We start from the raw sequence: 56585 nt of genomic DNA, 5'->3' as shown, positions 1-56585 counted from the left end.
CGACCGGACTGGATGCAATGCCGCTCATGGTCAGCTCCGAACCGCTATTGCTTTGCGAGCGGGCACTGACCGTCACTCTCGGACCGGAACGCGTCCTCGCCCTTGATCGTGGCAACGACCTTCAGCAGATCCCAGGACGAATTCGATTCCTCGGGAGCCTTGACCTGCAACAGGTAGAGCGGATGGATCTTGCGGCCGTCCTTGCGGATGTAGCCGTTGCCGAACAACTGATCGTCGGTCGGCATCTGCTTCATCGTCGCGACCACGGCCTTGCCGTCCTTGGCGCCGCCGGCCTTGTCGACCGCCTTGAGGTAGTGGATGACCGAGGCATAGACGCCGGCCTGCATGTCGTTCGGATAGGCCTTCGAGGGAATGCGTTCGGCGAAGCGCTTCGCGAAAGCACGCGTGCCGTCGGTCAGATCCCAGTAGAACGGATTCATGATCTGCGCGCCCTGCGCAAACTTGAGCCCAAGCGCGGGAAGGCCGTTCATGCCGAGGATCAATCCGACCAGCTTGTGATCCTTCGTCAGCCCGAACTCGGCGGCCTGCTTCATCGAGGCGATGGTATCGTCCCCCGCATTGGCGAATGCGATGACGCTCGCACCCGACGCCTGGGCCTGGAGCAGGAATGAGGCGTAATCAGCCGTGCCCAACGGATGCCGCACGCTGCCGAGCACCTCACCGCCGGACGCTTTCACGGCTTCCGCGGCCTGCTTTTCCAGATCATGGCCGAACGCGTAATCCGCGGTGATGAAGAACCATTTCTTGCCGCCCTGCTGCACGATGGCCTTGCCGAGGCCGCGCCCGTAGGAATAGGTGTCGTAGGTCCAGTGCACGGTGTTTGGCGTGCACTTCTCCCCGGTCAGCAGTACCGTGCCGGCGCCCGAGCCGACGAAGACCTTGTTCTTCTCGGCGCTCATGCCGGCCACGGCGAGCGCAATCGACGAGTTCGGAATGTCGAAGATCGCATCGACGCTCTCGTTCTCGTACCAGCGCCGGGCGATACCGATGCCGATGTCCGTCTTGTTCTGATGGTCCGCCGCAACGACTTCCACCGGCTTGCCGGCGGCCTTTCCGCCATAGTCCTCGACGGCCATCTTGGCGGCGACGACCGAGCCGATGCCCTGATAGCTCGCGAACGGCCCCGATTGATCGTTCAGGATGCCGATCTTCACGACGTCCTGGGCCAAGGCCGGTGCGGCGGTCAGCACCGCGGCCACCATGCACAGTTTATGCAGGAATTTGCTGTTCATTGTGTCCCTCCCATGGGCGTCACTGGACTTGCGCGCGCTGCAGCGCACGCCCGGCTTCATGCTGCGGCTCGCGCAGCTGAAGTTCTTCGAAGGCTTCTACGAGGAGTTCGCCGCACTGGGCCTGACGCCGGCGACCTACGCGATATTCGTCGTCATTCGCGACAATCCGGGCGTTCCCCCCAGCAGCCTTGCCAGCCTGCTCCGCCTGCGCCTGCCGAACCTGATCAAGATCCTGAACGAGCTGGAATCGTCCGGCTTCATCAAGCGTAACCGCTCGAAATCCGACCGCCGCGCGGTCGAGTTGATGCTTACGCCGAAGGGCGCCAAGCTCATTCAGGACGGGGCAAGCCTGACGGGGCCGTATAATCGGAAGATGCTGGCCCCGCTCACCGAGGCGGAGCAACGCACCCTGCTCGAATTGCTCAATCGGCTGCTGCCGCTTTAGCCCGGGAGAGGCCCGCCTGAGGCCGACGGTCGCAGCCACGTCCCGCGGCGCGGCAGCCGGAGAGGGCGCCGGACGAGAGATGGTCGGTTCCGTGCCCCAAAATCCACCCAATCGGTGGTCACTAAGCCCGGCAGGGGAGGCCGCTGCCTCCCGTGGTGGGACTGCTGGACTGATGATTCATTCGAGGCGACTTCTCGCGCTGGCAGCGATCTTGCTGCTCGCCTTGAGCAGTGGCATGGCCGCTGCCTCACCGCCGAAGTCCAAGACCAACGCGACCGCCCCCGCCGCGCCTCCGCCGTTCGAGCCGTTGCCGCCGCCAAAAATCTACCTGTTCCGCGGCGCTATGGGCCCGATCTTCTCGACCGGCATGGATCGGCTCGAAGAGAAGCTAACGAAGGCCGGCTTCTCGGCCAACGTCTACGAATTCACCATCTGCCGGTGGATCGGCGATCGCGCCATCTCCAGCTATAAGGAATCGCCGGCGCCGATCGTGCTGATGGGCCATTCCATGGGCGGGCTGTGCTCGATCGTCATCTCCGAGATGGCGGCCAAGGAGAACATCCCGATCAGCCTCGTCATCGCCATCGATCCCGCGCAAGCGACCGGCGATGTCCCCCTCAACGTCGAGCGCTTCATTAACATCTTCCTGTCCGACAGCGTGCTCGGCGGCGGCGACGTCGTGGCTGTTCCCGGCTTTCGCGGCCATTACGCCAGCTATGACCTCAAGCGGAACGCTCGCGTCACCCACATCAACATCGAGAAGTCCGACGATATCCATCGTCAGATCGTCGAGATGGTGACGCAGCTGCCGCGCATTCCGCCGCAAACGCAGGCCGATGCCGTGCCGCTGCGCTATCTCGTGCCGGCGGATACGCTGGTCGAACTGTGGGACAGCGGCGTGCGGGTGCCGGTGCGCCGCGGCGACACCATGGAGAGCATCGCCGCAGCCAACCGCGTGCCGCTGTGGACGCTGGCGCAGAGCAACTCGCTGCCCGAGAACGCGCAGCTGACGCCGGGCCAGACCATCATCGTCCCCCGCCATCTGACACCGCCCGAGCCGCCCGCCGCGATGGCGGTTCCTTCGCCAGCTCCGGCGACGGCTGGACGAAAATAAGAGGCCCTCTTGTCGCCGAGGAACGCAGTGCTTGTCGAGTGAGCAGTCGTTCCGCAAACTCGTCATGCCCGGGCTAGTCCCGGGCATCCACGTTCTTGTGCGGGACGAAAGATCGTGGATGGCCGGGACTAGCCCGGCCATGACGTAGAGCCGTCATCAAACATTCGATCCGTGGATCGCATCGATCACGGCGTCCGTGACCTCCTTCGTGGTCGCCTTGCCGCCCACATCCGGCGTCAGCACGCCCGCGGCGCAGACACGCTCGACGGCGGCCATCAGCCGTAAGGCGGCATCCTTCTCGCCGAGATGCTCGAGCATCTGCGCGCCGGTCCAGAACGTCGCGACCGGGTTGGCGATGCCCTTGCCGGTGATGTCGAACGCCGAGCCGTGGATCGGCTCGAACATCGAGGGGAAGCGGCGCTGCGGATCGATGTTTCCGGTCGGGGCGACGCCGAGGCTTCCAGCCAGCGCGCCGGCGAGATCGGAGAGGATGTCGGCGTGGAGATTGGTTGCGACGATGGTGTCGAGGCTCTTCGGATGCAGCGTCATGCGCACCGTCATGGCGTCGACCAGCATCTTGTCCCAGGTCACGTCAGGGAATTCGCCGGCGACCTCGGCCGCGATCTCGTCCCACATCACCATGCCGTGGCGCTGCGCGTTCGACTTGGTCACGACGGTCAGCAGCTTGCGCGGGCGCGACCGCGCGAGCTGGAACGCATAGCGCATGATCCGCGTGACGCCGACGCGGGTGAAGACGGCGACTTCGGTGCCGACCTCTTCCGGCAGGCCCTTGTGGGCGCGGCCGCCCATGCCGGCATATTCGCCTTCCGAGTTCTCGCGCACGATCACCCAGTCGAGATCGCCGACGCCGACATTGCGCAGCGGCGAGGCGACGCCCGGCAGGATCTTGGTCGGCCGCACATTGGCGTATTGGTCAAAACCCTGGCAGATCGGCAGGCGCAGGCCCCACAGCGTGATGTGGTCGGGCACGTCGGGGGCGCCGACCGCGCCGAAATAGATCGCGTCGAACTTCTTCAGCTCGCTGAGGCCGTCCGCCGGCATCATCACGCCGTGCTTCTTGTAATAATCCGAGCCCCAGTCGAACGTCTTGACGTTGAAGGCGAGATCGCCACTGCGTTTTGCGAGAGCCTCCAGCACGCGGACGCCGGCCGAGATCACCTCGGGGCCGATGCCGTCGGCGGGGATGGCTGCGATCGAATGGGTGCGCATGGGAAGGCTCCGTTTGAGAGACCGCGCCGGCATATCCGGCCGTCGGCGTCGCTGGCGAATCTAGACGGGAGTGCCGGGCAAACTCAATCGGCGCTGGTTTATACAAAAAAATGATATAATCATCGGGAGGTCGCCACGGCGTCATGGCCGGGCTTGACCCGGCCATCCACGCCTTTCCCCGCGGCCCAAGAACGTGGATGCCCAGGACAAGCCCGGGCATGACGACCTCGCGCAAGTCTCAAGCGCGGTCGGGCGAGGCGAGAGGACGGCGAATGGAATTGCATCAGCTCCGATGCTTCGTGGCGACGGCCGAGCAGCTGCATTTCGGCCGCGCGGCGCAGCAGCTTCAGATGCTGCCCTCCGCGCTCGGCCGGCAGATCCGGCTGCTGGAGGAAGACCTGGGCACTCGGCTGTTCGCGCGGACCACGCGCGCGGTGTCGCTCACCGAGGACGGCACGACGCTGCTGCGCGATGCCCGCACGATCCTCGCCAAGGTCGAGGCGGTCGAGAGCAACCTGCGCAATCGCTCGCGCGCGGGGACCGCGCGGCGGCTGCGGGTCGGTGCTATCGACAGCGCGGCGGCCGGACTGTTGCCGCCGCTCCTGCGCGATTTCCGCGTCAGGCATCCTGACATCGCGGTGCAGCTCCTCGAAGACAAGACTGTCCGGCTGCTGCCGAAGATTTTGACCGGCGCGCTCGATCTCGCCTTCGTCCGTCCGCCTGACCGGCCGGACAAGCGGCTCGAATTCCGCGGCCTGCTCCAGGAGAGCGCGATCGTTGCGTTCCCGCGGCGGCACGCGCTGGCCGGGCGCAAAGCGATCACGCTGGCGGATATCGCCGACGAGGCGATGCTGGTGCCGGACCGGCGCTCGCGGCCGCACAGCCACGACCTCACCATAAAGCTGTTCGAACAGGCCGGCCTGACGCCGCGCATCGTTCAGGTCGCCGACGAGAAGCAGACCATCATCAACCTCGTGGCAACGAAGCTCGGGGTCGCGATCGTGCCGCGCTGGACCGCACGGATGGCGGTGACCGGTGTGCGCTTCGTGCCGCTTCGACTGAGGCAGAGCGGGCCGGTGGGCCGGTTGCCGCTTGCCGCCGCCTGGCTGCGCGGCTCGCGCGATCCGGCCCGCGATGCCATGCTGGCGGTTCTGGAAGCCCGCCTGCGCAGCTATGCGCGGGAGGCGTGAGCGGCTATGACATCGGCCAAGACAGAGGCCAGGACAGAGGGATGGTGATGACGGATCAGACGGCTTCAGGCGAATTGCGGGTGGCCATTGCCGGGCTGGGCTCGATCGGCACCAAGATCGCGACCGCGCTCGATCAGGGCATCGAGGGCCTGTCGCTCGCGGCCGTGGCCGTGCGGGATCCCGCCAAGCATCAAGCCTTCATCGACGGCTTGCGTCGCCCACCGACAATCCTGCCGCTCGACCAGCTCGGCAAGGCCGCCGACATCGTCGTCGAATGCGCGCCGAGCAGCCAGCTGCGTGCGATCGTCGAGCCTGCGGTGAAGCGCGGCAAGGCCGCGGTCGTAGTCAGCGTCGGCGGCTTGCTCGACAATTTCGATCTGGTCGATCTCGCCCGCGCCAATGGCGGCCGTATCCTGGTGCCGACCGGCGCGCTGATCGGCCTCGATGCCGTCAACGCCGCCGCAATCGGCACCATCCATTCCGTGAAGATGGTGACCCGCAAGCCGATCGACGGCTTGAAGGGCGCGCCGTTCATCGTTCAGAACAACATCGACATCGACAATCTGCGCGAACCGCTGAAGCTGTTCGAGGGCAGCGCGCGCGAAGCGGCAAAGGGCTTTCCGGCCAACGTCAATGTCGCCGTTGCGTTGTCGCTCGCGGGCATCGGGCCCGATCGCACCGAGATCCAGGTTTGGGCCGACCCGACCGTGACGCGCAACGTTCACCGCATCGAGGTCGAGGCGGACTCAGCGCGCTTCTCGATGGGCATCGAGAACATCCCGTCCGAGAATCCCAAGACCGGCCTGATCACCGCGTTGTCGGTGATCGCGCTGCTCCGCAAGCAGCGCGCCACGCTGTGCGTGGGGACGTGAGCTCCTACGCCCCCGTCACGCGCCAGATCACGTTGCCGACGTCGTCGGCCATCAGTAGCGATTTCCTGTCGGGACCGATCGCGACGCCGACCGGGCGGCCGTAGGATTCCTTCTCGTCCGGCGACAGGAAGCCCGACAGGATGTCGCGACCGGGGCCGGACGGCTTGCCGTTCGCGAACGGGATGAACACCAGCTTGTAGCCGGACAGCTTGCTGCGATTCCACGAGCCGTGCTGGCCGATCACCATGCCGTCGCCGAAGCCGGGCAGGGTGCCTGCGGGCATCCAGCACAGGCCGAGCGAAGCGGTGTGGCCACCGAGCGCATAGTCCGGTTGAATTGCCTTGGCAACCATCGCCGGATCCTGCGGCACGCGGTCGTCCACCGTCTTGCCCCAGTAGCAATAGGGCCAGCCGTAGAAGCCGCCGTCGCGCACGGAGGTGAGATAGTCGGGCGGCGTCTCGTCGCCGAGGCCGTCGCGCTCGTTGACGACGGTCCAGAGCACGCCGGTCGTCGGCTCCCAGGCAAGGCCCACGGGATTGCGCAGGCCGGCCGCAAAGATGCGATGCGTGCCGGCAACGAGATCGAGCTCGTAGACCGCGGCGCGGCCTTGCTCGACCTCCATGCCCATCTCGGCGATGTTGCTGAGCGAACCGACGCCGGCATAGAGCTTCTTGCCGTCGGGACTGGCGAGCAGGCTGCGCGTCCAGTGGCCGGCGGGCTTGAACGTCGTCAGCCGCTTGCCCGGCGCGGTGATGCGGTCGGCGTTGGAGACGTAAGGGAAGGCCATCACACCGTCGGTGTTGCCGACATAGAAAGTGTCGCCGACCAGCGCCATGCCGAACGGCTGGTTGAGATTCTCCATGAACGCGTCGCGAACTTCGGCGACGCCATCGCCATCCTTGTCGCGCAACAGCGTGATGCGGTTGGCGGAGACGCCCAGCGCGGCGGCGCGGCGCATCGTCGCCTGCATCGCATAATGGAACACGCTGCGCGGGGCGCCCGCGATCTGGGTTGCTTCCGCGATCAGCACATCGCCATTGGGCAGCACCTCGATCCAGCGCGGATGGTCGAGACCGGTCGCGAACGCATCGACCTTGAGCCCGGGTGCGGCGATCGGCTTCTCGCCGTCGCGCCAGCCGCGTGCGGTCGGCATCTTCAAGGTCGGAATCGCGCCTTGCGGCTTGGCTTCGGGAATGGCGGGCTTCTCGCCCCAGGCCGGCGCGGGCTCGGTGCCCGTCATCTTGCGCCATTGCAGCGCGATGCCGCCGATGAACGCGACGAACTGCGCGAAGATGCTGGAAAACGTCATGACAAGCCCCGGGTTGCGCGCGCATCCAACTGGCTGACGAGGCCGACGTCAACCTATGCGGAGCTCAGCACGGGCCTATTCCCGTGGAATGGCAGCCGATCGAATTTGCATGGGACAGGTCGCGGCGTCGGCCCGGAGATCAACGGCCGATCTGCCGCTCCAGCCGTCGTGCCGCGCGAAAATCATCCAAGTGACGGATGTTCGGCGCCAGCGCCGCTTCCCTGGAGAGCAGATGATAGACCCGCGCCACCGTGCGCTGCTTCTGCTTCGTACGCCCGGGGGGCAGCGCCCGCGCCTTGCGGACGGCGGCGATCGCGTGTGCGCGAAAATAATCGTAGGCGTCCGACATGGCTCGATGCTCTGCGGCCGTTGACAGATGTCGGGGCTAACGGACGAGCGGAGGGGTGGTTCCTTGGGGGGCAGATCGTGCGCTCGTGCCTCGGACGCAACGCAGCGCGCCCGGGATACGAGCGTGACGCCCTTACCGCGGCGACGTGAACGGAATGATCATCGGAACGCGGCGGCAATAGGCGCCATAGGCGTCCTCGCCGAGCTCCTTCGAGAGGAACACCTCTTCCATCCGCCCCTTCTGCCACATGCCGAGCGAGATCAGGATCGCGCCGAGGATCGTCGTCACCAAGCCGATCGCGATGCCGGTCACCAGCATGCCGAAGATCAGGCCGGTGTAGATCGGGTGACGGACGATACCGTAGGGGCCGGTGTCGATGACGCGGTGGTCTTCCTTGTGGGTGATGGTGTTGGACCAGAATTTTCCGAGATGCAGCCGGCCCCACCATGCGAAAGCGATGCCGGCGACTGAGAGGACCGCAGCGATGATGATGCCGGTGTTGCCGAGCACCCAAAGCGGCTTCCAGCCCATGGCTTCCGCAATGAACGGCGTGTACAGAATGCCGCCGACCAGGATCGGCAGGCGATAGCGCTGCGACTCCAGCGTCATCACCTGCTTCTTGGTCTGCCCCTGCCAGAACGAGGCGCCGACCCAGCTGGCCAGAAAAGCGAGCCAGATCAGGGCGAGCAGTTGTGTCGGCCAGGTCGTGGTCCAGCCACCCCAGGCGACAGAGAGAAGCTTGCTGAAATCGAAAGACATGAAGGTTCTTTGCGTTTGAAGCGGCGTCAGCTCGCGCGCGAGGACAGCGCGTGATGCTTGAGGGCGCCGGAGGGCTGCTGGCCGTTGCGGGCGAGCAGATGGGTGATGGTTTCCCGCAAGACCGGCTCGATCGGACGCGGCGAATAGCCGAGCTCGGTTCGGGCCTTGCCGATCGAAAGATCGCTCGCGGCGAGCGCGATCCGCACGCCCTCGGCGGTGCCGTTGGGCGGCCGGCGCGTGATGTGGTCGGCGATGTATTCGAGCACGATCGCGGAGAGCTCGGCGATCTTGCCAGGTACGACGACCGGAAATTGCCGGCGGCCGCTCATCGCCGACATCATGCGCAGGATGTCGCCGAGCGGGACGCAGTCGCCGCCGAGGATGTAGCGCTGTCCGAGGCGGCCGCGTTCCATGGTCAGCACGAGACCCATGGCGACGTCGCGGACGTCGACGAGGTTGACCAGGAAGTTGAGATGCGGCTGCACTTTCTTCTGCAGGAAGTACCAGAGCATCGCGGTCGGCGGTGTCAGATGTTGGTCTGCGGCGCCGATCGGCATGGTCGGCGTGCCGATCACCAGCGGGAAGCCCGCATCTGCCGCCTTGGCGGCATGATGCTCGGCAAGCGATTTCGACCGCGTGTAGGCGCCGGGCATCGCCTCGGCCGGCTGCAGCGCCTCTTCGGCGGGAACGCCCTTGAGGTCGGAATAGGGGAACAGGATCGATTCGGTCGAGCAGTGCAGGAAGCGCGAGACGCCGCGCTTCATCGCCGCCGCCAGCACGATTTCGGTGCCGCGGCAATTGACCTCGTGAAAGTCCTGCTTGTTGGCGACCCACATGCCGGGCAGGCCGGCGAGGTGATAGACCTGATCGCAACCGGCGATCGCCGCATCGACCGCGGCACAGTCCAGCACCGAGCCGTGGACGTGCTCGACATCCGCGTTCGCCGCGCTCGGCACACGGACATCGAGAACGCGGACCCGCTGCCCACGGGCGCGGAGCGCTTCTACGAGGTGATGTCCGATGAAGCCACTGCCACCGGTAACCAGGACGAGAGCCATGCAGAAGTTGCTATTTCGCTTCGAGCGTTATCGGGTTGAAAGAGAATTGGCCGGAAGAGGCGCCAGAATCGCGGCAAGGTCGCGACGGAAGCCCAATGCAATGAATAATTTTGCCATGACGAACATCGGTCCAAGCAAAAGATGCGAGGGGAACGTGAACAACGAGGCCTCGCGCCCCTCAAAAACCTTGTGGCCGATGGCCTGCGCGGCGAGGCCGAGCACCACCAGCGTCGCAAAAATCGCCCACATCGTTGCGGTGCTGACTTGCGCCGCGATGGTCGTCGCAACCGAAAATAGCACGACGGAGACGGCCAGAATGCCGAGCCCGAGCGCCGCGTCGAGCAGCAGCCAGTAAATCAAGACCGGAACAGCCAGGACCACCGCCAGGCTGACGTTGAATCCGAACAGCGGAAGCTTGACCAGCGTCAGCGGCAGCACGGCGCCGGTGAACAGCAGCAGAATGCCGACCACATGCATCGCCGTGTTGCGGGGATCGCGATGGTACTCGACATAAACGGCAAGTTGGCGCTGGAAAAAGCCACCCATTTCGGTCTCATGCAGCACGGGGTCGGGAAGGGCGAACAGAGGCTATAGCACTGGTCCGGGCGGTGCACAAACCGGCACTTTTGTCGCGTGAAACCGTGCGCACGCGCCCGGGACAGGCTGCAAAATAGTCCGCACTTCAAGGGGTTCCGTCAGCGGCGGAGTCGCCTTCGCTCAGCGCTTCTTGGCGGGCTTTTTCGCCGCAGGCGCCGGCATCGCAGCCGGACGCGGCTCCTCCGGCAGCTTGGCATAAGTCAGGATCTGCAACTGGCCGTTGACGGCGGAGGTCGGCTTGGCCCGATCGAGAAACTGCTCCTCGCCGAGGCCGATCGGATGCAGCCGCTTGGTCGAGATCTTGAAGGTGTTCACCAGGACGTCACGGATCGCATCGGCCCGGCGCTGACTCAGGATCGCATTGGCCTCGCGCGTCTTCGAATTGGATTCGACGTGGCCGACGATCAGGAAAGTGTAGGGCAGCAGCGAGGAATGAACCAGCGCGTCCGCAATGCGGCCAACGGTCTGGTAGGACGCCGGCTGGATGATCGGCGTGTCGGCGTCGAACTGGATCTGCGCATTGAAGGCGGGCAGCTTGGCGAGCTCCGGCGCGATCAGCGGCCGGTTCACCGGCCCCGGATCGTTCTTGATCCTGGTCTTGGCGCGCTCCATCACCTGCTGCTTCAGCGCGGGCAGGTCAACCTCGGCGGCCTCTTCGAAATGGTTCAGCTTCGCGACAATGTCGTCGCGGGTCGGCGCCGCCGTCTGCGCGCCGGCGGGGCCCGCGAGCAAAGCGAGCCCCAGCGCCAAGCCCAGTCCTGCGGTGGCGAGCCCGTTCGCGCGCATCAGCGATACCCCGCGTCGTCAACGGCCTTCAGGCAGTTGTTGCTGATGCCCTTGGGCGTCGAGACCAGGCACGGGATCGACTTGCTGGTCTCCTTGGTCGAGCCGCCGCAGACCTTGACGATCTCGCGCTGGCAGGCGTTCGCTACCGTCACGCGCGCGGCGACGCGCTTCTGGATGGCGTCGAACACGCCGAGATAGTCGCTCGTGCATTGCGGCGAGAGCACGTCGCGATTGCGCGACAGGCATTCCTTCAGCCGGTTCGAATCCGGGTTGACGCCGCGGCAATTGGCGACGATTTCCGCCCCGCAGCTCGCCGCCAGCTTGCCGATCGAATCGCCAAAGCTCATGGTCTCCGCCGCCGCAAGCGACGGCATCCCCAATGCAAGCACGATCAATGTGACGGAGCCCCGGACCATGGGTTGCATCTGATACGGGGAAGTCCGCGGCGGTCAAGGGGCGTTCGGGCGAGAACTGTCGAGAGTTGCGCAGTGCGGCGAACAATCCTCACTCGGCGTCGATGCGGGGCGGCCATTCGATCAGGACGGCCGTGTGGTTCCTGACATCCTCGGCAAACGCCGGATCGGCCTTGAGCTCGTCCAGCGTCCGTGGCGGGGGCAGCTGGCGACCGTCCGCGGTCAGCTCCTGCGCATAGAATGCGAGCGCCTCGGGCGCATTCTCCAGGGCTTCGTCGACGTCGTCGCCGCCAGAGATGCAACCGGGCAGGTCCGGGAACCACAAGCTCACGGTTTCGTCCGGCTCGGCGTCCTCGATGATGGCAACGTACTGAGCCATATCGGGCCTCACGCCCGCTGCACGAAACTGTCCACGACCTTCTTCTCGCCGGCCTTGTCGAAGGCGATGGTGAGCTTGTTGCCGTCGATCTTGGTGACGCGGCCATAGCCGAATTTCTGGTGGAAGACGCGGTCTTCCAGCGAGAATTCGGACGTCGTGCCGGTCGATTTGGCGACCAGCTCGCCTTCGATCGTCAGGGGCCCGCGCCGGCGCGAGGCGAAGCTGCCGAAATCGGGACCGGATGACGAGGAGGTCGAGAACGTCGCGGCCTCTTCCTCGAAGCCGCCGCTTCGGCCGCGATTCCGGTTCGCCTGCGCGCGCTGCCAGCCTGGGGTCGAATAGCTGGAGCCGAACGCCTCCATGTCGTCGAAGCGCGAGGCGCCGTAGCCGCCGCTGCCGCCCCATCCGGAGCCGCCCTTGGACTCCGTGATCTCGACATTGGCCGCCGGCAATTCGTCGAGGAAGCGCGACGGGATCGTGGTCGACCAGGTACCATGGATCCGGCGATTGGTCGCGAAATAGATCTTTGCGCGGCGGCGGGCGCGGGTCAGGCCGACATGGCCGAGCCGGCGCTCTTCTTCCAGGCCGGCGCGGCCCTGTTCGTCCAAGGTGCGCTGGCTCGGGAACAGGCCTTCCTCCCAGCCGGGCAGGAACACGTTGTCGAATTCGAGCCCCTTGGCCGAATGCAGCGTCATCAGCGACACCGCGTCGTCCTCGGCGCCACCCTCGCGGTCCATCACCAGCGAGATGTGCTCCAGGAACCCTTGCAGGTTCTCGAACTCCTCCATCGAGCGCACCAGCTCTTTCAGGTTCTCCAGCCGGCCCGCGGCATCCGCCGAGCGGTCCTTCTGCCACATCTCGGTATAGCCGCTCTCGTCGAGCACGATCTGGGCGAGATCGGTGTGCGCGGTGACCTCGCGCTGGGCACGCCAGCGGTCGAACTGCACGATGAGATCGCGAAGCGAGCCGCGCGCCTTCGGCTTCAGCTCGTCGGTCTCGACCACGGCGCGCGCCGCCTCGAACAGGGGAATGCGGCGCTTGCGGGCGTGGTCGTGCAGCATCTGCACGGTGGCGTCGCCGAGCCCGCGCTTGGGCGTATTGACGATACGCTCGAAGGCGAGATCATCGGCCGGCGAATTGATGACGCGCAAATAGGCGAGCGCGTCGCGGATTTCGGCGCGCTCGTAGAAGCGCGGGCCGCCGATGACGCGATAGGGCAGGCCCAGCGTGACGAAGCGGTCTTCGAACTCGCGCATCTGGTAGGACGCGCGCACCAGGATGGCGATCTCGTTCAGCTTCTCGCCCTGGCGCTGCAGCTGCTCGATCTCCTCGCCGATGCCGCGGGCTTCCTCTTCCGAATCCCATGAGCCCGTGACGGTGACCTTCTCGCCGTCCTGGTCCTCGGTGCGCAGCGTCTTGCCGAGCCGGCCTTCATTGTGTGCGATCAGGTGCGAGGCGGCGGCGAGGATGTGACCCGTCGAGCGATAGTTGCGCTCCAGGCGAATGACCTTGGCGCCGGGGAAATCGTGCTCGAAACGCAGGATGTTGTCGACCTCGGCGCCGCGCCAGCCATAGATCGACTGGTCGTCGTCACCGACGCAGCAGATGTTTTTGGTCTTCTCCTTCTCCCCGCTTGCGGGGAGAAGGCCGGGATGAGGGGGAGTCTCCACGAGCTCGGTGCTTGGAGAGGCCCCCTCACCCGCATCGCTTCGCGATGCCACCTCTCCCCGCAAGCGGGGAGAGGTGGAAGAAGGCGCCTGCGACAGCAGCCGCAGCCACAGATATTGTGCGACGTTCGTATCCTGGTACTCGTCGACCAGGATGAACTTGAAGCGCTGCTGGTACTGCCTGAGGATATCCGGGTGCTCGCGGAAGATGCGGATGTTCTCCAGCAGGAGATCGCCGAAGTCGGCCGCATTCAAAATCTTCAGCCGCTCCTGGTAGCTCGCATAGAGCTTGCCGCCCTTGCCGTTGGCGAACATCGCGGCCTCGCCCGACGGTACCTGTGAAGGCATCAAGCCGCGGTTCTTCCAGCCGTCGATCAGGCCGGCCAGCATCCGCGCCGGCCAGCGCTTCTCGTCAATGTTCTCGGCCTGCAGCAGCTGCTTGAGCAGCCGGACCTGGTCGTCGACGTCGAGCACGGTGAAGTTCGACTTGAGCTGCGCCAGCTCGGCATGGATGCGCAGGATACGGCCGCCGATGGAGTGGAAGGTGCCGAGCCATGGCATGCCTTCGACGGCGTGGCCGAGCATTTGGCCGAGCCGGTGCTTCATCTCGCGCGCGGCCTTGTTGGTGAAGGTCACCGACAGGATCTCGGCGGGACGGGCGCGGCCCTGGCTCAGGATGTGGGCGATGCGCGTGGTCAGCACGCGCGTCTTGCCGGTGCCGGCGCCGGCCAGCACCAGGACCGGGCCGTCCAGCGTCTCCACTGCCTCGCGCTGCTCCGGATTGAGCCCAGCGAGGTATTTCGGGCCCACCGAGGCGCGCGCACGCGCGGCGATGCCGCCGGCTGCGGGCTGGTGGTCGGGTACGGCTGTGATCTTGCTCGGCTCGGTCATGCGAATCATCGGCCCCACGATGGCACCGCGGGGTGGTGGAAGGGAGCCTTCTTAACAGGGATTGGTGCCTATATGGGGCGCCGGGCCGGGTTTTCCACGTGCGCGGCAGGCCGATTTGTTCCAGCTGAGCCAGCGAATTTCGCTCCCGCCGGGACCGGAACTATCGTTCTCGCGTCGAGATTGTCAGGACAGGTGGCGCGGCCAGCCGCGTCGATCGCAGACAACATCAAGACGAGGGTTTGACCATGCTAGGCTGGGTTGTGACGTTTCTGGTTATCGCACTGATCGCCGGCATCCTGGGCTTCGGCGGCGTCGCCGGCGCTTCGATCGAGATCGCCAAGATCATCTTCTTCATCGCAGTCGTTCTGTTCCTGGTCTCGGCCGTCGTCGGCCTCGCCCGGGGCCGCAACAGAATATAGCTGCGATGTTCACCTCTCCCCGACGGGGAGAGGTGAACACAGGCGGCAGACGGCGCCTGAGCCACTAACGCTTCGAGGGCATCGCCACGCTCCGGCCGATGCCCTCGGGTCGCGTCAAGGCGCCGTGGGACTTGGCAACTCCAGCAATGCGCTGCTGGATGTCGGTCGGAAAAGGCGCGACGCGCCGCGCATTCATGTCCATGTGCAGTGACATGTTCTCGGACGTCGCCGACAGCCAGCCCTCGGTGCCGTGCCGCATCTCCTCGAATGTGTGCAGCCGCTTGTCGTCGGCGTTCAGCAGCCACACCAGGATTTGCACGGGATCGCCGAGATGGATCTCGCGCAAATAGCGTACATGGCACTCTGCGGTGAAGGTCGAGCCGTGGCGCTCTGTCTTGTAGACCGGGCCAATTCCGAGCTCGAGCCAGAACTCGTCGATCGCCCGATCGAACATCACGTTGTAATAGGCCATGTTGAGATGGCCGTTATAGTCGATCCATTGCGGCTCGACCTGCATGATCGAGGAGCGAAACGGCTCTGCGTTCGGCGCTGTGGCGGCAGTCTCCGGCATGTGTCCTTCCCAAGCTATGCGTCCGGTCCCTTGACTTGACCGGTTATATGTCCTTTGCCACGGTCTCTTCTCGTCGGGAGGAATTCCGTGGGTACGACCATCACCAATAATCCGCCGCGGCCGGAGCCGAAAGCCCTCGCAAGCGCGCTGGAGCAGCTTGCCGCGCGCTTCGGCAACCGCCTCATCACCTCGCAGGCCGTGCGCGAGCAGCACGGCCATACCACCACCTGGATACCCAACCAGCCGCCCGACGGCGTGGTGATGGCGCAGGAGACCGCCGACATCCAGGACGTGGTGCGGATCTGCGCCAGACATCGCGTGCCCGTCATTCCCTTCGGCACCGGCACCTCGCTGGAGGGGCAGGTCAACGCGCCCGCGGGCGGCATCTCGATCGACCTGCGCGACATGAACAAGGTGCTCGCGGTGCATGCCGAAGACCTCGACTGCGTGATCCAGCCCGGCGTCACCCGCAAGGCGCTCAACGAGCATCTGCGTGACCAGGGCCTGTTCTTCCCGATCGATCCCGGCGCGGATGCCTCGCTCGGCGGCATGGCCTCGACCCGCGCCTCCGGCACCAATGCGGTGCGCTACGGCACCATGCGCGACAGCGTGCTGGCGCTGAAAGTGGTGCGCGGCGACGGCGAGATCATCACCACGGGCACGCGCGCCAAGAAATCGTCCGCCGGCTACGACCTGACGCATCTGTTCGTCGGCGCCGAAGGCACGCTCGGCATCATCTCCGAGCTGACCATTCGCCTGCGCGGCATCCCCGAGACGATCGCGGCCGGTGCGGTGTCGTTCGAGACCGTCCACGGCGCCTGCCAGGCCGTGATCCTGGCGATCCAGACCGGCATTCCCGTCGCGCGCATCGAGCTGCTCAATGCCGCGCAGGTCAAGGCCTGCAACGCCTATTCCAAGCTGACGCTGCCGGAGACGCCGCTGCTGCTGATGGAATTCCACGGCAGCGAGATCGAGGTCGCCGAGCAATCCAAGGCGTTCGGCGAGATCGCGAGGGACTGCGGCGGGGGCGATTTCTCCTGGACCACCAAGCCGGAGGACCGCACCAAGCTGTGGCAGGCGCGGCACGATGCTTATTGGTCGGTGAAGGCGCTGCGGCCCGGCGACAGCATCGGCGTGGTCGCGACCGACGTCTGCGTGCCGATCTCGCGGCTCGCCGACTGCGTCAGCGAGACCGAGGAGGATCTCAAGCGCCTCAATTTGCTGTCGCCGATCGTCGGCCATGTCGGTGACGGCAATTTCCACTGCTCGCTGGTGTGCGACACCAACGACGCCGACGAGATGGCGCGCGGCGAGGAGTTCATGCATCGTCTGGTCGAGCGTGCGCAGGCCATGGACGGCACCTGCACCGGCGAACACGGCATCGGCCAAGGCAAGCAGAAATATCTCGAGGCCGAGCTCGGCCCCGAGGCGCTCGATGCGATGCGGGCGCTGAAGCAGGCACTCGATCCGCTCAACATCTTCAATCCCGGCAAGATCGTGCCGGAGGCATAAGGCGGCGCCCTCCGGAACCGGGAACTTTCGGCAATCCTGCCGGTTCCAATTCCCGCCAATTTCCGATGCTCAATGGCAGGGCTTTGCGCGGGAGGGTGCGATGGTGCGACCGGTCATGGGAATTGCCGCGGTGGCCTTTGCCTGCATGCTTGCGGGGGCCGCGTTCGCGAAGGGCGGACACGGCGGCGGCCATGGAGGTGGGCATGGCGGCGGGCGCGGCGGCGGTCACCACGGCGGCCATGTCCGCGGCCACGGCGGCGGGCATGCGCATGGCGGGCATCATCGCGCCATCCGGTTCACAACCGGTGCCCGACGTGGCGGCCCGAGCTTCGGCCAGATCCGCAATGCCGCGATACGGCCGGCGAACTTCCGCAACGCCTGGAACGCCAGCGCCTTCCGCAATGGCCGGCTGATCAGCAATCCGGCGGCCCGCGCGCAGATTGCCGCGGCGGCGGCACTCGCCGGCTGGAGCGGTGCAAGCAGCGGATGGTGGCAACATCCCGGCGGCGGCTACGGCTGGGTCGGGCCGCTGTTCTGGCCGTTCGCCTATAACGATCTCTACGATTACACGATCTGGGGCGACGGGCTCGGCTTCTGGGGCTACGGCTATCCGGACATCTATGCCGGCATTTTCGCCCCCTATGGCTATGATCGGCTGTCGGCTTATCTGCCGCAGCAGCCGCAGGGACGGCGGCGGGCGCGCAGCGCGCCGCTCGATCAGCTTTGCGGCAGCGATCGCCGCGCCATCGTCGGCCTGCCGATCGATCAGATCGCAGCCGCCGTGCAGCCGACGGCTGCGCAAGGCGCTGCTCTCGATGCGCTCGGCAATGCTTCGATCGACGCGGCGGAGCTGATCCGCACCTCCTGTCCGACGCAGGCCGCGGCGACGGCGCCCGGCCGGCTCGCCGCCATGCAGCAGCGGGTCGAGGCGATGCAGAAGGCCGTCGATCTGGTTCAGCCTGCGCTGGACCAGTTCTATGGTTCGCTCAACGACGAGCAGAAGGCGCGCTTCAATGCGCTTGCCGACGATCAACGTCGTGCCGCGGCATCGAACAATGCGGGCGGATCGTCGGTGCAGACTTGCAGCCCGTCCGCCGCGTTCGATTGGCCCGGCGCCACGATCGAAGAACGGCTTCGTCCGAACGACACTCAGCGCGCGGCACTCCAGGTGCTCCAGGACACCAGCGCCAAAGTTAGCACATCGCTCAAGGCGTCCTGCGAGCCCAATGAGGTGATGACGCCTCCGGCCCGCATGGCCGCGATCCGCAAGCGTCTCGATGTCATGCTGGACGGGATCAAGTCGGTGCGGGCGGCGCTCGATGATTTCTACGCCACGCTCAACGACGAGCAGAAGGCGCAGTTCGAGGCGATCGGCCCGCGCCGCATGTCCTGAACGCCGCGAGCAATTGAAGACCATTGGTGGGGCAATGAAGTGGTTCGCGAGGCGAGAGCCGGCAGACGTCTGGGACGAGCCGATCGGGGGGCCGCTCGGCGACATCGAAGCAGCCGACCGGATTCGCAATATCTGCCAGGCTGCGCGGGCGATCGCCGAAGCCGCCGGTGCTTCGGCGCCGACCAGCACGCGCGAGCGCTATGAGCGCGCAGCCCGCGCTGCCATGGAGATCGCGATGAAGATCTCCGACGATCTGATGCGCGACGACGCCGTGCGCCGCATCGTGGATCTCTGCATGAAGGCTGAGGACATCAAGACGGCGCAGATCTTGTCGCGTGCGATCCAGGCAGGCTGGATTCGAGAAGCCGTGCTCCGGGACCATCCGGCCCTGTCGCAATAAGCTCGGCTCGCGCGATTGGCGCGAGCCGAATGCTGCTGGTGCCGGACCGGCTCAGTATCTGCGGTAGCCACCGCTGTTATGGTCGCCGCCGCGGCCGCCCATTCCCATGCCGAGGCCGATCCCCACACCGATGCCGATGCCCTGCATCACGGCCTCGGGCGGCGGGCCGCGATCCGGCGGCGGTGCGCGCTCGTAGACCACTTGCTCGGACGGCGGCCGTCGCTTGGGCGGCGTCTCGACCACCTTGCGCTTCGGCGGGGTTTCCTCGACGCGCTTCTTGATCACGGGCGGGACCGACGGGTTGACCGGTGTTGCCGGTGTCGCGGGCGTCGAGCACGGGCAGGTCGGCGCCATCGCGACCGCGACGGGCGTCGCCGCGGCGGCCACGGGCACGGTGTAGTTGCGGTTCTGCACGCGCAGCAGCAGCCGGCGCGCGGTTGCCGCGAGATCGCTGTTGTCCCAGTTCGCGAGGTATGCCTCGAACGAGGCGCGGGTGTTGATCGCGGTGGCACGCTCCCACGCCAGCATCTGGCGACGCCGCTCCAGCACGGTGCGCAAGCGCGGCGTGCGGGTGTCCTGGGCGTACAGCTCGATATAGGCCTGATACGCCTCCACGGTGTCCTCGGTGATCACGAGCTCATAGGCGACCATGGCCGGCTTGCCCTGCAATGTCTTGCGCCAGTCTGCGACGCTGCGCGTGCCGCCGGCGAGCGCCATGGCGGATGCGCCGGGAAGAGCGGGCGTGCTGCCGCCGCTCTCGCCGAAGAACCTGAAATCGGTGGTCAGCGAGGAGCTTTCCCAGGGGATCTGCCGGCCGTCGGTCGACTGCGCCACCGCGACACGGATGCGCTTGAACATCTCCTCGATCGGCAGGTTCGGCTGCTTGGCGACGGTCAGCACGGCCGTCGTATAGGGGCTGTCGAGGCCGTTGCCGTCCTCGGCCTCGGCGCCGGGCGAGGTCGAATAGGAGATGAACGAGCCGGGCGCGCCGGCCTTGGTATCGACGATCGCAAGGCCGTGGCCGGCGCCGCTGAGCGCGGGGAACGGGTTGTTGCGGCAGGCATCGAGCATGAAGATGCGCGCCCGCGTCGGCAGCGCGCCGAGCGTGTTGAGCATGTCGTTCAGCCGCACGCCCTGCAGCGGGATGTCGGCCTCGCGCTTGGGATCGAGATCGACAGGCACCAGATAGTTCTCGCCGTCGATCTGAAGGCCGTGGCCGGCATAGAACACCAGCGCGACGGTGTCGGGGCCGCTGGCACTGACCTTGCCGGCGAAGTCCGAGATCGCCGCGCGCATCTCGGTCTGGGCCAGATTGGCCGCCGTGGTGACGGTGAAGCCGGCACTGCCGAGCAGCTCCGTCATGCCCTTGGCGTCGTTGGCGGCGTTCGGCAGCTCCGGCACGGTGCGATAGGCCGATTGGCCGATCACCAGCGCAAGGCGCGCTTCGGCGGCCGCGTCCGTGGGCGTCACCAACTGGGTGAGTGCGAGAAGACCGGACGCAAGAACCAAATTCGAAAAGACTGGACGGCGCATGATGTCACCTCCAACGGCAATGCGCACGATGATGTCACTATTTCTAAGTCCGCGCCATGAGGGCGTCTGTGCGCTGGATCACTCAAGGGCCGCGGCAAAATGGGGCAGGGTATCTGCCGGAGCCGTCCTTGTGCTAGACCTTTCGACCGCGCTGCCGCGGGCATTCTGCCAGTGAGGGAGGCTTGTCGTGAAGGTTCTGCTCGCGCACACCCCGGAGATGCGGCGCAATTATTACGGCGATCGCAGCCTGAACGGCCTGCGGGCGGCCGCCGAGGTGATCCTGCACGAGAAGGATGAGCCGCTGGACGCCGCCGGCCTGGTGCGCGCAGCCAAAGACGCCGACATCATCGTCGCCGACCGCATGACCGAAGGGCGCGGCGAGATCTTTGCGCAATTGCCGCGTCTGCGGGCCTTCGTCCGCTGCGCCGTCGACATCCGCAATGTCGCCGTGGATGCGGCCTCGCAAGCCGGCGTGCTCGTGACCCGCGCCGGGCCCGGCTTCGTGCAGGCCGTGGCCGAGCTCGCGCTCGGCTTCATGGTCGATCTCTCCCGCGGCGTGTCGCGGACCACCGCAGATTACCAGGCAGGCCGCAAGCCGGAAGCACGGATGGGCCGCCAACTCGCCGGCAGCCGGATCGGCATCATCGGCTACGGCAGCATCGGGCGCTACCTCGCCGAGATCGCAAAAGTGCTGCGCATGGAGGTATTGGTCTCCGATCCCTTCGTAACCGTCAGCGATGCCGCGATCCGGCAGGTCGATCTCGACGAGCTCCTCGCCGCATCGGACTATGTCGTCTGCCTCGCCATCGCCAACGAGCAGACCGAAAACCTGATCGGGGAGGCGGCGCTGGCGCGCATGCAGAAGCACGCCGTCTTCATCAATCTCTCGCGCGGCAATCTGGTCGACGAGGCCGCATTGGCAGGCGCGCTGCGTGAGGGCCGCATCGCCGGCGCCGCCATGGATGTCGGCCGCGCGCCGGACCAGATGCCGACGCCCGGTCTTGCCAAGCTGCCGAATGTCATCGCGACGCCCCATGTCGGCGGGCTGACGCCGCAGGCCATCGAATACCAGTCGCTGGAGACCGTGCGACAGGTCGAGGCCATCGCGAGGGGAGAAATCCCGCAAGGCGCCGTCAACGCCGATCGCTGGACGCGGCGGCCGTGAAGGGTCTTAGAGCCGGTCCACCGCCTTGAACGTCCCGTCCTTCTGGATCACGGTCAGGAACACCTTCGGCGGCGTGTCGAGCATGCGTGTGCCGACGGTGACGATGCTGCCGCTGATGTCGAAACGGCCGGTATCGTTGATGGCGCGCAGCAGGCTGGCGCGGGTCGGATTGGGGCCGGCCTTTTCCAGCGCCGCGGCCGCGAGGCGGCCGGACAGATAGCCTTCCAGCGACACGAAGTCCGGCGTCAGCGCCGGGTCGTACGCCTTTTGCGCCGCCTGATAGTCGGCGACGAGCTTGAGCGAGCGGTCCCAGGGAAACGGCACCACCTGCGAGACGATGACGCCTTCGCCCTCCGGGCCGAGCTCCGCGGCGAGCGCGACGGCGCCGACGAAGGAGATGTTGACGAAGGTTGGACGAGCGCCGCTGCGGCGGGCGAGCTTGATGAACTCCGCGCACGGACCATAGGTCCCGACCATGACGATGGCTTCGGGGTCGGCGCGCTTGATCATGCGCCAGGCCTGGCCGACCGCGCGGGTGTTGCGCTCGTAAGTGCCCTCGGCGGCGAGCTCGAGCCCGCGCTTGGCGAGCGCCCGCTTCACGCCGACAAGCCCGTCGCGGCCGAAGGAATCGTCCTGGTAGAAGATGCCGATGCGGGTGAACTTGCGATCCTCGGTGAGATGCTTGATCCAGGCTTCCGCCTCCGCGCCGTAGCTGGCGCGGATATTGACGACGTTCGGAAGCTCGAGATCGCGCAGGAACTCGGCGCCGGTGAACGGGCCGATGAAGGGCACGTTCCTGGAGCTGGTGATCGGTATCGTCGCCATCGCGGTCGGCGTGCCGACCGCACCGATCAGCGCGAACACCTTGTCGTCGTCGATCAGACGCAGCGTCTGCGCCACCGAACGGTCGGGATCGTAGCCGTCGTCGCGGCTGATGAGCTGGAGCTTGCGGCCATGAACGCCGCCCTTGGCATTGGCCTCGGTGAATGCGGCGACGATGCCTTGCCGCATGCGCTGTCCCAGCGCGGAGGACGGGCCTTCCAGCGCCGCGGCCTGGCCGAACAGGATTGCATCCTCGCTGATGCCGGCCTCGTTGCCCCTCGCAACCAGCGTGGTCGCGGCCAGAAGCGCGATGGTCACAACGACGGATCTCGCTGATCGAATTCGATGCATCGGGAGGCTTGCCGGATCCTTGAAAGAAACCTTGCGCAACATAGCCTTGCGAGGCTGAATAGCTCGCTAAGCGCCACGGCGCAGAGAGGCCGTATTACACCGGGGAAAACCGGCAACTTATGTCGAGAAAGCCGGGATCGCTCGTGCACTTCGTTAACTAATTTCCGCATTGCGGTACGACTGGTTTCCGAAATTGTGCACTTCTTAACCGCCGTCTTGTTCCGATAGCGGCACCGGCACCTCAACCAGAGGTTCGGTTCGTCGCGGACAGGGGACGGCGGCTTCAAGATGGGCGGTCGCGATCAGAACGATCAGGATCGGAGACGTAGAGGCGGATGGTGGCGTGCCGCGCCGCTGCTCGGGCTCTATCGTCCTGCGCTCGTCGCGGTTGGCGTTGGCCTGCTGTTCTCGATCGTGGGCGCTGCCGCCGTCGCGCGGTGGGAAGATCGCGTCAACAGGATCGAGTTCGAGAACGCAGCCGAGACCCAGGCGATCGTCCTGCAGAACGGCATGAACGAGTACATATCGAGACTTCTCGCGCTGCGCACGTTGTTCGAATCGACCAACGAAGAAGTCACCCGCAGCGAATTCGAGACCTTCAGCGCCCGCCTGTTCGAGCGTCACCCCGGCATGCTGCGCATCTCCTGGTTGCCGCGGATCAACCGCAAGGAGCGCGCGGATTACGAGGCCGCGGCGATCCGGGACGGTGTGTCGAGCTATCACATCAAGGCGCTGGAGGGCGAGAGCTTCGTCATCGCGCCGCAGAGTGACGAATATTTTCCGGTGTTCTACTCGACGCAGCCGAAGACCTCGTCGGTTTACGGCATGGACTACACGACCGTTCCGGAGCGACGGGCGGTGCTGGAGCGCGCGCGCGACAACGATCGCGTCGCAGCCATGCGCACGCGCCTGTTCGGGCCGAAGGACAGCGACCGGCCGTCCTATGTCCTCGTCGTCGTTCCCGTCTACGCTAAGGGAACCTCGCGCGAGGAGATCGCGGACCGGCGCCGCAATATCGCCGGCGTCGTGGTCGGCGTCTTCGACCTGCCGCTGCTGATCCAGTCTATCCGCGTGACCACCGGAGCCAGCCCCGCGGTCAGCATGACGGTCTTCCCGCCGTACACGGCGCAGATCGTCAGCCTCGAGCAGATGCTGCCGGATTATGCGTCGGCCGCCTCGGCGCTGCGGTCGATGCGGGACATCGCGCGGACCCTGCACTGGTCGGGCAGTCTCAAGATCGGCGACACCGATTGGCAGGTGCGGGCGGTTCCGACCGCCGGCGGTCCGCTGGCGACGACTTACGACCGCGCGGTTGCGGTCCTCGTCGTCGGCATGCTGCTGACGCTGTCGCTGTCGACCTATCTGATGCTCGCCAGCCGCAATTCGCGGCGGCTGTCGCTGGCGAACCGGCGCGTGCTCGAGCTTGCACAGACCGACATCCTCACGGGATTGCCGAACCGCGCCTTTTTCCTCACCCGGCTCGACGAGATGAACGGCAAGTTGAGCGTGAGGGGCGAGCCCTTCGCGATCCTGATGCTCGACCTCGATCGCTTCAAGAACGTCAACGATTCCCTCGGCCACGCGGCCGGCGATGCGCTGCTGCGCCAGGTGGCGCAGCGGCTGAAATCCGCGCTGCGCGCCAACGACGTGCTGGCGCGGCTCGGCGGCGACGAATTTGCCATCATCCAGCAAGCCGGCGAGGACCAGCGCGCCTGCTCGACCGATCTGGCGGCGCGGATCGCCAAGCTCGTGAGCGAGCCGTTCCTGCTGCCCGGACACCGCGTCGAGATCGGCACCAGCATCGGCATCGCAATTGCGCCGGATCATGGCAGCGATCAGGAGCAGCTCCTGAAGAAAGCGGATCTCGCGCTCTATCGCTCGAAATCGGCCGGCCGCAACTGCTTCACCGTTTATGATGAGGCGATGTCGGCCGAGCTGGAGGCCCGCAATACGCTGGAAGGAGATCTGCGCGACGCCATCGCGCGCTGCCAGCTGGAGGTGCACTATCAGCCGTTCGTCGACGCGCTCAGCGGCGAACGACGCGGCTTCGAGGCGCTGGTGCGCTGGCGGCATCCGACGCGCGGCCTGATCCCTCCGGACCAGTTCATTGCGCTTGCGGAGGAGACCGGGCTGATCGTGCCGCTCGGCGAATTCGTGCTGCGGCGCGCCTGCGCGGACGCAGCCGGCTGGCCTGCCGATCTCATGATCGCCGTCAATCTTTCGCCGATCCAGTTCAAGGAAGCCGAGCTGTTCGACATGATCTGCGCGGCGCTCGCCGATTCCGGCCTGCCGCCGCAGCGGCTCGAGATCGAGATCACGGAATCCGTGCTGCTGGAGCGCGGCAGCGAGAATCATGCCTTCATGGAGCGGCTGAAGCAGCTCGGGGTCGAGCTCGCGCTCGATGATTTCGGCACCGGCTATTCCTCGCTCAGCTACCTGACCGCGTTCCCGTTCGACAAGATCAAGATCGACAAGTCGTTCATTCGCAATCTGACGCAGCAGCCGCGCTCTTCCGCCATCATCTCCTCGATCGTGACGCTGGCGCGCGGACTGGACATGTCGGTCACGGCCGAAGGCGTCGAGACGCGCGAGGAGTTCGACCGGCTGAAGGCGCTCGGCGTCAATTTCGCGCAAGGCTATCTGTTCGGCCGGCCGCATCCGATCGAGCGGATCCTGTTCGACGCGCCGGTCAAATCATCACGGCTCGACGCCGCCTGAGCGCGCCCGAGGCATGCGCGAAAAGCGCTTGACCCGGACATCCCCAGATGGTCCGAAGAACCGTCTAGGGATGAAACAAGCACACAACATGCGGCTTCCGTTCTTCTACGGCTGGATCGTCGTCGCCGTGACCTTCGTCACCATGGCGATCGGCGTCAACGCGCGCACCGCCTTTTCGCTGTTCTTTCCACCCATCATCTCCGAGTTCGGCTGGGAGCGCGGCGTCACGGCGGGTGCCTTCTCCTTCGGCTTCGTTGTGTCGGGCGTGGTCAGCCCGCTGATCGGCCGCCTGATGGACCGCGCGGGTCCGCGCGCGGTGATGGAGCTCGGGGTCGTGCTGATGGGCGGCGGCCTTTTGCTGGCGCCGCTGACCAGCGCGCCGTGGCACCTCTATGTCACCATCGGCGTTATGGTCGGTGCCGGCAGCGTCTGTCTCGGCTATTCCGGCCAGTCGCTGTTCCTGCCGAACTGGTTCATCCGCAAGCGCGGCTTCGCCATCGGTATCGCTTTCGCCGGCGTCGGTATCGGCTCGGTGACGCTGCTGCCATGGGCGCAGCACATGATCGAGCAGACCGGCTGGCGCACCGCCTGCACCGCGATGGGCCTGCTCGTCCTGATCGCGCTGGCGCCGATCAATCTGCTGCTGCACAAACGTCCCGAGGACATCGGGCTCCAGCCGGACGGCGATGCCGCACCCGCCGCAGGCGCGGCAAGCCCGGTCTCCAACGTGGTCGATCCCGTCTGGGTCAACACCGACTGGACGCTGCAGCGCGCCGTCGCGACCGCTCGGTTCTGGTGGATCGCGCTCGGCTATTTCTGCGGCCTGTACATCTGGTACGCGGTGCAGGTGCACCAGACCAAATTCCTGCTCGATATCGGCTTCAGCCCCGGCGTTGCGGTGTGGGCGCTCGGCATGGTCAGCCTGCTCGGCATTCCCGGCCAGATCGTGCTGGGGCACGTCTCCGACCGCATCGGCAGGGAGTGGGTGTGGGCGATCAGTTGTGCGGGTTTCGTCATCTGCTTCGCCGCGCTGATCGCGCTGAAATATCAGGCTTCGCTCTGGCTGGTTTATCTGATGGTGTTCACGCAAGGCGCGCTCGGCTACGGTCTCACCTCGATCATGGGCGCGGTGGTGTTCGAGATATTCCAGGGCAGGCACCAGGGCAGCATCTTCGGCACGATCATGCTCGCGGCGCTGGCGGGCGGTGCGGCCGGACCGTGGCTGACCGGTGTCCTCTATGATCGCGCCGGCGACTACACGCTCGCTTTCGCCCTCGCCATGGTCGTGAGCGGGGTGTCGGCGCTTGCGATCTGGCGGGCGGCGCCGGGCAAGGTGAGGGCCGTGGCCGGCCGGCTGCACAAGCTCAAAACGGCATCCGAATAGGTCCAGTACGCTTCAAGATACCTTCGGCGTTTTCGCGAAGCGTTAATCATGCCGCCTCTTGGTGCAGCGCGCCGGAATTGCAAAAACGTCTTGGACACCATCGGAGCGCTAACCTCTCGCCGATTGCCGCATTTCCCGATGCCGCTGGTCCAGACGATGCCCGCCTCCGATCACCTTGCGACTGAAATTCCTGACGTGCTGCGCGCCGCGCTCGAACGCGCCGACGATGGCATCGTCATCGTCGATGAGGCGCATCGCATCACCCACTTCAACCCCGCCGCGGAACGGATCTGGAAGCTCGCCGCCGCCGAGGTGCTCGGTCGCGATGCCGCCGTCCTCACCCTCAAATGCCTAAGCGCCGGTGCGACCGCGGATTTCCGCGAGGAGATCAGCCTCGTGCGGCACGACGGCAGCCGTATCAAGGCGCAGATCGCGATGTCGTCGGCGACGGTCGACGGCGCGACCCATCACATCGTGTTGGCGCGCGACGTCACCCTCGATGCCGAACGCCGCGCCAGGATCGCACTTCTCCACGCGGTCTCCGACCAGACCAACCGCGTGGTGATCATCACCGACGTCGAGCAGAACATCGTCTACGTCAATTCCGCGTTCACGGCGCTGTTCGGCTATACCAGCGAGGAGGCCGAAGGCCGCCGCGCCGGTGAGCTCATTGCCGGCCGCCACACCGATCGCAAGGCGATTGCGAAGCTCGTCAAGCGGCTGATGCATGGCGGTCAGCGCGACGAGGCCGAGGTGCTCGTCTACGACAGGGATGGTGAGGAGATCTGGGTCTCTGCCCGGATCGACGCCTTCCGCGACAAGAAAGGCCGGGTCAAGCACATCTTCGCGCTACTCGAGGACATCACCGAATCCCGGCAGCTGCGCTCGCTGCAGCAACTGATCATGGCGGCGCTCGCCGACGAGGCGCCGATCACCGAGATTGCCGATCGGCTGTGCCGCCGCGTCGAGCAGATCGCGCCCGGCGTCGTCTGCTCGCTGCTGCACGTCGATGCCGCCGGCTTGCTCCATCCGCTGGGCGGCCCGAGCTTGCCCGAGGACTATTCCCGTTCGCTCGACGGCATCGCGATCGGTCCCGAGGTCGGCACGTGCGGAACCGGAGCCTTCTACGGCATTCCGGTTCTGGTCGCCGACATCGATGCCGATCCGCGCTGGCAGCCCTACAAGGCGCGGCCGCTCGAAGTGGGCTTGCGCGCCTGCTGGTCGACGCCGATCAAGGCCAAGGACGGCCGGGTCATCGGCACCTTCGGTTTCTATTATCGCGAACCGCGGGCGCCGAGCCGATGGCACCGCCAGATCGTCGATGCCTGCGTCAACCTCGGCGCGTTCGCGATCGAGCGCAAGGAGGCGCGCGCCGAAATCGCGCGGCTCGCCTATCACGACATGCTCACCGGCCTGCCGAACCGCGCGCAGCTGCGCCACCTGATCACGACCGCGATCAATGCCTGTCCGACCGGAGGCCATGTCGCGCTCGCCTTCCTCGACGTCGATCATTTCAAGGACGTCAACGACACGCTCGGCCACGCCGCCGGCGACGAGCTCTTGATCCTGCTCGCGCAGCGCCTGCGCGAGCAGATCGGTCCCGACGACATGCTGGGACGGCTCGGCGGCGACGAGTTCGTCATCCTGCTGCCGCAACGCAATGCCGAGGCCGCTGAGCGCATCGCGGCCGGGATCACCGAGGCCCTGTCCGCACCGTTGCGGCTCGGATCGAAGCTGATGCCGATGTCCGCCAGCATCGGAATCAGCCTCTATCCCGATCACGCCACCGACATCGACACATTGATGCAGCAGGCGGACGCCGCCATGTACATGGCCAAGCAGGCCGGACGCTCGACGCATCGCCTCTTCAGTGCCGAGATGAACGTGCTCGCGGAGCAGCGGCTGGCGCTGATCGCGGCGTTGCGCCGCGCCGTCGCGGAAGCTGTGCTGAGCCTCAGCTACCAGCCGCAGATCCGCAGCTGCGACGGCGCGATCCACGGCGTCGAGGCGCTCGCGCGCTGGCGCGATGCCGTGCTCGGCGACGTCTCGCCGGCAAAGTTCATCCCGCTCGCCGAGGAATGCGGGCTGATCGAGCAGATCGGCATGTGGTCCGTGCGCGAGGCCTGCCGTCAGATGGCGAGCTGGCGCCGCGCCGGGCTCAACATCCCCTGCGTCTCGGTCAATCTGTCGCCGATCAATTTCCGCAACGTCACGCTGGCCGCGCGGCTCAAGGACATCCTGGCCGAGCACGATCTGCCGCCGGATGCGCTGATGCTGGAGATCACCGAAGGCGCGTTCATGCAGGACGGAGCCGCAGCGCTGGAGACGATGAACGCGATCCGCGAGCTCGGCGTCGGCCTCTCGGTGGACGATTTCGGCACCGGCTATTCCAGCCTCAGCCGGCTAGCGCATCTGCCGATCCGCGAGCTCAAGATCGACCGCAGTTTCATGCGCGACATCGAGCAGGACGCGGGCGCGCTCGCGATCGCCACCGCCGTGGTCCGCGTCGGCCAGGGCCTCGGCATGAGCGTGGTCGCCGAGGGGGTCGAGACCGAGGGGCAGCGCAAGACGCTGGCCGAGCTCGGCTGCGACATCGTCCAGGGCTTCCTCTACGCGCCGCCCCTGCCGCCGGTCGCCTTCGAGCGCTGGCTGATCGAGCATTGCGCCGAGCAGGCGAGGGCGATGCTGGGGCGGCTGGACCTTGTGGCGGACAAGGTTGCCGTGAAGCAGTCGGCGTAGCCGCCGTTGAGCAATATTGCCGGACGCTAGGAACGCATCAGCGACCGGCGGCTTGGTCCTCCGCCGGGAGCACGCGCCGTGTCCTATTTGCAAACTGCACGGGCCCAATGAAAAGATCGGAAAGCAGCGCCACCGCACCAGCGGCAGGGTTTCGACCTTCGCAACCGCAGCTCAAGGCCATCGCGGCCTGGATGGCTTGTCAGAGCGACAGGCTCGGCCTGTCCGAGGCAATCGGCCGCTTGGTGGAACTGGGGCTTGCGGTGAGCGCGGATCCGGATCGCCAGAAGCAGCGCGCTCGCAGGATGGCCGGCGATACGATCGATCGGATGGGCGACACGACGACGACGGCGGAGGATAGGGCAATTCGAAAGCGCGATCTGCTCGATGGACCCAAGGAGTTCGATCGGGTACGAATAGATCGGTCCAGGCGCAGCAAGCCGATCCCGGAATAGGGCGGACAACAAAGCCGCCGGCACCGGCGGACTTCGAATCCACCAGCGATAGGAGGACGAGCAATGCGACGGCATTCCCAATCGCGTGCAGCGACCGAGGCGAACAAGCTCTTCAGGCGGACCGCGACGAAGCCCGCGACCGACTATGAGAAGGCAGAACGGGCCTTCCACACAAATCGGGAGCGGCTGAAGGCCGAACGGCTGGCGAGGGAGGCTGAACGGCGAAGCCGGTCCGAGAGGACGAGTTAGTGTCGCAGTTCTACTTTGATATCTGGGATGGTGAAGCGCTCGTCGTGGACGAAGAAGGTCTCGATTTGGCCAGCCGGCGGGCCGCGGAGATCGAGGCGGCGCTGTCTCTTGCCGACATTGCCAAGCAGCGCGAGCCGCTCGCCAGCAGCGACGGCCTCGCCATCAATGTTCGGGATGCGGATGGCCCTGTTCTGACAGCGACATTCGTCTACGGAAAAGTCAGATCAATCAACTGAGTTCGCAAGAGCGCTCGCGCACACGTGTATCGCTAGAGCATCGAAAGCACGACAATCCCTTCCTCGAGCTCTCCTGAAGCCAGGCGCGCCCGCGCCATGCGCTCGAACTCCGTGCGATGCTTCTGCAGATAGCTGAAGGCCTGCTTCTGCGTGTTGAATGTCGTTGCAAGCCGGCACATCTGCCGATTTGCGCCGGACGCGAGAAAGAATGTGATGGTTCCGTGATCTGGCTTTATGCGAGGCACGATCTGCACTCTCCGGCCTGGGATCGGCACTTCAGATTTCGCCGGCGGCGTTGAAGACGGCTATCGCGCCAACTTCCTTGTCCGCTTCTTGAGCTTAGGCACCGGCAAAGTCGATTGAAGAGCTTCATCGGCCGCTTCCCTCGCCTGGCGCGCCTCTCGGAGCCGCGCCATGTTCTTGCGAACCTCGATGGCTTGCCTTTCCACGTCCGCCAATGCCCGCGCGCCCTCTTCAGCGGCCAGGCGCTTGCGATCGGAACGCGCAATGCTTTCGGGTGACGGCTCTGCCGGCCTCTTGCTGCTCATCGTTCACCCGATCCGCAAAGACTAAACCCGCTCAATCCTGGGATTGAGCGGGCAATGCAACCGTTTCAGTACATCCGTGAAACGGCGCAACGATCTCAAGCCAGCGAGAGGTTCTCGGCGCTGGCTTTGCCTCGCATCTTGTCGGTCTTGATCTCGAAATTGACCTTTTGGCCTTCGCCAAGACCGGCAAGCCCAGCCCTTTCAACGGCGCTGATGTGAACGAACACATCGTTGCCACCGTCGTTTGGCTGGATGAAACCGAAGCCTTTTTGGCCGTTAAACCACTTGACTGTACCTGTCGTCACTTTTCTTCTCCAAAGCGCGCGAGCGCATCCCGCGCGACAATCGCGCGGTTACCTTCAACTTCGTCGATGTCTTTGGAAAAGGAGCCCGCGGGCGCATTCAACAAGGCACAGCGGCTAATCGAACAGCTTCAATATATACAACTTTCGCGCATTTGCAAGGAGCGAAGCCAGTTTGTTTGCTGCGATGCGCTTCTTCTGTTCCGCGGCGCTTGTCCATCGATCTGCGAGCAAGGCGTTATCGATTGACAGCGCAGCACGACAATGGTCACGTGACGCCACCAAGCTGCTCGCCGTGACAAGCAGATCGGCTCGTCCGAAGCCGCGACCAATGTCGCGGCTCACTATCCTCACACATCGCAATGAAGCTCCTGCGCAATTGGCTGCGCTGCAGGACGTGTCGCATTCGCAGCCCGAGCCAGGAGGATCAATTGCACGTACTCGTCAGAGAAAACAATGTTGAGCAGGCACTGCGCGTTCTCAAGAAGAAGATGCAGCGCGAGGGCGTCTTCCGGGAGATGAAGCAGCGACGGTCCTACGAAAAGCCGTCGGAGAGAAAGACCCGCGAGAAGTCCGAGGCCATTCGCCGCGCCCGCAAGCTCGCTCGCAAGCAGGCGATCAGGGAAGGATTGCTGCCCGCGCCGCCGAAAAAGAAACCTTTCGAGCGCAAGCCGCCCTTGCCGGAGATCAAGGCAAGGCCGGAATAGCAACGATCTGCTTTCCGGTCGCAGGCTGTCTTGCTTGGGCCGAGATCCTATCGACTGAAATCGATGCCTCGCAGCACGATGCCGGGCGGGGTACCTTCGAATTCTGTGGCGCGATACTTGTTCGCAGCGCATGCTTCGATGCGATCCCGCAGACGGGCGAATTGGGCTTCCCGCTGCTCGGGCCTGACTTGCGGGCCCCGCTCGAGATCGTCCATCGCGGAGGTCGAAATCGCGCAAGGAATCTCCCTGGCGCCGTCATGCATCGAGAACCGTACGATCATCCGCTCGTATTCGTGGCCGATAAAGCGGCCGCTCGTCAGCGTCATGGCCTCCTCCATTGCACGTCGGCTTCCTGGCCGCCCGCGCCGGCATGCGCATAGAACGCAGGCGGCCGTCGCTCGGCTCAGCCGTCCCCGGACAGCCGTGCGAAATCATCGAACAGCGCCGACACCAGCGCGCGGTGGCGCGTGTCCTCTGCCGGAAGACTCGCAGCATAGAGGTTGAGCAGATGGCGCGCCTTCACCGCGGCTTCCTGCCAGGACGCAGCAGGCACCGTCATCATGCGGTGCTCGAGATCGGCCTCGCGCTCGCGCAACTCCCTGACATGGGCCTCGACCTCGGCCAGCGCGCGGCGCAGGTCGGTGGCCTTCTGCGCAGCCATGCCACGATGCTTGTCGAGATCGACCGGCCGGTCATTCATTGGCGATGCTCGCATCCGCTGCTTGCGCATTCGCAAGATCGACAGAGCCGATCGACAATACCTCCATGGTACCGCGCGCGCCCTCGGCGGGCACAGTGATCATGGTGGCAATCCGGCGATAGGCGGCGAAAGTCAAGCTGTCGATCATCTCCTCATCCGTGACGACCTCGTAGGTGCCCGCCGGCAAGATGCGCGCGATGCCGCGGATTTGGAACGGATGCTTGAAGATGACGGTCTCTCGCCGCGAGCGGATGGTCATGCACGCTGCCTTTCGCAAGTGAAGCCCCAACCGGTGCCGGCTGCTGCGACCATGCGCCTTTGGCGCGCGAATAGCCAGCACTATCGTCTGCGCACCCGACGAACGCTGGTTACCACGGAGCGAGGTTAGCCCGTGACGCATTTACTGCTCGCTATTGGTTCGGCGTGAGCGTAGGCTCGATGTCATCACCGCGCTTCTCAACGGCATCGACCGGTGACTGAGGGTCACGTGTGCTCCCGCCGAAAGGTTCGCAGGAGCGTTCGATGTCGCGTGTCCGCATCTCGGAATGGATCGTGCCGCCGGTGATCGTTCCGCTGTTTCTTCTGCTTCTCGTGTGCGCCGCTGCGGTGCTCAATGGCTAGGACAACACGCGTGCCGTATCTGGTCAGTGGCACCAACGAATACGGCAGTTCCAATCTCGGCCGTGGAACTGCGACGGTCGCGCTACGTCTCGCGGAAAAGCTGCTGCGCGAGGGCTACATGGACGTCAGGGTCTGCACCCCGCGCGGCCGTGTCCTGCAGCCGAATGAATTCGACGAACTCAAACCAGCAAGGGAGAGCGACATGGCCAAGGGCCAGCAACGCGGCAACCGCGAAGCCAAGAAGCCGAAAAAGGAAAAGGCCAAGGTGATCGCCGCGGCTCCGTCCCGCAAGGAAGCCGCCTGGCAACCGGATTTCGGACCTGCAAAGAAGAAGTAGTGCAGCCCGCTAGTTCGATGCCAGTCCCGTCCTCCGCCGCAAATCCGTGATCGCGCGCAGAAAGCTGTCGGCGGGTGTCGTCTCGGGGTCGATCAGCCGGTGCAGGCGAAAGCCGTCTTCCAGCGCGAGCACGACGGAGGCGATCCAGGGCGGGTTCAGATTGACGTTGCGCCCGTTGCTCTTCGATGTCGCCTCGATGATGTCGGCGACCAGCTTGCGCCGCGCGCGCAGGCGTTTGGCGAGCTCCGGGCGGCGCTTTTCGGCCCGCGCCACGAACAGGATCATCTCCATGTGCAGCAGGGGCGAGCGGCCGAGCGGATCCTGGCGGCTGCGATCCATCGTCTTCAGCGCCGCGATGAAATCGTCGAGATTGTCGTGCTGCGCCAGGATGTCCATGTTGCGCCGGATCGACTGTGCGACATGGTCCTCGAGCATGGCGATGATCAATTCGTCCTTGCTCTTGAAGTTCGAATAGAACGCGCCCCGGGTGAAGCCCGCCGCCGCCGCGATCGCCTCGATGCTGGCGCCGCCGATGCCGTCCGCCTCGAACACGCGCGCGGCCGCCTCGAACAGCGCCTCGCGTGTGTCGTCCCTGGTCGGCCTGGTTCTCACCCTTGACATCGGCGCAGCTTAGGGCAGAATGCAACTCGATACAACAATGTATCGAGTTGATAATTTACAGGGATGGTTACGCCGGGCGGTGGGCAGCCTTGCGTATGCGTGTCGTGCGGCAATCGATCCGAGGTCACCATGAACGAGCAAGTGCAACCCGCTGGCGGACCGCTGTTCAACCCGCTCTCGCCGGATTTCATCCGCGATCCCTATCCGCACTATGAACGGCTGCGCACGGTCGATCCGATCCACGTGACGCCGTTCGGCCAGTACGTCGCCAGCCGGCACGCCGAGGTCAGTCTCGTGCTGCGTGACAAGCGCTTCGGCAAGGATTTCGTCGAACGGACCACGCGCCGCTACGGCCCGGAGATCATGAAGGAGCCGGTGTTTCGCAGCATGAGCTACTGGATGCTGCAAGCCGATCCGCCGGACCACACCCGCCTGCGCGGCCTGGTCGTGAAGGCCTTCACCGCCCGCCGCGTCGAGGACATGCGACCGCGGATCCAGGAGATCGTCGACCAGGCGATCGATGCCGTGATCGAGCGCGGCCACATGGACCTGATCGAGGATTTCGCCTTCCGCCTGCCCGTCACCATCATCTGCGACATGCTCGGCATCCCCGAGGAGCATCGCGAAGTGTTCTACAAGAGCTCGCGCGACGGCGGACGGCTGCTCGACCCCGTGCCGCTCTCGCCGGAGGAGATCCGCCAGGGCAACGCCGCCAACCTGATGGCGCAGATGTATTTCCAGCAGCTGTTCGAGCTGCGCCGCAACAATCCCGGCGACGACCTCATCACCCAGCTGCTGCAGGCCGAGGAGGACGGCAACAAGCTCACCAACGAGGAGCTGACCGCCAACATCATCCTGCTGTTCGGCGCAGGCCACGAGACCACGGTCAACCTGATCGGCAACGGGCTACTCGCGCTCCACCGCAACCCGGATCAGCTTGCGCTCCTGAAAGCGAAACCGGAGCTGATGACGAACGCGATCGAGGAGTTCCTGCGCTATGATTCCTCGGTGCAGATGACCGGGCGCGTCACGCTGGAGGAGATCGAGGACCTCGGCGGCGTGACGATCCCCAAGGGCGAGACCGTGCTGTGCCTGCTCGGCTCGGCCAACCGCGATGGCGCGGTCTACCCCGACAGGCCCGACCGGCTGGACGTCACCCGGGCGAACGTCAAGCCGCTGTCGTTCGGCGGCGGCATCCATTTCTGCCTGGGGGCCCAATTGGCGCGGATCGAGGCCGAGATCGCCATCGCCACGCTGCTGCGGCGGCTGCCGGATTTGCGCATCGACGACATCGAGACCCCGGAATGGCGGCCGACCTTCGTGCTGCGCGGGCTGAGGCGGCTGCCGGCGAGCTGGTGAGGGGGCGCTCAGCGTTAACCTCCGCGCGCAACAGTCGCTGTGACTTCGCCATACTTCCCCCTATATAAGGGGCTGTTCCGGCGCGCCTGAGGCTCTCAGCTTCGGCCCAGGCCGGTTTGGCCGAGGGGAGACCCGTGCAGACGACGCTGCTCGGATTGGCGATTGCCTTCATCATTGCGCTGCTGGCCGCGCTGATCGGGCCTTACTACATCGACTGGAACCAGTTCAGGCCCCAGTTCGAGGCGGAGGCCGGCAAGATCATCGGCGTGCCGGTGCGGGTGGCGGGCGAGCTCGATGCGCGGCTGTTGCCGGCGCCGACGCTGCGGCTGCGCGGCGTCACCTTCGGCGGCAACAACGATCTCGGCCGCCTGCGCGCCGACAAGCTCGATGTCGAGTTCAGCCTCGGCTCCCTGATGCGCGGCGAATGGCGCGCCACCGAGCTTTCGGTCGGCGGCATGGCGGTCGATCTTGGTCTGGACGCGCGCGGACGGGTCGATTTGCCCTCCACCGCGAGCGGCACCTTCAACCTGGCCTCCCTCGCCATCGAGCGGCTGAACCTCACCGGCCGCATCGCCTTGCACGATGCCGCCAGCCGCTCGACGCTGGAATTGAACGATATCGCCTTCTCCGGCGATGTGCGCTCGCTCGCAGGCTCGGTGCGGGGCGACGGCAGCTTCACCGCGCGCGGCGTGCGCTACCCGTTCCGCGTCTCCTCCGGCCCCAGCGCCGACGGCAGCGCCACCCGTCTCCACCTCAACATCGATCCCGGCGAGCGCGCCATCCTCGCCGATCTCGAGGGCGTGCTCGCCTTCGACAATCGCCAGCCGAAATTCGAGGGCGCGCTGACCCTCGCCGTGCCCGCGGCCAGGAAGGCGGGCGAGGCGGGGCCGACGCCCTGGAAGCTGGCGACCAGGCTCAAGGCCGATCCGGCCGGCGCGAAATTCGAGCAGATCGACGCGAGCTTCGGCCCGGAGGACACCGCGCTGAAGCTCGGCGGCGTCGGCGATCTCAGGTTTGGCGCATCGCCCTTGCTGCGCGCGGTGCTGTCGGCGCGGCAGGTCGATGCCGACAGGCTGACCGCCAAGGATGATGCCGATCCGCAGCGCGTCCTGCCGGCGCTGCGCGCAGGGCTGGCGGCGATCCCGCAGGTGCCGATCCCTGCCCAGATCGAGTTCAATGCCGATCAGATCATGCTCGGCGGCCGTCCGCTCCAGAACATCGCGACCGAGCTTGCGACCGACGGCCGGTCCTGGACCTTCCGGCGGCTGGAGCTGCGCGCGCCGGGCATGACGCAGGTCTCGCTCAATGGCGCGGCTCCCGGCGCCGACAGTTTCAGCGGCCGGCTCAGCGTTGAATCCCCGGATCCCGACACGCTGGTGGCCTGGCTGCAGGGCCGCAGCGAGATCACCCGCCGCAGCACGCGGCCGCTGCGTCTCGCGGGCGACGTCACCATCGCAGCCAATCATCTCGCCATCGACAGGCTGAAGGCCGACATCGATGGCGGCGCGATCGAAGGCCGCATCGTCTTCGTGCAGACAGGCGCGAGCAACGGCTCGCGGATCGATGCGGACCTCAGGGCCGACCGGCTCGACCTCGATGCCGCCACGAGCTTCGTGCGCGCGCTGGCGGGGCCGCAAGGCGAATGGCCGGAAGAGGCAAAGCTCTCGCTCGATATTGGCCGCGCGATCTCCGCCGGCCAGGAGCTGCGGCCGTTCGCAGCCAGGCTCGCCTACAGCCCGGCGTCGCTGTCGCTGGAGCAGCTGCGCTTCGGCCAGGGCGGCGGCGTGACCTCGGAGGCGAGCGGCAGCTTCGACCGCACCAAGACGACCGGTAAGCTCGCGCTGAAATCCTCGGCCAATTCGCTGCGCGAGCTCACCGCGCTGGTCGAGCCGTTCGCGCCCGCGCTGCGCGCGCGCCTCGATGCGCTCCCGTCCTTGCCCGGCGCGACCCGTCTCAAGCTCGATCTCAGCCTCGACAAGAACGCCGAGCATGCCGATCGCAGCAATGCCCGCTTCGTGCTCGACCTCGACGCACCGCAGCTCAAGACCACGGCGACCCTGGCCGCGCAGACGCCGGCGGCCGCCATCGGCGGTATCGACCTCGAACGCCTGCGCAACAGCGACTTCACGCTGGACGCGAAAGTGGCGGCGCCGCAAGCCGGCGCCTTGTTGGCACTGCTGGGGCTCGACCGCATCGTGGCCGCGGGCGAGGGCGCCTCGCAATTCGAAGGACGGTTGAGCGGAGCCTGGCGCCGTCCCTCGCAATTGAACGCAAAGCTCAGCGGCGGCGGGCTCGATGCCGACGCGCAAGGCAGCGTCGAATGGTCGGAGTCCAAACCGTCCGAACCCAAATCGTTCGAGCCCAAATCGTTCGAACCGAAGGCGAGCGTGAACCTGCGCGTGCGCAACGCCAATCTGGCGCCGCTGCTCGGGACCAGCCCGGCCGGCAAGTCGGCGCAGAACGTCAGCCTGTCCTCCCGCCTCACGCTCTCCGGCAATCGCCTGACCTTCGGCGATCTCGACGGCAATGCCGCGGGCTCGCATCTGCGCGGCCATGTTTCGGTGACGCTCGATCAGGACAAGAGCATCGACGGCGAGGTAGGTCTCGACTCGCTCGATCTGGCGCCGGCGCTCGCAATCGCCGTCGGCGCAGCCGGTCGTGAGTCCGGCGAGCCGCTCAGCGCAGGATTGGTCAGCGGCTGGCGCGGCCGCATCGCCTTCCAGGCCTTACGCGGAACGTTGCCCGGCGGCATCGAGCTCCGCCCCTTCGGCGGCACGATCCGGAGCGACGGCCAGTCGCTCGCATTCGATGCGCTCAAGGGCGGCGTCGGCGGCGGCGACATGTCCGCAAGCCTGGACGCGCGCAATGGCGCGGGTGGGCTTGCGCTGAACGCGCGCATCGAGCTCAGCAACGTCGATGCGGCGGCGCTGCGCTATCGCGACCTCGCCCTGCCCAAGGGGCGCGCCTCGGTGCAGATGGCGCTGACCAGCCAGGGCCGCAGCGTCGCGGCCTTGACCGGTGCGCTCGCCGGGAACGGCACGGTGACGCTCGAATCCGCCGAGATCGCCGGCCTCAATCCGCGTGCGTTCGAGATCGCCATCCGCGCCAGCGACGGCGGCCAGGTCAATGACGACAACCGGCTGCGGCAGCTCGTCGAGCCCGCGCTGTCGGCGGGGCGCATCGCGGTGCCCTCGGCGCAGATTCCGTTCACGATCCGCGACGGCCGCCTGCGCATCGGCGCAACGCCGCTGGAAGCGAAGAACGCCCGCGCCATCGTCTCCGGCGGCTACGACATTCCGGCGGACCAGGCCGACATCCGCGCCAGCCTGACGCCGATCATGACCGGGCTTTCCGGCGCCCCGCCCGAGATCCAGCTGTTTGCGGCAGGCCCGCCCGACAGGCTGAGCCGTACCGTCGACCTCGCACCGCTGTCGTCATGGCTTGCGGTGCGCACGATTGATCGCGAGACGCGGCGGCTCGACGCCATCGAGCGCGGCGAGCCGCCGCCGGCCACCGCTGCGCTGCCGACGCTGGTGTCCCCGGAGATAGCGACCGAGCAGGCGCCACCCAACGTGCCGCTGCCGGGCCAGGACCCGCGCCGCGCGCCGGCAAAGCCCAGGGTGGCGCCGACCCCGAAAGCTCCGCAGGCCGCGCCCGCCGCGCCAAGCCCCTCACTGACAAGCCCTTCACTGACGAGCCCGCCGCTCGCGAGCCAGCAGCTCGCGCCGCTCCCTCCGGCCATCGACGTGAAGCCCGCCCCGGGCCCGCCGCCCGCCAAGCCCAAGCCGAAGCCGCCGCTTGTGCTGACGCCGCAGAATCCGTAGACGGCGCTGTCTAAAGCGCTCCGTTGCCGATGCTCGTCATGCCCGGGCTTGTCCCGGGCATCCACGTTCTTTGTGCCATGCGGCAAGGCGTGGATGGCCGGGACAAGCCCGGCCATGACGCGGAGAGGTTTCAGTGCCCAAAGCTTCTCGGCTCTTGCACAACAGTAAATCCATTCCCTCGCATTTGACGGAATTTTCGTCGGCAAAACTGATTTGCCGACTTTACTGAATTCTCGCGTTTCATCTCTAGCGTGGGTTCCCAGAGGAATTCGGCGTCGCGCCGCGAGCGGCGGGACGGCTCGCCAAGGGCTGCCAAGAACTGGGGTGATCGAGATGAACGGGGCGAAATCGCTTCTGCAGGATCTGGACGACGCGATCGCGCGCGGCACCGACGAAAGCCGGGCGCGTGCATTGTGGCATGCGACCGACATCCTGATCACCGGCCGCTACAGCGACGACGAGATCAGCATGTTCGGCGAGGTGATCGGCCGGCTCGCCGACGAGATCGAGGTGGCAGCGCGCGCGCAGCTCTCCGAAGTGATGTCGGCCTGCGATCACGCCCCGCTCAACGTCATCGAAAGGCTCGCCCTCGACGACGAGATCGCGGTTGCCGGTCCCGTGCTACGCGATTCCAACCGCATCGACGAGAAGATGCTCGTCCAGAGCGCCATGACCAAGGGCCAGGCGCATCTGCTGGCGATCTCGCAGCGCCAGTCGATCGGCGAAGCCGTGACCGACGTGCTGGTCAAGCGCGGCAACCAGGAGGTCGTGACCTCGGTCGCCAGGAACGAGGGCGCGCGGTTCTCCGGCTCGGGCCTCTTGCACATGGTCCGCCGCGCCGAGGGCGATTCGATCCTTGCCGAGCAGCTCGGCCTGCGCAAAGACGTGCCGCGCCACATCTTCCAGCAGCTGATCGCGAAAGCCTCCGAAGACGTCCGCCGCCGGCTCGAGACCGAGCGGCCCGAGATGATGTCGCAGATCCAGAGCTCGGTCACCGAGGTCACCGGCGATCTCCAGTCCAAGTTCGGCCCGTCCTCGCGCAGCTATTTCGTCGCCAAGCGCGTGGTCACGACGCAGTATCGCCAGGGCAATCTCAACCAGGATTCGATCTCGAACTACGCCCGCCAGCACCGCTTCGACGAGGTGCAGATCGGCCTGTCGCTGCTGTCGGCGCTGCCGGTCGACGTGATCGAGCGCGCGTTGATGGACCGCAACCGCGAGATGATCCTGGTGCTGTGCAAGGCGCTCGACTTCTCCTGGGACACGACGATGTCGCTGTTGTTCCTCGGCGCCAAGGATCATCTGATCACGGCGCGCGAGCTCCAGGACAACGAGCGCGAGTACGGCCGGCTCAAGATCGAGACGTCGCGCAGCATTCTGAAGTTCTACCAGTCGCGCAAGACCGGCGCGGGTGCCGATGCGGGCCGTCAGCCCGAACTTCAAGTCCACTGACAGGTCCACTGAGGAGAGGGGAGTACCTGCAATGTTGCCTCAATTCGGCACCGCCGTTCGCAAGAAGAATCCCGCCAATGCCGGCGCCACCGATCTCGGCGGCGCAGCTCCGGACAAGGCCTCGGTAGACGCCGCCTGGCTCGTGCTGGAAGCTGCCAACGACCTCGGCGACCACGCCGCGGTGGACGCCTGCCGCCGCGTTATCGACGCTGAGCTGAACGGCACGGCGGCCCGCAGCGCCGACGTCGATCTCGTGCTGGGATATTTCCGGTAAGGCTCCGGAGATCGCGCTCGGAGTTGAGCGCAGCGAAGTCCGGAGGGACTCTCAGCACGAGTTGGAGCGTTTGGCGCCTGCATCGCGCCGAAGACTTGACTTCGCCGCGGCCAAGGCTGCAGCCAGCTCATCGATGTGATAGGGCTTGGGCAGGATCTCGATACCAGCGCTTTCCGCTTCATGGACCGAGGCTTCGGCGTAACCGCTGGTCAGCAATATCGGTATGTCGCTTCGTCTTGTCCTGATCTCGCGCGCAAGCTCGACCCCGTTCATGCCGCCCGGCATCATGATGTCGGAGAAGATCAGATCGATGGGACGGCCATCCGCCAGGGCACCAAGCGCTGCCGCGGCGCTGGAGGCGCGCGTGACGTCGTAGCCGAGCTGGCCCAGCATCTCGCTGACCAGCGCGGCAACCTCGTCATCGTCTTCCACCAGTAGGATCCGGCCCTGATTGCTCTTCTTGGGCCTCGCCCTGGTGAGATCGACGAGATGTCGCGGGCTCGACGGAGCATCGAACGATCGCGGCAGGTACAGCTCGATGCTCGTGCCGCGGCCGACCTCCGATTGAATGCGCACCGTGCCTTGCGACTGCGTCGCAAATCCATGGACCTGCGCGAGCCCAAGCCCGGACCCTTTGCCGACGTCCTTGGTCGTGAAGAACGGCTCGAAGACGCGCGAGAGAATCTCCGGAGGCATACCGATGCCGGTATCGATCACGGATAGCCGGACGTAGTCGCCGGAGATCTGATCGTCCTTGAGATCGGGCAGGTTTTCTCCGCGCACGATGATCGTGCCGCCGTGGGGCATGGCATCGCGGGCGTTGACGGCCAGGTTGAGAATGACCAGCTCGAGCTCGCCGGGGTCGACCTCGACCGGCCAAAGCTGCTCCGGAAAGTCGAACTCGACGTGGACGTCGCCTCTCAGGCTGCGATCGAGCAGTTCGCGCATTCCGCCGATCTGCGCGGCGACGTCGACGGGCTGCGGCCGCAGCTTCTGCCGCCGAGAAAATGCCAGAAGCTGCTTGGTCAAGCTGGCACCGCGCTGCGCGGCCTGGATCATCCCATCCATCAGGCGGCGACGGCGGTTCGGATCCGTCTGGCGGTCGAGCATGTCGAGCCCGCCGGAAATCACCATCAGCAGATTGTTGAAGTCGTGGGCGACACCACCGGTGAGCTGGCCGATGGCCTCGATCTTCTGGGCCTGCCGAAGCGTTTCCTCGACCCGGGCGCGCTCCTTCATCTCGAGCCGAAGCTGCTCGTTGGCTTCTTCCAGCGCCCGGGTCCGCTCGATCACGAGCTTCTCGAGCTCCTGCGCCGTCTGTTCGCGCGCTTCCAGCAAGGCCCGGATTTCATATTGGCGCCGGCGTGCCCGCATCGCCGATTGGATGGCGCTGGTCAGCGTGATCGGCTGAACCGGCCGCTCGAGCAGCGACACGTTGCGGAGAAGCTCGACGATACTGCGTCGCCACGCGACGACCGCGGGCCGCTCCCGGTGACTGGTGAGAACGACGAAGGGCAGATCGGACCACGGCGGCTGGCCGGCGATCCACTGCGCCAGCGCCGCGGTGTCCTTGCCGAACAATCCTTCCTCGGCAAGAAACACCGTGCCGACGCCTGCCGTCATTTCGGTGACGAGTTCGGCCAAGTCCCGGCAATTGACCGCCTCGAGGTTCGCGTTGCGCAAAAGTTCGGCCGATGCCGGCCCGTCGCGGCCCACCGGGGCGAAGACGAGAACGCGGTGATCGCGCTGCGCGCTCATTCGAGCGGCCCTTCCGGGAGGGCCGTGCCGGTATAGCGCGGATTGCCGGAAAAGATGCCGCTGAACTCATGAAGCGGCGGGCCCAGCTTGATCCCGCTGCTGCCGAGCCGGAATTCGCGGATGCCGTGCTCGTGGCCGCCGCTGCGCTTCTTGACGACCGACAAGGCGCGCCGAACCGTTCCGGCGAACTCGAAATAGCGCAGCATCACGACTGCATCGCTCAAATAGCTGAGGTCGAGCGGCGTATCCATGGGACCGACAAGCCCATGCTGGGCGAGGATGAGGATGGTGAGCACGCCCTGCTGGGCCAGGTAGCTGAGCAGTTCGTGCATCTGCAGGACGAGGAAACGTTCATCCGGCATCGCGTTCAGATAACCGTTCAAGCTGTCGATGACGATGATGCGGGCATTGTCGACCTCGACGCTCCGGCGGAGCGTTGCCGCGAACTCACCCGGCGACAATTCGGCCGGATCGATCTGCTGAAACCGGATCTTTCCGGAGGCGAGATGTTTGTCCAGCGGCAGCCCGAGCGCTCTGGCGCGGGCCTCCACCGTTCCGCGCCCTTCATCGAAGGCGAAGAATACGGCGTGCTCGCCGCGTTCCGCCGCCGCGATGGCGTAGGTTAGCGCAACTGACGACTTGCCGACGCCGGCCGCGCCGAGGAGAAGAGCGTTGGTGCCGCGCTCGAGCCCCCCTCCCAGGAGCTGGTCGAGCTCGGGGTTGCCGCTGGTCACCATCTCACCGTCGAATGATCTGTGATGCTCGGCTGCGACGAGCCGGGGAAATATCCGCAGCCCCCCTTGCGCGATCGTAAAATCGTGAAAGCCGCCGCGAAAACGGATGCCGCGCATCTTGATCACGCGAAGCCGCCGCCGCTCGGCACCGTAGTCGATGGCCAACTGCTCGAGCATCACTACGCCGTGCGCGATCGAATGCAGCTGCAGATCGTCCTGGGACGATGAAAGATCGTCGAGTAGCACGACGGTGCAGTTGCGATTGGTGAAGAAGTGCTTCAGGGCCAGAACCTGGCGCCTGTATCTGAGCGGGTTCTGCGCCAGCAGCCGCAATTCGGACAGGCTGTCGAGCACCACGCGGGTGGGATTGATCCGTTCGACCTCCTTGAAGATCAGACCCGTGGTCTCACTCAGCTCCATCTCGGCGGGATGAAAAACCGTGAGCTCGCGCTCGGGATCGAGCGTCGTTTCCGGCGGCACCAGCTCGAAGATGTCGACGCCGTCCAGTGACCAGCCGTGCCGCCGCGCCACCACAGTGAGCTCGCGTTTGGTCTCGGAGAGAGAAATGTAGAGAACACGTTCGCCGTCGCGCACGCCGCGGAGAAGGAATTGGAGCGCAATCGTGGTCTTGCCCGTGCCCGGCCGGCCTTCGTAAAGATACATCCGGTTGGCATCGAAACCGCCGCCGAGGATGTCGTCCAGACCGTCGCTGCCGGTCGAAATTCTCGGCAAATCCTTGAGGTCGCTGCCTGGAGCAGGCGCGGATTGACCGGTCATGACCCCCCCTTACGCGTATCTTCCCAAAGCTCTCCATGCGCTCCAAGCGCATGCCGGGAGCCGGATTTGACTGAAAAGGTCCGTCTAAGGAACTCCTAGGCCGGGCATGAGTTCCCGCCCGACTGGCGGTCCGGCGACCGGTTCGTTGCCGCTCAGACTGAGCCGACCCGTGGATGGTGTCGGTTCAAAAATGAACACAAACGGTCCGCTCGCGGTCCATCCCGTTGCTGCCCTCACTGCCGGATGCGGTAGATCACGACGTCCTCGCCGTGACGGTTCGTGCTTCGCTCGAGCTGGTAGTTCGACTTCTCCAGCACGCGCCGCGATGCACCGTTCCCGACATACACAATGCCGATGAGAGACGGCAGTGCGAGCTGTGACAGCCCGATGTCCGTCAGCGCGGTCGCGATCTCGCTGGCAAATCCTTGGCCCCAGAATTCGCGCTTGAACGCGTAGGCGATTTCGACCTCGTCGACATCGTCCACGAGAATGTGCCGAATGCCCGCCCGTCCGGCGAAGGCCCCGTCCTTCGTTCGCAGCGTCCAGAGTCCAAAGCCGTGCTGGTCCCAATGGGCCATGTTGGTTGCGAGATAAGCCCTCGTGACCTCGGGCGTCCGCACCCCGCCGAGATAGCGGGAGACCTCGGCGTCGCGATGCAGCACGACGAGGTCGGCGAGGTGATCCTCGCGCAACCGTTCGGCGGTCAGGCGGTCGGTGGTGAAATGGTCCACGGCGACAGATCGCCGCTTCCGAGGCGTGTCGTCGTTCATGCTGCTATCGCTGCGGGCTGATCGTGACATCATGCCCCTGTTTTGCCCGACGGGTCAACGGGCGACGGCCGGATCGTTGCCTTGCGCGTAACTCATTGATTTCACGACCCCCGGTCTACTGTGCATGGGGTTGTTTTCGCAGTTTCGTTTTGGAAGGGCTACCCCGCCCCCAGCGCGACGGCGACGTTGTACGTCACGAGGCTCGCCGCATAGGCCAGCACCAGCATGTAGGCGAAGGTGGCGCCCATCCAGGCCCAGCTGCCGGTCTCGCGCCGGATCACGGCGAGCGTGGAGGCGCATTGCGGGGCGAAGATGTACCAGGCCAGCATCGACAGCGCGGTGGCGAGCGACCATTTTGTCGCCAGCACCTGGCCGATCTGCTCGACCGCTTCGTTGCCGCCCTCGATCGCATAGACGGTGCCGAGCGCCGCGACCGCGACCTCGCGCGCCGCCATGCCCGGGATCAACGCCACCGCGATCTGCCAGTTGAAGCCGACGGGGGCGAGCAGGGGCTCGAGCGCCTTGCCGATCATCGCCGCCAGGCTGAACTCGATGGCCGGCCCGGTCGCGCCCGCGGGCGGCTGCGGGAAGGAGGCCAGGAACCAGATCAGCACCATCATCGAGAAGATCGTGGTGCCGGCGCGCTGCAAGAACATCTTGGCGCGGGTGTAGATGCCGATCACGATGGATTTCAGCCGCGGCATCTTGTAGTCCGGCAGCTCCAACATGAACGGCGCCGGCACAAAGTCGCGCAGCATGAAGAACTTGATCACGAACGAGACCAACAGCGCGCTGATGATGCCGGCGGCATAGAGGCCGAACATCACGAGGCCCTGCAGGTTGATGAAGCCCCAGACGTCTCTGGCCGGGATGAAGGCGGAGATGATCAGCGTATAGACCGGAATGCGCGCCGAGCAGGTCATCAGCGGCGCGATCAGGATCGTGGTCAGCCGGTCGCGCTTGTTGTCGATGACGCGCGTCGCCATGATGCCGGGAATGGCGCAGGCAAAGCTCGACAACAGCGGAATGAAGGCGCGGCCGTGCAGGCCGGCGCCGCCCATGATGCGGTCCATCAGGAACGCCGCGCGCGCCATGTAGCCGAAATCTTCCAGGAGCAGGATGAACAGGAAGATGAGGATGATCTGCGGCAGGAACACGATGACGCTGCCGACGCCGGAGATCACGCCGTTCTGCAGGAAGCTTTGCAGCAAGCCGTCGGGCAGTGTGGCCTGCACCAGCTCGCCAAGCGAGTCGAAGCCGGACTTTAGCAGCTCCATCGCCGGCTGCGCCCAGGCGAACACCGCCTGGAACATCACGAACAGGATCAGCGCCAGCACGATCAGCCCGCCGACCGGATGCAGCACGATCGCGTCGATCCGTGCGGTCCAGGTGTCGGGACGAGCAGGCAGGCTGACGCAGTCGGCGATGATGCGGTCGGCCTCGCGTTGGGTGGCGCGCAGCTCGGAGACGCCGAGCGCGCGCCAGCTGTTCTCAACCGGTTCGGCGGCGAGCGCTGCGGAAATCTCGTCGGTCAGCTTGAGCAGGTCGGCCGTGCCGCCCTTGCGCACCGCGATCGAGGTGACCACGGGCACGCCGAGCTCCTTGGCGAGCCGCGCGACGTCGACAGTGATGCCGCGGCGGCTTGCAATGTCGAACATGTTGAGCACGAGGATCATCGGCCGCCCGGTGCGCTTCAGCTCCAGCAGCAGGCGGATGGTCAGGCGCAGATTGGTGGAATCGGCGACGCACAGCACGAGATCGGGCAGGGTCTCGCCGGAGGCCTTGCCGAGCACGAAGTCGCGGGTGATCTCTTCGTCCGGGCTGCGGCCGCGCAGCGAATAGGTGCCGGGCAGGTCGACCACGGAGACCTGGCGGCCGAGCGGGGTGACGAAGAAGCCTTCCTTGCGCTCGACCGTGACGCCGGGATAGTTCGCGACCTTCTGCCGGCTGCCGGTCAGCGCGTTGAACAGCGAGGTCTTGCCGCTGTTGGGCGTGCCGACCAGGGCGAGATGCAGCAGCGGTGCTTCCATGGGATCAAGGGCCTGCGGGGCAGATTGCGGTCGCGCGTCAGGCGACGATGATGGCCATGGCTTCGCGACGGCGGACCGCGATCGTGGTGCTATCGACCCGCACCGCGATCGGATCGCGCCCGACCAACCCCTCATGCAGGATCTCGACCCGGGCGCCCTCGACGAAGCCGAGTTCGATCAGGCGGCTCTCGAGCTCGACGTCCGAAAGCGCCGAGCCAGCCTCTTTGGCGGCAAGGTGTTGGATGACGCCGGTATAGCCGCGCTGGGCCAGACCCAGCGGCATGTGCGAACGCGTATCAGTGGTGTCGGTCATGCCCTGTATTTTCAACGCCGGGCATTGAGGTCAAGCGTGCCCGCGCGCCGAAGCTGCACCTTAGAGCGATTTTAAAGTGCAGAGGCCGGGGCGCCGTCGCGGGCGCCCCCGACGGCTACTGGGCCGGGACCTTGTCCGGCTGGGCGGCCATGGCGCGGCTCTTGAAGTAGTCCAGGACGAACAGACGGATCGCCGACGACAGATTGCCCTGCTGGCGGTTGTTGTCGATCTCGCCGACCAGCTCGGACAACGTCATGTTGCGCAGGCCCGAGATCTCTTTCATGCCGTTCCAGAACGCCTCTTCCAGGCTGACGCTGGTCTTGTGGCCGGCGACGACGATCGATCGTTTCACGACCGGCGACTTCATGGCTGCTCCTCGCGATCGATCCGGTGCTGGTCCAGATTCTCCTTGGCCTGGTCCGCCCGCTTCGCTTCGGACGACCGTTCCGCCTTCGTGCGCCCGAACTTCGCCCGGTTGGCGTCCGCCTGCTTCGCCGAGGCTTCCCGCTCGACGCGCTTCCTGAAACGATTCAGGTTGATGACGTTCCCCATGCCGCGTCTCCATCATCCGCTCCTCTTCAGGCAGGATGAAACATTCAGAAACAGGGCGCCACATTGCGCCGCAGAAGACTTGATCGCCATTCGCTCGTCCTCGTCAATCGGCCCTTGGGCCATCAAACGATGAATTTCGCCCCGTCGAGGGCAGTGGAGCTGCGTAACACGCCGCCCCGCCGCAACATTGACGGTAATCAAATCCCGCCCCCAAAACCGCATATTTTTGGGCGCCGAGCGTCCGTATCATTACGGATGGCTATCGGAATTCGGAATCATCCCGGGCTGATCATCTTCTCAGCGCGCACCAGGCGGTCGAACTCGTCGGCCGAGACGAAGCCGAGCCGCAGCGCCTCCTCCTTCAGCGTGGTGCCGTTGGCGTGCGCCGTCTTGGCCACCTTGGCGGCGTTGTCGTAGCCGATCTTCGGCGCCAGCGCCGTCACCAGCATCAGCGAGCGCTGCATTAGCTCCTTGATGCGCTTCTCGTCGGCGCGGATGCCGCTGACGCAATGTTCGGTGAAGGAGCGCGCGGCATCCGCCATCAGGCGGATCGAATGCAGCATGTTGTAGGCCAGCACCGGCTTGTAGACGTTGAGCTCGAAATGGCCTTGGCTGCCGGCGACGGTGATCGCGGTGTGATTGCCGAACACTTGGCAGCACACCATAGTCATCGCCTCGCACTGGGTCGGGTTGACCTTGCCCGGCATGATCGAGGAGCCGGGCTCGTTCTCCGGCAGGATCAATTCGCCGAGGCCCGAGCGCGGGCCGGAGCCGAGCAGGCGGATGTCATTGGCGATCTTGAACAGGCCGGTCGCGACCGAATTGATGGCGCCGTGCGCCAGCACATAGGCATCGTTCGAGGCCAGCGCCTCGAATTTGTTGGCGGCGCTGGTGAAGGGGAGCTTCGTAATCCCGGCAACGTGCTTTGCGAACAGCTTGGCAAAGCGCGGCTTCGAGTTGAGACCGGTGCCGACGGCTGTGCCGCCCTGCGCCAGCGGATAGAGGTCCTTCACCGCGATCTTGAGCCGGGCGATGCCGCTTTCGACCTGCGCGGCATAGCCGGAGAATTCCTGACCGAGCGTCAGCGGCGTCGCATCCTGGGTATGGGTGCGGCCGATCTTCACGATCTTCGAAAACTCCCTCTCCTTCTTGCGCAGAGCGCGCAGCAGCTCGCCGAGGGCAGGGATGAGATCGGCATTGATGCGGCTTGCCGCGGCGATGTGCATCGCGGTCGGGAAGGAGTCGTTCGACGACTGGCTCATGTTGACGTGATCGTTGGGATGCACCGGCTTCTTGGCGCCGAGCTCGCCGCCGAGCAGCTCGTTGGCGCGGTTGGCAATCACCTCGTTGAGGTTCATGTTGCTCTGGGTGCCCGAGCCGGTCTGCCACACGACAAGCGGAAAATGGTCGTCAAGTCTGCCTTCGATCACCTCGCGCGCAGCGCGGATGATGGCGTTGGCACGGCGCCGATCGAGCAGGCCGAGCTCGAGATTGGACTGCGCGGCGGCGAGCTTGACCATGCCGAGTGCATGCACGAGTGAGATCGGCATGCGGTCGGTGCCGATGCGGAAATTCTGGCGCGAGCGCTCGGTCTGCGCCCCCCAATAGCGGTCGGCGGCGACCTCGATGGGACCGAAGCTGTCGGTCTCGGTGCGGGTTGCGGGGCGGGCAGTCTTCGAGCGGGACGCTTTGGCCATGAGCACATCCATTCTGCCGCGCGAAACGCCGCGCGGCCTGTTCATGTGCTCTTCTATATAGACAGTTGGCCGGGCGCGATGGCTCTGCGCCCAACCTAGATCATTTCTTGCGGAAACGATCGAGCCGCACGACCTCGGCGCCGCCCTGGCTCGGCGGCGGCGACTCGTCGGCAGCTTCCGGCTTCTCCGCGGCAGGTGCCGGGACCGATACGGCCGATGGCGCGGGTGCTGCCGGCAGATTGTCCGGCGCGACCTCGGCGACGTCGGAGGTGTCGAACTGGAGGCCGAACTTCACGGACGGATCGAGGAAGCTCTTGATGGCACTGAATGGCACCACCAGCCGCTCCGGAATGCCGCCAAAGGACAGGCCGACCTCGAAACGATCCTCGAGCACGGTCAGGTCCCAGAACTGGTGCTGGAGGATGATCGTCATCTCCTCCGGATATTGTGCGAGCAGCCGCGGCGAGAGCTTCACGCCTTCGGCCTTGGACACGAAGGTGATGAAGAAATGATGCTCGCCCGGCAGGCCATGGGCTGCGGCATCGGTCAGCACCTTCCGCAGCACGCCGCGCAGCGCATCGCGGGCCAGCACATCGTATCGGATATGATCGGTCGCCATGGTGGTCCTGTTGCATCCAAGCAGCCGGACCCTGCCGATCCGACTCGCCAAGCCGCAATAGTACCGCGCCTGACGGGCGAGCAGGAGTCCCCGCCGGGGAAGAATCAAAGAGTAAAGTGGAGGCTTCTGTTGCCAGGTGCCTCCGAACCCCGCCTAGCGGAGCTTAACCCGCTAGGACTTTAGAGTGGTCTTTCAAACTGCGTTACGCAGCCTGAGCAACCGGAGCAAAGTTGTCGTTGGCAACTATTGCAGTAGCCCGATAACGGCGGAACAATACCGGGAAAAAGTACGCCCTTTACGCCCTCGTCGATCCTATTTCGCCCCCGCCAAAGCCCAGCTTCGGGGCACGCCCGATGGTGGGCTTTGGTGGAGGCGCCGGGTACCGCCCCCGGGTCCGAATGGTTTATTGCGACGACCGTTTATTTCCATAGCCGGCGAACCGGCACCCCCAATATAGGGGGCAAAGCTTTCGAAAAACAGAGGGTTGGAGGCGCGATCCCGCGGTTCCCTTTGGATAGGCTTCGGAGTGCCGGGCCTATCGCGGCTCTGGCCTTTGCCAGAGGTCGCCAGCCCGATGTGCCGAATCCTTGCGCATCTCCTGCCCGGCAGTCCCGATCGTTGCGGCCATGCGCATGATGACGCTGCTGCTCCAGCGAACGGACAATGTCAGTCTCAGCGACGTTCAATTTCCTGCGGCGGAAAGTAGCAGCGTGACGAGCCGCAAGCCGACTAGGCGCTGATCTCCACTTCGGCCCGATCTCGCTCTTCGCCGTCGCCGCTGCGCCGGCAGTGCGCGAGACCCACTGCACCGCGGTTGAGGCGAAGCACCAGAGGCCGACCAGGACACCGGTCCGACCTCGCAGGACTTGCCAGGTCCGAACGCTTATCGTGACGTTAATCGGGCCGATCCAGCAATTGCTGCACTGCGTCTGACCGCGATGGTTGCAGTGGTCGCGTCCATCTCGCGCATCAATCCCCTCTGGCTTTTGCTTGCCGCGGCGTGTTGGGTTTTGCTGGCATTGTCTGATGAAAATCGCTAGGCAGTGATCCGGGCGGGTATCCAGTTCCAGCCGATTTAGAACAACAGTGCTCGTGACTTACAGGTCGCGGAGGAGACAGGCATGGCCGACACGATGGGCCACTCAGCGACGGCCACCCGAAACACCCGGGTGGCGCTCGGCTTTTGTCTGCTGGCGATTGCGCCGCAGATTTTCGAATTGATCTGGTCGATCGGGACGATTTTCGGCTGGGGGACCGGCCGCGGTCCGGCGGCGGTCGTCACCGGTCATGCGACGGCGCTGCTGGCCGGCGCGCCGAGCGCCCTCTTCGGATCATTCGGCGGCGGCGCAAAGAAGATGTCGTCCGAGGTGCTGCTGGCGCTGATCTATTCCTATCCGCTGTTTGCGGTGGCGATCCTCACGCTGTTTATGACCATCCGCTCGGCGCAAGATTATGTCGGCGGCGTCGTGCTGATGGCCGTTGCCCTGTTTGCGCTGTGGGCATCGAGCGATTTGCAGGGCATGCGTGGCTTCTCCTTCGGTGCGGGCACTGCGCCACGTATGTTCGGCGGGCTGCTGGTTGCCCTGTCTGCCGGCATCGCCTTGACCGGCCTGATCACGGCGGGACCGGCGCTTGCGCATTATTCCTGGCGCGGGCCGCTGTTCGTGGTGGCGGCGATCCTGTTCTTCGCCCTGTCGATCCGGTCCCTCGGTCTCGTTGTCACGGCCTTCTCGAGCTTCATGATCGCGGCGACGGGCTCGCACGAGACGCGCTGGCTGGAAGCGGTGATCGTCGGCGCCTGCCTGACGGTCGGCTGCGCAATCCTGTTTCCCTATGTGCTCGGGCTGCCGATGCCGATGTATCCGCGTTTCCTGATCCAGTGAGGGCGTGATGGATATCTTTGCCAATCTTGCTCACGGCTTCGCCGTCGCGTTCACCCCGATCAACCTGTTGATGTGCCTGATCGGCGCCCTGGTCGGAACGCTGGTCGGCGTTCTCCCTGGCATCGGCACCATCGCCACCGTCGCGATGCTGCTGCCGATCACTTTCGGGCTGCCGCCGGTCGGCGCGCTGATCATGCTCGCCGGCATCTATTACGGCGCGCAATATGGCGGCTCGACCACGTCGATCCTGGTCAACATACCCGGTGAGGCGACATCGGTCGTGACCGCCATCGACGGTCACCAGATGGCCAAGCAGGGCCGCGCCGGTCCGGCGCTCGCGATCGCCGCGATCGGCTCGTTCTTCGCCGGCTGCGTTGCGACCATCCTGATCGCACTGCTCGGCGCACCGCTGACGAAACTCGCGCTGGCGTTCGGCCCGGCCGAATATTTCTCGCTGATGGTGCTCGGCCTGATCTTCGCGGTGGTGCTGGCCAAGGGCTCGGTGCTGAAGGCGATTGCGATGATCGTGTTCGGACTGCTGCTCTCAATGGTCGGTTCGGACATCGAGACCGGCGCCTCGCGCATGGCCTTTAACATTCCCGAGCTCGCCGACGGTCTCGGCTTTGCGACCGTGGCGATGGGCGTATTCGGCTTTGCCGAGATCATCCGCAACCTTGACCACGGCGCCGAGATGAACCGCGATCTGGTGCAGCAGAAGATCACCGGACTGATGCCCACCAGGAAGGACCTCGGCGATGCGACGCCGCCGATCCTGCGCGGCACCGTGCTCGGCTCGATCCTCGGCATCCTGCCCGGCGGCGGCGCGGTGATCGCGTCCTTCGCGGCCTACACGCTCGAGAAGAAGCTCTCAAAGACCCCGTCCCGGTTCGGCCGCGGCGCGATCGAGGGCGTGGCGGGGCCGGAGAGTGCCAACAATGCCGCGGCACAGACCTCGTTCATTCCGCTGCTCACCCTCGGCATCCCGCCGAACGCTGTGATGGCGCTGATGGTGGGCGCGATGACCATCCACGGCATCGTGCCCGGTCCGCAGGTGATGCAGAAGCAGCCGGATCTGGTCTGGGGCATGATCGCTTCGATGTGGATCGGCAATCTGATGCTGATCATCATCAACCTGCCGCTGGTCGGAATCTGGGTGCGGCTGTTGCGCGTGCCCTATCGGCTGATGTTCCCCTCGATCGTGATCTTCTGCGCGATCGGCATCTATTCGGTGAACAACGCGCCGGTCGACGTCATCCTCGCGGGCGTCTTCGGTCTCGTCGGCTATTGGCTGATCAAGCACGATTTCGAGCCGGCGCCGTTGCTGCTCGGCATGGTGCTAGGACCGCTGATGGAGGAGAACCTGCGCCGGGCGCTGCTGATCTCGCGTGGCGACTGGAGCGTGTTCCTGACGCGCCCGTTGTCGGCGGTGCTGCTTGCGGTCGCGGCAAGCCTGCTCGTCCTTACGGTGCTACCTGTATTGCGCGCCAAGCGCGACGAGGTGTTCACCGAGTCCGAGAACTGAGGTCGTGCGCGCCGAGTCGGCTCGGTCCTGCGTCGGCGCGCCGCATTCGGAAGTCGAATCGACTTGTGTTACGGCTTTGTGAAATGGAAATGCCGGCCTTTGGGCCGGCATTTTATTGTGTCCAAAGGGAGGATCGCCATGACGTTCATTCGCGCGCTTACAGGCGCATGTGCAGCAGCGATAGCATCGCTGGGCGCCTTCATCGCAGCGGCTGAGGCGCAGACCTATCCGACGCGCAACATTACCGTGATCGTCCCGTTCGCAGCCGGCGGGCCGACTGACGTGATCTCACGCATCGTCACCGGGCACATGGCGCAAACGCTGGGGCAGAGCATCATCATCGAGAACGTGGTCGGTGCCGGCGGCACCACCGCCACGACGCGTGCCGCGCGTGCGGCCAACGATGGCTATACGCTGATCACCGGGCATATGGGCACGCATGCCGCCTCCGTGCCGCTCTATCCGAAGCTGGCCTATCACCCCGAGAAGGACTTCGAGCCGATCGCATTGCTGGCCGGCACGCCGATTCTGATCCTGGCGCGCAAGGACTTTCCGCCGAAGGATCTCAAGGAGTTCGTCACCTATGTGAAGGCGAATGCCGAGAAGGTGAATGCCGCGCATGCAGGCGTCGGTTCGGTTTCGCACGTCTCGTGCGAACTCCTCCACTCCATCCTCGACATCAAGCCCGTCGGCGTGCCGTTCAACGGCACGGGACCTGCGATGAACGCGCTGGTGGCGGGTCAGGTCGACTACATGTGCGACCAGATCGTCAACGCCGTCCCGCAGATCAATGCCGGCACCATCAAGGCCTATGCGATCGCCACGGCCGAACGAAACCCGTCGCTGCCGAACGTGCCGACCACGGCGGAAGCCGGCCTGCCGGCATTCCAGGCTCAGGCTTGGAACGCGATGTTCGCGCCCAAGGGAACCTCGCCCGCGATCGTGGCAAGCGTGAACGCCGCCGCCGTCAAGGCGCTCGACGACGAGACGGTGAAGAAGCGCCTGCTCGAGCTCGGCAGCGTCATCCCCGCGCCGAAGGACCGAACCCAGGAGGCGCTGGCGACCCTCGTCAAGAGCGAGATCGCGAAGTGGAGCCCGGTGCTCAAGCCGGCGAATTAAGCGAAGGCGATCAAGGCGCTAGGCGAGGGGCGGAACGCTGAGTTCCGCCCCTTGCTGTTTGTGCCGGGAACACTCACTTTTCCGGGTATAATCGACGGCGACAGCGAATCGCCGCTGTCGTAGCGCGGGGGGTGTCGTTAAGTTCGCCGCCTCCCCAAAGGCTCAGTCGCAACATGCACCAGTATCAGGACCTGCTCGAGCGGATTCTTTCCGACGGCGCCGAGAAGACCGACCGGACCGGCACCGGCACGCTCTCGGTGTTCGGCCACCAGATGCGCTTCAATTTGTCGGCCGGCTTCCCGATGCTGACGACCAAGCGGCTGCCGCTGAAGGCGATCGTGCATGAACTGCTCTGGTTCCTGAAGGGCGACACCAACATCAAATATCTGCGCGACAACGGCGTCACCATTTGGGACGAGTGGGCGGACGCCAATGGCGATCTCGGCCCGGTCTACGGCCATCAATGGCGCTCCTGGCCCACGGCCGACGGGCGCAGCATCGACCAGATCGCCAATGTCATCGACATGATCAAGCGCACGCCTGATTCCCGCCGCCTGATCGTCACCGCCTGGAATCCGGCCGACGTCGAGAAGATGGCGCTGCCGCCCTGCCACCTGCTGTTCCAGTTCTATGTCGCGAACGGCAAGCTGTCCTGCCAGCTCTATCAGCGGTCGGCCGACGTGTTTCTCGGCGTGCCCTTCAACATCGCCTCTTACGCGCTGCTCACCATGATGGTCGCGCAGGTCACAGGCCTGAAGCCCGGCGACTTCGTGCACTCGCTCGGCGACACTCATCTCTATTCCAACCATCTGGTGCAGGCGAGGCTGCAGCTCAGCCGCGCGCCGCGCGCGCTGCCGGTGATGCGGATCAATCCTGAGGTAAAGGACATCTTCTCTTTCCGCTACGAAGACTTCGAGCTCGTCGGCTACGATCCGCATCCGCACATCAAGGCGGAAGTGGCGGTCTAGCGCCCTATGTCGCTCACCATCCGCCGTGCACGGCCCGAGGAAGCCGGGCTCGTTCTCTCCTTCATCCGCGAGCTCGCCGAGTACGAAAAGCTGTCGCACGAGGTCGAAGCGACCGAGGCTGACATCGCCGACGCGCTGTTCGGCGAGAGGCCGCAGCTCTATTGCGCGATCGCGGAGTGGAACCGTGAGCCGGTCGGCTTCGCGGTGTGGTTTCTCAATTTCTCCACCTTCAGCGGCCGTCACGGCATCTATCTCGAAGATCTCTATGTGCGGCCGTCGCATCGGGGCAAGGGCCTCGGCAAGGCGCTGCTGGCCTATCTCGCCAGGGAATGCGTCGACAGCGGCTGGTCGCGCCTGCAATGGGCGGTCCTCGACTGGAACGCACCCTCGATCGCGTTCTACAAATCGATCGGCGCGGTCATGATGGACGACTGGACGCTGTGCCGGGTCACCGGGCCTGCGCTGACCCAGCTTGCCGGGAGCTCTGCCTGATGGAGATCGTCTTCGTCGTCGCCATCGCGGAGAATGGCGTCATCGGCGCGGGCAATGCGATGCCGTGGCGATTGAAGTCCGATATGGCGCGCTTCAAGGCGCTGACGATCGGCAAGCCTGTGATCATGGGCCGCAAGACCTTCGAGACCCTGCGCCGGCCGCTGCCGGGCCGCACCAACATCGTGGTCACGCGCGATCCGGCCTATCGCGCCAATGGCGCCATCGTCACGACATCGCCAGCGGATGCGGAGGCAGTCGCGCGCGGCGACGCTCTGCGGCGTTCGATCACTGAGATCGCGGTGATCGGCGGCGCCGAGATCTACCGGCAATGGCTCGGTCGTGCCGATCGT

57 protein-coding genes and 1 other RNA gene (2 of these 58 running past the window's edge) are annotated in these 56585 nt (G+C 65.6%); 26 read left to right on the top strand and 32 right to left on the bottom strand.

From position 1 onward, the window contains the following. A protein-coding gene (locus tag I6F31_RS27470) for a cytochrome P450 (RefSeq protein WP_225127785.1) crosses the window boundary here: on the bottom strand, positions 1-28 show its beginning. 1151 nt of this gene lie to the left of the window's left edge; 28 of the gene's 1179 nt are visible here — the first part of the coding sequence; it begins with the start codon at positions 26-28; its stop codon lies off the left edge, out of view. Between the two features lie 16 nt (positions 29-44). Next, positions 45-1253, bottom strand: a complete 1209-nt coding sequence (locus I6F31_RS27465) for an ABC transporter substrate-binding protein (RefSeq protein ID WP_225175228.1) — start codon at positions 1251-1253, stop codon at positions 45-47. A gap of 28 nt (positions 1254-1281) precedes the next feature. Between I6F31_RS27465 and I6F31_RS27460 the strand changes: the two genes are divergently transcribed. Together I6F31_RS27460 and I6F31_RS27455 are read left to right on the top strand one after the other, a co-directional pair. Then, positions 1282-1698, top strand: a complete 417-nt coding sequence (locus tag I6F31_RS27460; RefSeq protein WP_225186415.1) for a MarR family transcriptional regulator — start codon at positions 1282-1284, stop codon at positions 1696-1698. Positions 1699-1870: 172 nt separating this feature from the next. Continuing rightward, positions 1871-2812: a LysM peptidoglycan-binding domain-containing protein gene (locus tag I6F31_RS27455; RefSeq protein ID WP_225186414.1), complete on the top strand. Its 942-nt coding sequence runs from the start codon at positions 1871-1873 to the stop codon at positions 2810-2812. A 156-nt stretch (positions 2813-2968) separates the two neighbouring features. Here I6F31_RS27455 and I6F31_RS27450 read toward each other — a convergent pair whose 3' ends face one another. Continuing rightward, entirely contained in the window at positions 2969-4042 is a 1074-nt protein-coding gene (locus I6F31_RS27450; protein WP_036006429.1) for a tartrate dehydrogenase, read from the bottom strand. A 272-nt stretch (positions 4043-4314) separates the two neighbouring features. Between I6F31_RS27450 and I6F31_RS27445 the strand changes: the two genes are divergently transcribed. Both I6F31_RS27445 and I6F31_RS27440 read left to right on the top strand, forming a co-directional pair. After that, the gene (locus I6F31_RS27445; RefSeq protein WP_109144957.1) at positions 4315-5232 is read left to right on the top strand and encodes a LysR family transcriptional regulator; all 918 of its coding nucleotides are present in this window, start codon (positions 4315-4317) and stop codon (positions 5230-5232) included. Positions 5233-5279: 47 nt separating this feature from the next. Next, positions 5280-6104: an aspartate dehydrogenase gene (locus tag I6F31_RS27440; RefSeq protein ID WP_036006458.1), complete on the top strand. Its 825-nt coding sequence runs from the start codon at positions 5280-5282 to the stop codon at positions 6102-6104. Positions 6105-6108: 4 nt separating this feature from the next. On the opposite strand, the gene I6F31_RS27435 is transcribed toward I6F31_RS27440, so the two are convergent. From I6F31_RS27435 to I6F31_RS27395, 9 genes are all read right to left on the bottom strand, one after another. Beyond that, on the bottom strand, positions 6109-7413 hold the full coding sequence (locus tag I6F31_RS27435; protein ID WP_225186413.1) for a sorbosone dehydrogenase family protein: 1305 nt from the start codon (positions 7411-7413) through the stop codon (positions 6109-6111). Positions 7414-7552: 139 nt separating this feature from the next. Continuing rightward, positions 7553-7762 carry a hypothetical protein gene (locus I6F31_RS27430; protein ID WP_025038081.1) on the bottom strand — a complete coding sequence of 70 codons (210 nt, stop codon included), beginning with the start codon at positions 7760-7762 and terminating at the stop codon, positions 7553-7555. 132 nt (positions 7763-7894) lie between these two features. After that, positions 7895-8521: an isoprenylcysteine carboxylmethyltransferase family protein gene (locus tag I6F31_RS27425; RefSeq protein WP_225186412.1), complete on the bottom strand. Its 627-nt coding sequence runs from the start codon at positions 8519-8521 to the stop codon at positions 7895-7897. A gap of 26 nt (positions 8522-8547) precedes the next feature. Beyond that, complete coding sequence (locus tag I6F31_RS27420; RefSeq protein WP_225186411.1) at positions 8548-9579, bottom strand: NAD-dependent epimerase/dehydratase family protein; 1032 nt, start codon at positions 9577-9579, stop codon at positions 8548-8550. A 27-nt stretch (positions 9580-9606) separates the two neighbouring features. Continuing rightward, positions 9607-10125, bottom strand: coding sequence for an Mpo1-like protein (locus I6F31_RS27415; RefSeq protein ID WP_157284818.1), 519 nt, complete (start codon positions 10123-10125; stop codon positions 9607-9609). Positions 10126-10296: 171 nt separating this feature from the next. Beyond that, on the bottom strand, positions 10297-10962 hold the full coding sequence (locus I6F31_RS27410; RefSeq protein ID WP_225186410.1) for an OmpA family protein: 666 nt from the start codon (positions 10960-10962) through the stop codon (positions 10297-10299). Next, complete coding sequence (locus I6F31_RS27405; protein WP_036006450.1) at positions 10962-11378, bottom strand: hypothetical protein; 417 nt, start codon at positions 11376-11378, stop codon at positions 10962-10964. Before I6F31_RS27405 ends, I6F31_RS27410 begins: the two co-directional genes overlap by 1 nt. Positions 11379-11466: 88 nt before the next feature. Further along, positions 11467-11754 carry a type II toxin-antitoxin system HicB family antitoxin gene (locus I6F31_RS27400; RefSeq protein WP_225186409.1) on the bottom strand — a complete coding sequence of 96 codons (288 nt, stop codon included), beginning with the start codon at positions 11752-11754 and terminating at the stop codon, positions 11467-11469. A gap of 8 nt (positions 11755-11762) precedes the next feature. Further along, positions 11763-14321 (bottom strand): UvrD-helicase domain-containing protein, encoded by a 2559-nt coding sequence (locus I6F31_RS27395; protein WP_225186408.1) that lies wholly within the window; start codon positions 14319-14321, stop codon positions 11763-11765. A gap of 236 nt (positions 14322-14557) precedes the next feature. Here I6F31_RS27395 and I6F31_RS27390 point away from each other — a divergent pair, with 236 nt between their 5' ends. Then, positions 14558-14731 (top strand): DUF1328 domain-containing protein, encoded by a 174-nt coding sequence (locus I6F31_RS27390; protein WP_036006471.1) that lies wholly within the window; start codon positions 14558-14560, stop codon positions 14729-14731. 64 nt (positions 14732-14795) lie between these two features. Here the strand turns inward: I6F31_RS27390 and I6F31_RS27385 are convergent, their stop codons facing one another. Next, positions 14796-15302 carry a thioesterase family protein gene (locus I6F31_RS27385; protein ID WP_225186407.1) on the bottom strand — a complete coding sequence of 169 codons (507 nt, stop codon included), beginning with the start codon at positions 15300-15302 and terminating at the stop codon, positions 14796-14798. Between the two features lie 87 nt (positions 15303-15389). Here I6F31_RS27385 and I6F31_RS27380 point away from each other — a divergent pair, with 87 nt between their 5' ends. From I6F31_RS27380 to I6F31_RS27370, 3 genes are all read left to right on the top strand, one after another. Further along, on the top strand, positions 15390-16814 hold the full coding sequence (locus I6F31_RS27380; protein WP_036024936.1) for an FAD-linked oxidase C-terminal domain-containing protein: 1425 nt from the start codon (positions 15390-15392) through the stop codon (positions 16812-16814). Positions 16815-16914: 100 nt separating this feature from the next. Beyond that, complete coding sequence (locus tag I6F31_RS27375) at positions 16915-18207, top strand: Spy/CpxP family protein refolding chaperone (protein ID WP_225186406.1); 1293 nt, start codon at positions 16915-16917, stop codon at positions 18205-18207. 34 nt (positions 18208-18241) lie between these two features. Further along, positions 18242-18607, top strand: a complete 366-nt coding sequence (locus I6F31_RS27370; RefSeq protein WP_036037392.1) for a hypothetical protein — start codon at positions 18242-18244, stop codon at positions 18605-18607. 51 nt (positions 18608-18658) lie between these two features. Here the strand turns inward: I6F31_RS27370 and I6F31_RS27365 are convergent, their stop codons facing one another. Continuing rightward, on the bottom strand, positions 18659-20140 hold the full coding sequence (locus I6F31_RS27365; RefSeq protein ID WP_225186405.1) for a caspase family protein: 1482 nt from the start codon (positions 20138-20140) through the stop codon (positions 18659-18661). A gap of 187 nt (positions 20141-20327) precedes the next feature. Here I6F31_RS27365 and I6F31_RS27360 point away from each other — a divergent pair, with 187 nt between their 5' ends. Then, positions 20328-21305, top strand: a complete 978-nt coding sequence (locus tag I6F31_RS27360; protein WP_225186404.1) for a hydroxyacid dehydrogenase — start codon at positions 20328-20330, stop codon at positions 21303-21305. Between the two features lie 6 nt (positions 21306-21311). On the opposite strand, the gene I6F31_RS27355 is transcribed toward I6F31_RS27360, so the two are convergent. Then, positions 21312-22478, bottom strand: a complete 1167-nt coding sequence (locus tag I6F31_RS27355) for an ABC transporter substrate-binding protein (RefSeq protein WP_225186403.1) — start codon at positions 22476-22478, stop codon at positions 21312-21314. A gap of 288 nt (positions 22479-22766) precedes the next feature. On the opposite strand from I6F31_RS27355, the gene I6F31_RS27350 reads away from it, so the two are divergent. The 5 genes from I6F31_RS27350 to I6F31_RS27325 all read left to right on the top strand — a co-directional run bounded on the left by I6F31_RS27350 (position 22767) and on the right by I6F31_RS27325 (position 30256). Then, entirely contained in the window at positions 22767-25196 is a 2430-nt protein-coding gene (locus I6F31_RS27350; RefSeq protein WP_225186402.1) for an EAL domain-containing protein, read from the top strand. Positions 25197-25284: 88 nt separating this feature from the next. Then, positions 25285-26580, top strand: a complete 1296-nt coding sequence (locus tag I6F31_RS27345; protein ID WP_225186430.1) for an MFS transporter — start codon at positions 25285-25287, stop codon at positions 26578-26580. A gap of 138 nt (positions 26581-26718) precedes the next feature. Continuing rightward, the gene (locus I6F31_RS27340) at positions 26719-29319 is read left to right on the top strand and encodes an EAL domain-containing protein (protein WP_225186401.1); all 2601 of its coding nucleotides are present in this window, start codon (positions 26719-26721) and stop codon (positions 29317-29319) included. 107 nt (positions 29320-29426) lie between these two features. After that, a complete protein-coding gene (locus I6F31_RS27335; RefSeq protein WP_225186400.1) occupies positions 29427-29771 on the top strand; it encodes a hypothetical protein in 345 nt (114 codons plus the stop codon). A gap of 248 nt (positions 29772-30019) precedes the next feature. Further along, on the top strand, positions 30020-30256 hold the full coding sequence (locus I6F31_RS27325) for a hypothetical protein (protein ID WP_128263101.1): 237 nt from the start codon (positions 30020-30022) through the stop codon (positions 30254-30256). Positions 30257-30288: 32 nt separating this feature from the next. Here the strand turns inward: I6F31_RS27325 and I6F31_RS27320 are convergent, their stop codons facing one another. The 3 genes from I6F31_RS27320 to I6F31_RS27310 all read right to left on the bottom strand — a co-directional run bounded on the left by I6F31_RS27320 (position 30289) and on the right by I6F31_RS27310 (position 31109). Next, complete coding sequence (locus tag I6F31_RS27320; RefSeq protein WP_036006506.1) at positions 30289-30510, bottom strand: hypothetical protein; 222 nt, start codon at positions 30508-30510, stop codon at positions 30289-30291. A 51-nt stretch (positions 30511-30561) separates the two neighbouring features. Continuing rightward, positions 30562-30804, bottom strand: coding sequence for a transcriptional regulator (locus I6F31_RS27315; protein ID WP_225173541.1), 243 nt, complete (start codon positions 30802-30804; stop codon positions 30562-30564). 95 nt (positions 30805-30899) lie between these two features. Beyond that, entirely contained in the window at positions 30900-31109 is a 210-nt protein-coding gene (locus I6F31_RS27310) for a cold-shock protein (protein WP_225173542.1), read from the bottom strand. Between the two features lie 428 nt (positions 31110-31537). Between I6F31_RS27310 and rpsU the strand changes: the two genes are divergently transcribed. Further along, positions 31538-31813 carry a 30S ribosomal protein S21 gene (gene rpsU / locus I6F31_RS27305; RefSeq protein WP_225141643.1) on the top strand — a complete coding sequence of 92 codons (276 nt, stop codon included), beginning with the start codon at positions 31538-31540 and terminating at the stop codon, positions 31811-31813. A 47-nt stretch (positions 31814-31860) separates the two neighbouring features. Here the strand turns inward: rpsU and I6F31_RS27300 are convergent, their stop codons facing one another. The 3 genes from I6F31_RS27300 to I6F31_RS27290 form a co-directional block, all read right to left on the bottom strand. Further along, entirely contained in the window at positions 31861-32139 is a 279-nt protein-coding gene (locus I6F31_RS27300) for a DUF1488 domain-containing protein (RefSeq protein WP_036006513.1), read from the bottom strand. 77 nt (positions 32140-32216) lie between these two features. Beyond that, entirely contained in the window at positions 32217-32513 is a 297-nt protein-coding gene (locus I6F31_RS27295) for a hypothetical protein (protein ID WP_225147812.1), read from the bottom strand. Next, positions 32506-32772, bottom strand: coding sequence for a hypothetical protein (locus I6F31_RS27290; RefSeq protein ID WP_225186398.1), 267 nt, complete (start codon positions 32770-32772; stop codon positions 32506-32508). The genes I6F31_RS27295 and I6F31_RS27290 overlap by 8 nt, the downstream gene beginning before the upstream one ends. 372 nt (positions 32773-33144) lie before the next feature. Between I6F31_RS27290 and I6F31_RS27285 the strand changes: the two genes are divergently transcribed. After that, positions 33145-33471: a hypothetical protein gene (locus tag I6F31_RS27285; protein WP_063822466.1), complete on the top strand. Its 327-nt coding sequence runs from the start codon at positions 33145-33147 to the stop codon at positions 33469-33471. Between the two features lie 9 nt (positions 33472-33480). Here the strand turns inward: I6F31_RS27285 and I6F31_RS27280 are convergent, their stop codons facing one another. Then, positions 33481-34092, bottom strand: a complete 612-nt coding sequence (locus tag I6F31_RS27280) for a TetR/AcrR family transcriptional regulator (protein ID WP_036006522.1) — start codon at positions 34090-34092, stop codon at positions 33481-33483. A 129-nt stretch (positions 34093-34221) separates the two neighbouring features. Here I6F31_RS27280 and I6F31_RS27275 point away from each other — a divergent pair, with 129 nt between their 5' ends. The 4 genes from I6F31_RS27275 to I6F31_RS27260 all read left to right on the top strand — a co-directional run bounded on the left by I6F31_RS27275 (position 34222) and on the right by I6F31_RS27260 (position 41001). Then, a complete protein-coding gene (locus I6F31_RS27275) occupies positions 34222-35451 on the top strand; it encodes a cytochrome P450 (protein WP_225186397.1) in 1230 nt (409 codons plus the stop codon). Between the two features lie 134 nt (positions 35452-35585). Continuing rightward, complete coding sequence (locus I6F31_RS27270) at positions 35586-39275, top strand: AsmA-like C-terminal region-containing protein (RefSeq protein ID WP_225186396.1); 3690 nt, start codon at positions 35586-35588, stop codon at positions 39273-39275. A 333-nt stretch (positions 39276-39608) separates the two neighbouring features. Next, a complete protein-coding gene (locus tag I6F31_RS27265; RefSeq protein ID WP_193760332.1) occupies positions 39609-40727 on the top strand; it encodes a DUF2336 domain-containing protein in 1119 nt (372 codons plus the stop codon). 31 nt (positions 40728-40758) lie between these two features. Then, entirely contained in the window at positions 40759-41001 is a 243-nt protein-coding gene (locus tag I6F31_RS27260) for a hypothetical protein (protein WP_036006553.1), read from the top strand. A 51-nt stretch (positions 41002-41052) separates the two neighbouring features. Here the strand turns inward: I6F31_RS27260 and I6F31_RS27255 are convergent, their stop codons facing one another. The 10 genes from I6F31_RS27255 to ssrA all read right to left on the bottom strand — a co-directional run bounded on the left by I6F31_RS27255 (position 41053) and on the right by ssrA (position 50734). After that, on the bottom strand, positions 41053-42759 hold the full coding sequence (locus I6F31_RS27255) for an ATP-binding protein (RefSeq protein ID WP_036006556.1): 1707 nt from the start codon (positions 42757-42759) through the stop codon (positions 41053-41055). Then, positions 42756-44270, bottom strand: coding sequence for an ATPase domain-containing protein (locus I6F31_RS27250; protein WP_225186395.1), 1515 nt, complete (start codon positions 44268-44270; stop codon positions 42756-42758). Before I6F31_RS27250 ends, I6F31_RS27255 begins: the two co-directional genes overlap by 4 nt. 233 nt (positions 44271-44503) lie before the next feature. Then, complete coding sequence (locus I6F31_RS27245; protein WP_225186429.1) at positions 44504-45001, bottom strand: GNAT family N-acetyltransferase; 498 nt, start codon at positions 44999-45001, stop codon at positions 44504-44506. 197 nt (positions 45002-45198) lie between these two features. Then, a complete protein-coding gene (locus I6F31_RS27240) occupies positions 45199-47070 on the bottom strand; it encodes a ferrous iron transporter B (protein ID WP_225186394.1) in 1872 nt (623 codons plus the stop codon). 37 nt (positions 47071-47107) lie between these two features. Beyond that, complete coding sequence (locus I6F31_RS27235; protein WP_036006563.1) at positions 47108-47383, bottom strand: FeoA family protein; 276 nt, start codon at positions 47381-47383, stop codon at positions 47108-47110. Between the two features lie 115 nt (positions 47384-47498). Next, a complete protein-coding gene (locus I6F31_RS27230) occupies positions 47499-47750 on the bottom strand; it encodes a ribbon-helix-helix domain-containing protein (protein ID WP_025038043.1) in 252 nt (83 codons plus the stop codon). Further along, entirely contained in the window at positions 47747-47935 is a 189-nt protein-coding gene (locus I6F31_RS27225) for a DUF4169 family protein (protein WP_036006566.1), read from the bottom strand. The genes I6F31_RS27230 and I6F31_RS27225 overlap by 4 nt, the downstream gene beginning before the upstream one ends. 275 nt (positions 47936-48210) lie before the next feature. Then, positions 48211-49644 (bottom strand): class II fumarate hydratase, encoded by a 1434-nt coding sequence (fumC, locus tag I6F31_RS27220; RefSeq protein WP_036006596.1) that lies wholly within the window; start codon positions 49642-49644, stop codon positions 48211-48213. An 88-nt stretch (positions 49645-49732) separates the two neighbouring features. Further along, a complete protein-coding gene (locus I6F31_RS27215; RefSeq protein WP_036006568.1) occupies positions 49733-50251 on the bottom strand; it encodes a ClpXP protease specificity-enhancing factor SspB in 519 nt (172 codons plus the stop codon). 115 nt (positions 50252-50366) lie between these two features. Further along, positions 50367-50734: a transfer-messenger RNA gene (gene ssrA, locus I6F31_RS27210) on the bottom strand. A gap of 638 nt (positions 50735-51372) precedes the next feature. Here ssrA and I6F31_RS27205 point away from each other — a divergent pair. The 6 genes from I6F31_RS27205 to I6F31_RS27180 form a co-directional block, all read left to right on the top strand. Beyond that, entirely contained in the window at positions 51373-52134 is a 762-nt protein-coding gene (locus I6F31_RS27205) for a tripartite tricarboxylate transporter TctB family protein (protein WP_036024976.1), read from the top strand. A gap of 7 nt (positions 52135-52141) precedes the next feature. Beyond that, positions 52142-53656: a tripartite tricarboxylate transporter permease gene (locus I6F31_RS27200; protein ID WP_036006571.1), complete on the top strand. Its 1515-nt coding sequence runs from the start codon at positions 52142-52144 to the stop codon at positions 53654-53656. Positions 53657-53794: 138 nt separating this feature from the next. Further along, entirely contained in the window at positions 53795-54775 is a 981-nt protein-coding gene (locus tag I6F31_RS27195) for a tripartite tricarboxylate transporter substrate binding protein BugD (protein ID WP_225150304.1), read from the top strand. A 173-nt stretch (positions 54776-54948) separates the two neighbouring features. Then, a complete protein-coding gene (locus I6F31_RS27190) occupies positions 54949-55743 on the top strand; it encodes a thymidylate synthase (protein ID WP_225150306.1) in 795 nt (264 codons plus the stop codon). A gap of 6 nt (positions 55744-55749) precedes the next feature. Next, positions 55750-56235 (top strand): GNAT family N-acetyltransferase, encoded by a 486-nt coding sequence (locus I6F31_RS27185; RefSeq protein WP_036006580.1) that lies wholly within the window; start codon positions 55750-55752, stop codon positions 56233-56235. Then, positions 56235-56585, top strand: partial view of a dihydrofolate reductase gene (locus I6F31_RS27180; protein ID WP_225150308.1) — the 5' portion only. Its footprint extends 159 nt past the window's final position; only the first 351 of its 510 coding nucleotides appear in the window; the start codon lies at positions 56235-56237; its stop codon lies beyond the right edge, outside the window. Before I6F31_RS27185 ends, I6F31_RS27180 begins: the two co-directional genes overlap by 1 nt.

It is taken from the genome of Bradyrhizobium sp. NBAIM01, from assembly GCF_020194115.1.
Taxonomy (GTDB): Bacteria; Pseudomonadota; Alphaproteobacteria; order Rhizobiales; family Xanthobacteraceae; genus Bradyrhizobium; species Bradyrhizobium yuanmingense.
This window is presented reverse-complemented; position numbering and strand designations above follow the sequence as displayed.

Coding starts and splice junctions, on each gene's coding strand:
- I6F31_RS27275 (WP_225186397.1), top strand. CDS start 34,222: ATGAACGAGCAAGTGCAACCCGCTGGCGGACCGCTGTTCAACCCGCTC.
- I6F31_RS27295 (WP_225147812.1), bottom strand. CDS start 32,513: ATGAATGACCGGCCGGTCGATCTCGACAAGCATCGTGGCATGGCTGCG.
- I6F31_RS27440 (WP_036006458.1), top strand. CDS start 5,280: ATGACGGATCAGACGGCTTCAGGCGAATTGCGGGTGGCCATTGCCGGG.
- I6F31_RS27455 (WP_225186414.1), top strand. CDS start 1,871: ATGATTCATTCGAGGCGACTTCTCGCGCTGGCAGCGATCTTGCTGCTC.
- I6F31_RS27385 (WP_225186407.1), bottom strand. CDS start 15,302: ATGCCGGAGACTGCCGCCACAGCGCCGAACGCAGAGCCGTTTCGCTCC.
- I6F31_RS27375 (WP_225186406.1), top strand. CDS start 16,915: ATGGTGCGACCGGTCATGGGAATTGCCGCGGTGGCCTTTGCCTGCATG.
- I6F31_RS27225 (WP_036006566.1), bottom strand. CDS start 47,935: ATGGGGAACGTCATCAACCTGAATCGTTTCAGGAAGCGCGTCGAGCGG.
- I6F31_RS27280 (WP_036006522.1), bottom strand. CDS start 34,092: ATGTCAAGGGTGAGAACCAGGCCGACCAGGGACGACACACGCGAGGCG.
- I6F31_RS27425 (WP_225186412.1), bottom strand. CDS start 8,521: ATGTCTTTCGATTTCAGCAAGCTTCTCTCTGTCGCCTGGGGTGGCTGG.
- I6F31_RS27265 (WP_193760332.1), top strand. CDS start 39,609: ATGAACGGGGCGAAATCGCTTCTGCAGGATCTGGACGACGCGATCGCG.
- I6F31_RS27260 (WP_036006553.1), top strand. CDS start 40,759: ATGTTGCCTCAATTCGGCACCGCCGTTCGCAAGAAGAATCCCGCCAAT.
- I6F31_RS27410 (WP_225186410.1), bottom strand. CDS start 10,962: ATGCGCGCGAACGGGCTCGCCACCGCAGGACTGGGCTTGGCGCTGGGG.
- I6F31_RS27450 (WP_036006429.1), bottom strand. CDS start 4,042: ATGCGCACCCATTCGATCGCAGCCATCCCCGCCGACGGCATCGGCCCC.
- I6F31_RS27185 (WP_036006580.1), top strand. CDS start 55,750: ATGTCGCTCACCATCCGCCGTGCACGGCCCGAGGAAGCCGGGCTCGTT.
- I6F31_RS27340 (WP_225186401.1), top strand. CDS start 26,719: ATGCCGCTGGTCCAGACGATGCCCGCCTCCGATCACCTTGCGACTGAA.
- I6F31_RS27370 (WP_036037392.1), top strand. CDS start 18,242: ATGAAGTGGTTCGCGAGGCGAGAGCCGGCAGACGTCTGGGACGAGCCG.
- I6F31_RS27235 (WP_036006563.1), bottom strand. CDS start 47,383: ATGACCGACACCACTGATACGCGTTCGCACATGCCGCTGGGTCTGGCC.
- I6F31_RS27465 (WP_225175228.1), bottom strand. CDS start 1,253: ATGAACAGCAAATTCCTGCATAAACTGTGCATGGTGGCCGCGGTGCTG.
- I6F31_RS27365 (WP_225186405.1), bottom strand. CDS start 20,140: ATGCGCCGTCCAGTCTTTTCGAATTTGGTTCTTGCGTCCGGTCTTCTC.
- I6F31_RS27290 (WP_225186398.1), bottom strand. CDS start 32,772: ATGACCATCCGCTCGCGGCGAGAGACCGTCATCTTCAAGCATCCGTTC.
- I6F31_RS27390 (WP_036006471.1), top strand. CDS start 14,558: ATGCTAGGCTGGGTTGTGACGTTTCTGGTTATCGCACTGATCGCCGGC.
- I6F31_RS27435 (WP_225186413.1), bottom strand. CDS start 7,413: ATGACGTTTTCCAGCATCTTCGCGCAGTTCGTCGCGTTCATCGGCGGC.
- I6F31_RS27405 (WP_036006450.1), bottom strand. CDS start 11,378: ATGGTCCGGGGCTCCGTCACATTGATCGTGCTTGCATTGGGGATGCCG.
- I6F31_RS27350 (WP_225186402.1), top strand. CDS start 22,767: ATGGGCGGTCGCGATCAGAACGATCAGGATCGGAGACGTAGAGGCGGA.
- I6F31_RS27315 (WP_225173541.1), bottom strand. CDS start 30,804: ATGAGCAGCAAGAGGCCGGCAGAGCCGTCACCCGAAAGCATTGCGCGT.
- I6F31_RS27400 (WP_225186409.1), bottom strand. CDS start 11,754: ATGGCTCAGTACGTTGCCATCATCGAGGACGCCGAGCCGGACGAAACC.
- fumC (WP_036006596.1), bottom strand. CDS start 49,644: ATGGATGTGCTCATGGCCAAAGCGTCCCGCTCGAAGACTGCCCGCCCC.
- I6F31_RS27190 (WP_225150306.1), top strand. CDS start 54,949: ATGCACCAGTATCAGGACCTGCTCGAGCGGATTCTTTCCGACGGCGCC.
- I6F31_RS27215 (WP_036006568.1), bottom strand. CDS start 50,251: ATGGCGACCGATCATATCCGATACGATGTGCTGGCCCGCGATGCGCTG.
- I6F31_RS27250 (WP_225186395.1), bottom strand. CDS start 44,270: ATGACCGGTCAATCCGCGCCTGCTCCAGGCAGCGACCTCAAGGATTTG.
- I6F31_RS27355 (WP_225186403.1), bottom strand. CDS start 22,478: ATGCATCGAATTCGATCAGCGAGATCCGTCGTTGTGACCATCGCGCTT.
- I6F31_RS27430 (WP_025038081.1), bottom strand. CDS start 7,762: ATGTCGGACGCCTACGATTATTTTCGCGCACACGCGATCGCCGCCGTC.
- I6F31_RS27395 (WP_225186408.1), bottom strand. CDS start 14,321: ATGATTCGCATGACCGAGCCGAGCAAGATCACAGCCGTACCCGACCAC.
- I6F31_RS27240 (WP_225186394.1), bottom strand. CDS start 47,070: ATGGAAGCACCGCTGCTGCATCTCGCCCTGGTCGGCACGCCCAACAGC.
- I6F31_RS27445 (WP_109144957.1), top strand. CDS start 4,315: ATGGAATTGCATCAGCTCCGATGCTTCGTGGCGACGGCCGAGCAGCTG.
- I6F31_RS27335 (WP_225186400.1), top strand. CDS start 29,427: ATGAAAAGATCGGAAAGCAGCGCCACCGCACCAGCGGCAGGGTTTCGA.
- I6F31_RS27420 (WP_225186411.1), bottom strand. CDS start 9,579: ATGGCTCTCGTCCTGGTTACCGGTGGCAGTGGCTTCATCGGACATCAC.
- I6F31_RS27415 (WP_157284818.1), bottom strand. CDS start 10,125: ATGGGTGGCTTTTTCCAGCGCCAACTTGCCGTTTATGTCGAGTACCAT.
- I6F31_RS27200 (WP_036006571.1), top strand. CDS start 52,142: ATGGATATCTTTGCCAATCTTGCTCACGGCTTCGCCGTCGCGTTCACC.
- I6F31_RS27195 (WP_225150304.1), top strand. CDS start 53,795: ATGACGTTCATTCGCGCGCTTACAGGCGCATGTGCAGCAGCGATAGCA.
- I6F31_RS27345 (WP_225186430.1), top strand. CDS start 25,285: ATGCGGCTTCCGTTCTTCTACGGCTGGATCGTCGTCGCCGTGACCTTC.
- I6F31_RS27255 (WP_036006556.1), bottom strand. CDS start 42,759: ATGAGCGCGCAGCGCGATCACCGCGTTCTCGTCTTCGCCCCGGTGGGC.
- I6F31_RS27205 (WP_036024976.1), top strand. CDS start 51,373: ATGGCCGACACGATGGGCCACTCAGCGACGGCCACCCGAAACACCCGG.
- I6F31_RS27300 (WP_036006513.1), bottom strand. CDS start 32,139: ATGACGCTGACGAGCGGCCGCTTTATCGGCCACGAATACGAGCGGATG.
- I6F31_RS27230 (WP_025038043.1), bottom strand. CDS start 47,750: ATGAAGTCGCCGGTCGTGAAACGATCGATCGTCGTCGCCGGCCACAAG.